The following is a 56,488-nucleotide window of genomic DNA, read 5'->3' on the forward strand; positions in this document are numbered from 1 at the left end:
GGCGGGAGACGACGGGAGCGGGGGCAGGCCGGCCGGGGCGCCATTCCATGATCCGGAACAGCGAGGTGATCGATTCGGGCGAGGTCTCGGTCTTCGGGAACGATATCAGCGGCGGCGCGCGAACCGGCTCGGCCTCTTCGAAGGCCATGACTTCCCAGAAGGCGAAATCCGAAATGGAGGAAAGCTCGGCGCTGGCACGGAAAGCCGGCGCGCCGGGCTCGTCAAGCAAAGGTGACTGCTGCAGCTCGATCCTGTGCGGTGCTGCGGAAATTTCGTCCGGCTCCGGCAGATAGATATCGAACGGCACGTCGACGGCAACCGGCTCTATCCGAATCGCCTGCTGTCCAATCTGCGAATCATCGCGAACCGCCTCATTCGGCGCGCGCCGCTTGCTGATCAGCGTTTCCGGCGTGCGGGTGAAACGGACATTTGGCGCGAGGGAAAAGTTGCTCTGCCAGATGGGTGCCGCCGGCTTCTCCCCTGGGTTTTCCTCCGGAAGGTCCGTTTCAATCTCGCTGGAAAAATCTCCGGCATCCGTCAAATTGGTTCTGGGAAAACGCATGCGTCCGCTACTCACTCATGCTTTGCAAATTACGACCCTACCGGGATAGAAAAGGAAGGTTAATAAGTTCCTTCCTGCCGTATCGATCCGATACGACTCCGGGAGATAAATCGTTGCAGTTTCAATTAGTTCTGGCGGCGAGAAAAATCTTTGCGATTTTTGGGAAGGCGCTCTGAAGCGCGTCGCAATCTTTCAGATTCGCTGCTGGCGCTTTAGGCTTTATTTCCACGCATGTCGTTATCGCAAAAACCGCTGCGCACTTTTGCGCGACAGGCTTTAGTGCGCCTCGTCCCAATTGGTGGCGGCGCGGGCATCAACCCTCAACGGCACGCGCATTTCCAGCGCCGGCATGGTGGCGTTTTCCATGACCGAGACGATGACCGGCATCGCCTTTTCGACATCCTCATCCTCAACCTCGAAGATGAGTTCGTCGTGCACCTGCAGCAGCATGCGGACGCGATCGGCAAGGCCGACTTCAACAAGCGCCGGCTCTATCTTGATCATCGCCCGGCGGATGACGTCGGCAGCCGAGCCCTGGATCGGCGCGTTGATGGCCGCACGCTCGTTGAAGGCGCGCACGGATGGATTGGACGAGCGGATTTCGGGATAGTTGATGCGGCGACCGAAGATCGTCTCGACATAACCCTTGTCGCGCGCCATGGCCTTTCGGCTTTCCATATAATCGCGGATGCCGGGGAAACGCTCGAAATACTTCTTGATGTAGTCGCCGGCTTCCGAACGCTCGATCGAAAGCTGATTGGCAAGCCCGAAGGCCGAGATGCCGTAGATGATGCCGAAATTGATCGCCTTGGCGCGGCGGCGCACCTCGCCCGGCATGCCTTCCACCGGCACGCCGAACATTTCCGACGCCGTCATGGCGTGGATGTCGACGCCATCTTCGAAGGCCTTGGTCAGCTGCGGGATCTCGGCCACATGGGCAAGCACGCGCAGTTCGATCTGGCTGTAGTCGGCGGAGATCAGCTTGTGGCCAGGCGTCGAGATGAAGGCGGTGCGGATCTTGCGGCCTTCTGCGGTTCGCACCGGAATATTCTGCAGGTTCGGCTCGGACGAGGACAGGCGCCCCGTAGTGGTCGATGCCAGCGAGTAGGAGGTGTGGACCCGCTTCGTCTCGGGGTGAACGTAACCCGGAAGCGCGTCGGTATAGGTGGATTTCAGCTTGGTGACCTGGCGCCAGTCGACGATCTTGCGCGGCAATTCGAAACCGGCGGCGGCCAAATCCTCGAGCACCTGCGCGGAGGTGGACCATTGGCCTGTTTTCGTCTTGCTGCCGCCGGCAAGGCCCATCTTGCCGAACAGGATATCGCCCAGCTGCTTCGGCGAGCCGATATTGAAACGCTCGCCGGCCAGCACGTAGATCTCGTCCTCCAGCCTTGCTGCACTCTGAGCCAGCTCGCCGGAGAGCCGCGACAGGATCTGCCGGTCAACGGTGATGCCGCGCGCTTCCATGCGTGCCAGTACGGGCAATAGCGGCCGCTCCAGCCGTTCATAGACGCTGGTCAGCCCTGCCGCCGCCAGCCGTGGCTTCAGCACCAGCCAGAGGCGCAGCGTGACGTCGGCATCTTCAGCGGCATAGTGGGTGGCGCGGTCGATATCGACCAGATCGAAGGTGACGTTCGCCTTGCCGCTGCCCGCCACGTCCTTGTAGGGGATCGGCGTATGGCCGAGGAATTTTTCCGAGAGCGGGTCCATGCCATGCGCGCCAGTGCCGGCGTCGAGCACGTAGGAGATCAGCATCGTGTCGTCGAAACTCCTGGTCTCGATGCCGTAGCGCTTCATCAGCAGGTAATCGTATTTCAGGTTCTGGGCGACCTTGAGAACCGATTCGTCTTCCAGCAATGCCTTCAGCCGTGGCAGGGCATCGCCCATCGGGATCTGGTTTTCGGCAAGGCCGCCGCCGAGCAGATCGCCGACGCCGTTCTTGTGGACGAGCGGCACATAGGCGGCGCGGATCTTCGTGCCGGTGGGATCGGCCGTATTGTCGGCGATCGCCAGCGAGAAGCCGACGAGCTCGGCCTGCATCGCATCCAGCGAGGTGGTCTCGGTATCGAAAGCAACGAGGCCGGTGGCGCGCGCATCGGCAATCCAGCGGTCGAGCGTCGCCAGATCGCGGATCGTAACATAGGCCGAATGATCGAAGGGCAGCGCCGCAAAGGCCTCGGCCCGCGCCTTGGCAAGATCGGCGGGCGAAAAGGCGCCCTCGACAGTGGTCTTCGCCTTCGTGCGCGGCGGCACAGGCACGGATTCGCCCGAGACGTCGGGGATGCCGCCGGCAACAGGCTCGGTCTCGGCCGCATCGAGATCCGGGCCGCGGGCAGCCTCACCCCATTCGATGCGGACGATCGCCGGTTCGATGGCACTCGCATCGCAATCGCAGGCCTCGGCGACGCGGCGCGTCAGCGTGGTGAATTCCATCGTCTTGAGGAAGCCGATCAGCTTCGGGCCGTTCTGCGGTTCCAGCACCAGCGCGTCTAGATCAAGATCGAGCGGCACATCGGTGCGCAGCCGCACGAGGTCGCGCGAGAGCCTAGCCATGTCGATATTGGCGAGGATCGTCTCGCGGCGCTTGACCTGCTTGATCTCGGTGGCGCGTTCGAGCAGGGTGTCGAGATCGCCGTATTCCTCGAGCAGCTGGGCGGCGGTTTTCGGGCCGATGCCAGGAATGCCGGGAACATTGTCGACGGAATCACCGGTCATCGCCTGCAGGTCGATCATCTTTTCCGGCGGCACGCCCCATTTCTCGATGACATCGGGAATGCCGATCTGCTTGTCTTTCATGCTGTCATACATGTGGACATTGGGGCTGACGAGCTGCATCAGATCCTTGTCGGAGGAGACGACGGTGACATCGGCGCCGGTCGCTTCGGCCTGGCGGGCATAAGTGGCGATGATGTCGTCGGCCTCGAAGCCTTCGGTCTCGATGCAGGGCAGATTAAAGGCGCGGGTCGCCTCTCTTATAAGGCCGAATTGCGGGATGAGCTCTTCCGGCGGGGCGGAGCGGTTCGCCTTGTAGGCGTCGTAGAGATCCTTGCGAAACGTCTTGGCGGAATAGTCGAAAATGACGGCAAGATGTGTCGGCGTGACGCCGACATCAGTATTGCGCGCATCCCTCAGCAGTTTCCACAGCATGTTGCAGAAACCGGACACGGCACCGATCGGCAGGCCGTCGGTCTTGCGGGTCAGCGGCGGCAATGCATGAAACGCCCGGAAGATGAATCCGGAACCATCGACTAGGAAGAGGTGATCGCCTTTTTTCATGCGTGCATGGATAGCGCGGGCATGGGACGAGGTCCATATGGAGTTCGGCATAAAGTTCGGCGCGCGAAAAGGATTATGCCGCTCGGAGCGTCACACGGCGCCGCGCGTCTTTTCGGACGTGTAAAGGACGCTGAGCACTTGGCTTTGCTGCATAATTTTATCCTTCCATCGATTCCGATCTCAGGAATTGTGCGGCAGGAATTCCGGCTCACCAAACTGTTACCGATTTGTAACGATCGCCCTCCCTTGAAAAACCACATTCTGAGCCGCAAATCCATGTCACCGGCGCTTGATCGCGTCGCGGGTCTGATTACCGGCTTGTCCCCCGCCGCGTCAGGCTTGGACAAAGGCCTTATCCCCCTCTCCGGGCCTTTGTCCCCACTTTAAAGTCGCCATGGCCAACCTCCAGGCCATGGCGACTTTTGTTTTTCCAGGCACTCGCAATTATCATCACGGCTTGCATGTTTAGGAGCATCGTATGCGATTTGTTGCATTGTCTCCGGCATGGTTTTGAGCCTAATTTGCAATCATGGGATTTAACCGCATGGATTCGGGAGCCTACCTTGCCAGCCAGCTGGCGAAGGGTTTTGCCCGCTCGCTGCACCAGCGCGCGGTCGGGCTCGGTTTTTCTCCGGGCCAGTTCCCCATTCTGCTGGAACTCTGGGCCGAGGACGGGCTGACCCAGAAACAGCTTCTCGAGCGAGTCGATATCGAGCAGGCGACCATGGCCAATACGCTTTCGCGCATGGTCCGCGACGGGCTGATCGAGCGCCGGCCGCATCCATCCGACAAGCGGGCGCAACTGCTCTTCCTGACGCCGAGGGCGCGCGCCATGGAGGCCGAGGCGATTGAGACCGCGCGTGAGGCCGATCTTGCGCTGTTTAAAGGTTTCCGGGTTTTCGAACGCGAGCTGACGCTTGAATATATCCGCCGGCTTCTGGAAAACGCCAAGGCGCTCTGACCACTGCATAATTCCTTAAATCGGAATCGACAGCGTCCTTTGCGCGTCTGAAAAGACGCGCGGCGCTGTAAGATCACTCGCCAGCACCCTGTGCGCGTCGCAGCGACGGCACGCCGGTTTAGATCTGCGCGGTCAGCACGTTTTCGCGGGCGGCAAGCTTGATGCTCGGCTCGATATCCGGCTTGCCGAGTAAAAGGCCCTGTACTTGCGTGCAGCCTTCCTCGACGACGATCCGGCGCTGCATCTCGGTTTCCACGCCCTCCGTCACGACAGGCATGCCGAGGCTATGACCAAGGCCGATGATGGCGCGCACGATCGAGCGCGCCGCCGCATCATGTTCCAGCACGCCGGTGAAACTGCGGTCGACCTTGATCTTGTCGAAAGGGAATGAACGCAGGTTGGAAAGCGAGGAAAAACCGGTGCCGAAATCATCCATGACGATGTGCACACCGAGCTTGTGCAGCCGCAGCAGCGTCGTCATTACCCGGTCGCGATCGCGAATGAGGGCCGCCTCGGTGATCTCGAGCTCCAGCCGGCTGGGCGCAAGCCCGGTTTCGGCGAGAATCGCCTCGATCCGCTCGCAGAGGTTCGGCAGCATGAATTGCACCGGCGAGAGATTGACGGCGATCATCAACGGCAGCGGCCAGCGCACAGCCTCCCTGCAGGCCTGCTGCAACACCCATTCGCCGAGTTGGACGATCGAGCCGCTTTCCTCGGCGATCGGGATGAAGATATCGGGCTCGGTCAAGCCGTGACCTGGCCGGTTCCAGCGCATCAGGGCCTCGTAGCCACCGATCTCGCCGCTCAGCGCATCGAGGATCGGCTGATAGCTGACATGGATCTGGTTGCGGACGATCGCATGGCGCAGTTCGCTTTCGATCTGGCGGCGGTTCCGTGCCGCCTTATCCATTTCCGCGTCGAAGAAACAGACCTTGCCGCGACCGTCATGCTTGACGCGGTAGAGTGCAGTATCGGCATTGTTGCAGAGTTCTTCAGCAGCCATGCCATCCGCGGGATAGAGTGCGATGCCGACACTGACGCCGACGGCGGTCGGGTCACGTGCCGTGTCCATCTCGGCGGCGAATTCGCCGAGGATATCAGCCGCAAGCTTTTGCGCCGCCGCCGGCTGCTGCCCGGCGAGCTGAATGATGGCGAATTCATCGCCGCCGAGGCGGGCGATCGTATCGCTCTCATCGGCCACGCGGCGCAGGATCGAGGCGACCTTACGGAGAATGCGGTCGCCTTCAGAATGACCGAAGATATCGTTGACGGCCTTGAAGCGATCGAGGTCGAGATAGAAGAGGGCAACCTCGCTGTTCTTTCGTTCGGCCATCTGCAGTGCCTGCCGGATGCGGGTATCGAACAGCGACCTGTTCGGCAAATCGGTGAGCACGTCGTGGTGGGCGAGATGCTCGATCATCTCCTCGGCCTGCCTGCGCTCGGTGAGATCACGCACCGCCAGCACCTCACAATTATGCCCGCGATAGACGATCCTGCTCGTGGTCACTTCGACGGCGATCTCCCTGCCGTTCCTGGTGTTGAGCAGCGTCTCGCTGGGTCTGTTCTGCCCAGTCCCCTGAACAGCGGTCAAAACAGCCGAGGGCGCCTTACCGGCAAGACCGGCAAGCTTCCAGCCGGAAAGCCCCTGGAAGCGTTCATTGGCATCGATGATCCGGCCTTCCCGCAGAATCAGCAGCCCTTCCTGCGAGGCATTCGCGAGCCCCCTCAGATCCGTCAGGTGGCTTTCGACAAAGACCACGGCGAGCGCAATCAGAATGAGCATCGTTGCCGCCACCACGACGATCGCAGCAAGCAGGCTGGCGTCGAGCACCGTTGCCGGAACCTCTTTCCCGAGATCCGGCACGAGCGTGATGCTAGCCATCGAGATGAAATGGAGCGCGCAGATCGCAAGGACGAAAGTGATTGACGAGGCGAGGAGCCGCCGCAGTCCCTTCAATTGGAAAAAGGTGTGGAAGGCGGCGCTCGACAACAGCGCTCCTGCGAGAACCGCACTCAGCGTCATGAAGGGATCATAAAGGATGACCGCCTGCGTTTCGATCGCCTGCATGCCGGTCAGGTGCATGGAGGCGATGCCGAGCGCCATCAGGACCCCGCCGCGGATACGAGAAAACCTGCCGCGGCTTTCCGAAGCGACGAGGATCGCCGCCCACGAACCGACAACCGACAGGAGGAAAGAAAGCGTCGTCAGGCCCAGTTGGTAGCCGATCGGCATGCCGCCGTCATAGGCCAGCATCGCGATGAAGTGCGTTGCCCATACGCCGGTGCCAAAAGCGAAGGCCGAGGCGCCGATCCAGAGCTTGCGCCGCCCGGCATCGCATTCCTGGGCACGGGAAAGCAGCAGCATAGCCGCCATAGCGCCGACCAGGCAGACGGCGGCCGCCGCAAGCACCAGCCGCCAATCGTGGTTGTCCCGAATACATGTAATGACCGAAAACATCTGCCCCTCGCACAGCTGAATTCGGTCAGGCTATTTAGCTTGTGCTAAATAACGGTAAATTGAATTAGAATTCTCGTTTATATTATCCAGCAAATCTTCTTGATATTAGTCTATGCCCCGCCGGTCTTTCGCGCCGCCGATTTTTTGTTTTTCCGCCTCGCCTGCCTTTCTGGTTTGGTCTATCGTCCGGCCGAATTTCAAAAGGAGTCGAAAATGACCGATGTACGTCAGGTGCTTGCGCGCGCGGATCAGAACCTTCCATCGAGCCTCGACAAGCTGTTCGAGCTTCTGCGGATCCAGTCGATATCCACCGATCCCGCTTATAAAGCCGAATGCCGAAAGGCTGCGGAATGGCTCGTCGCTTATCTCGGGACGCTCGGCTTTATGGCCTCGGTGCGCGATACGCCAGGCCATCCGATGGTCGTCGCCCATCATGCTGGCGCGTCCGCCGATGCGCCGCATGTTCTCTTCTACGGCCATTACGACGTTCAGCCGGTCGACCCAATCGAACTCTGGGAAAACGACCCGTTCGAGCCATCGATCAAGGATGTCGGCGAGGGCCGCAAGATCCTGACCGGCCGTGGCACTTCCGACGACAAGGGCCAGTTGATGACCTTCGTCGAGGCTTGCCGCGCCTATAAGGAGATCAACGGCGCGCTTCCCTGCCGCGTCACCATTCTTTTCGAGGGCGAGGAGGAGTCCGGCTCGCCGTCGCTGAAGCCCTTCCTCGAAGCCAATGCCGCCGAGCTCAAGGCCGATTATGCGCTGGTCTGCGATACCGGCATGTGGGACCGCGACACGCCGGCGATCGCCGCAGCGCTGCGCGGCCTCGTCGGCGAGGAAGTGATCGTAACGGCGGCCGATCGCGACCTGCATTCCGGTCTGTTCGGCGGTGCGGCGGCCAATCCGATCCATATTCTCGTCGAGGCTCTTGCCGGTCTGCATGACGAGACGGGGCGCATCACGCTTGACGGCTTCTATGACGGTGTCGAGGAGACGCCTGACAACATCAAGGCGTCATGGGAAACGCTCGGCAAGACCGCGGAGAGCTTCCTCGGCGAAGTCGGCCTTTCGATTCCATCCGGCGAGAAGGGCCGCTCGGTGCTGGAACTCACCTGGGCGCGGCCGACTGCCGAAATCAACGGCATCTGGGGCGGCTATACCGGCGAAGGCTTCAAGACGGTGATCGCCGCCAAGGCTTCGGCCAAGGTTTCGTTCCGGCTTGTCGGCACGCAGGATCCAGCCGCCATTCGCGAGGCCTTCCGCAGCTATATCAGCGCGAAGATTCCCGCCGATTGCTCGGTCGAGTTCCATCCGCATGGCGGCTCGCCGGCGATCCATCTCTCCTATGATTCGCCGGTTCTGACCAAGGCGAAGAACGCGCTTTCCGACGAGTGGCCGAAACCCGCCATCGTCATCGGCATGGGCGGGTCGATCCCGATCGTCGGAGATTTCCAGAAGATGCTCGCTATGGAATCGCTGCTCGTCGGCTTCGGCCTCAGCGACGATCGCATCCACTCGCCGAACGAGAAATACGAGCTCGTCTCCTACCACAAGGGCATCCGCTCCTGGGTGCGGATTCTTCAGTCGCTCGCCACCTGAAGGAAAAGGCGCGGCTTCTATCAAGATGCGCCAAGCAAAGTCGCAAGAAAACAAAAAGGCCGGTTCGACCCGGCCTTTCGTCATCCGTTTACCTCAGTGCCAGTTCATCCGTGGTCAAAGAGCAAGCGGGTATTGCAATGAGATTGCCGCCGAAAGGTTAACGAAGCGTTAACAAAGCCGGAAGCGGCACGTACGGCTCCAAGGCGCTGACAGACATTTCGCCGTTCAAGCTGCGTTCATCGCGAGCGACATATAAGCCATTGAAAGATAAGGTGAATGATAGCCCCTTACACCTGCGGGCGATCGCTCTGTCTTTTGTTTCATTGGCATATGCCAAGGAAACGCGGCCAAGCGCTGCCTGAAAAACGTGCCAATAAGGACTGAGAAGCGTGAAAAATCTCTTTGTTAAAATCGCAGCCGCCGGCATGCTTATGCTGGCTCCCGCCATAGCGCAGGCTGCCGAGGGCTACTCGACGGCGAACGTCAACATGCGTGCCGGTCCGAGCACCCGTTATCCTGCCGTCGCGGTCATCCCGGCCGGTTCTTCCGTCGAGATCCGCGGATGCCTTTCCGACGTCAACTGGTGCGACGTCGAATTCTACGGCGGCCGCGGCTGGGTTTCCGGCCAGTACGTCCAGGCCCTCTACCAGCAGCGCCGCGTCTATGTCGGCCCGCAATATTACCGTCCGCTCGGCATTCCGATGATTCGCTTCAGCGTCGACAATTATTGGGACCGCTACTACCGCAACCGCGATTTCTATCGCGACCGTGACCGCTGGAGCCGCGGCCCGGATTATTACTACCGCGACCGCGACAATCGGGATCGCGATCGGGATAACCGGGATCGTGACCGGAACTGGCGCGGGCGGGATGGCGACCGAGATGGGCGCGACCGCGATCGTGACTGGCGCGACGACAATCAAAGAGGCGATCGGCAAAGGGACGATCGGCAAAGAGGTGAACGGCAGAGGGACGACCGGAGAGGCGATGATCGCAGGCCGGACCGCAGGGACTTTGATTGCCGCCCCGGCGATCCCTCCTGCGACGAATGAAACAGGAAGGGGACGGCAGCGCCGTCCTCTCTTGAGGTTTGCCAAGGGCAAACACCCAAGAAAAAGCCCGGCGCTCCCTTGGGAGGGATGCACCGGGCCTGATGTCGATCGGCGCGTGTTGAGGGGAGACGGCCGATCATTCGCGGGACGTGAGGGGTTGTCCCGCTTCTCCATAAACAATCACGAAGCCTATTGGTTCCGCCTTCTGCATAATTCCTTAAATCGGAATCGAATTTAAGGATAAAATTATCCAGCAATTCAAAATGTTACAGCGTCCCTTGCGCCTCTCGAAAAGACGCGCGGCGCGGTAGTGTATTCGTATCGCACGTAACTCACGCCACAGACTTCGGGTCTTTGTTTTCACGACGCGCGCCGCTTCGCCGGCGAGCGCAAGACAGGAAACGCGGGGGAAGCATCGATCCTCAGATACGGTCACCGACAATTTGATGTGAAGCCATCGCGAGGCTCTTGTTTTGCGGGATTCTTTATTGCAGTTTTGTGAAGTTGCGGATTGATCTTAATCCGTTCGAGGCTGGACCCTGATGACGCAAGACTACCTGGCTTTCTTCGGGCTTTTCGCCCCTCGGGCAGCCGCTACCGATGTTACCATTTGGCATAAACACAACCCACTCCTGCCTGTACGCCTTTCCGATGGGGCGAACCTCAACCCTTCCGGCCAGATCTGGCGCCGCTTTCATCTGGGCGAGTGGGAATACAAGCAGGACCCGGAAACGCTCGACGATTACGAGGCGCGGCAGTTCTGAAGGCCAATGCTATCGCCCGGCGCGATCTGCTTTGCTTTCCATTATTAACACCTCGTTAAATCGCCGCATTTACAGTTCAGTCGGATGATCCCGGCAGCACTCAAAGTGCTCCAGCGTCCTTTGCGCGCCTGAAAAGACGCGCGGCGCTGCAGAAGAGCGCCGTTATGCGAAGCTGGCTTCGCGATCGAACATGGGGTGTGACCGGTCCGCGATGGCAGGCAGAGGCAGATCAGGCGACAGAATAGAACCCTCCTTCAGCGGTCGGCCGGCGCGCGACGATGACGAATTCTCGCTCGATGCCGACGATCGCATCGCCGGAGGCCGATCTCAGCGCCGCGGCGGCTCGAAACCCCCGCCGCAACGCGCCGCCCCCCGGCGGCGGCGCGAGCCGCGGGAGCGTGAAGGCGGCGTTTTTTTCGGCTTCCTGCGCCGTGTGATCTACTGGTGCGTCGTGCTTTTCATCTGGGCCGGCATCGGCGTTGCCGGGCTTGTGGTCTATTATGGCTCGCGTATGCCGAGCGCCAGTACATGGGCGATCCCGGAGCGGCCGCCGAACGTCAAGATTACCGCTGTCGACGGCAGCGTTATCGCCAATCGCGGCGCCACCGGCGGCGAGGCGCTGTCGCTCGAAAACATGTCGCCCTATATTCCGGAAGCCGTCATCGCCATCGAGGATCGGCGTTTCTATTCGCATTTCGGCGTCGACCCGCTCGGCCTCGGCCGGGCGATCGTGACCAATCTCACGGCTGGCCACATGGTCCAGGGTGGCTCGACGCTGACGCAGCAGCTTGCCAAGAACCTCTTCCTCTCCCCCGAGAGAACGCTGGAACGCAAGGTGCAGGAAGTGCTGCTCTCGCTCTGGCTGGAGCAGAAATACACCAAGGACCAGATCCTTGCCATGTATCTCAACCGGGTGTTCTTCGGATCGAACGCCTATGGCGTCGAGGCCGCCTCGCGCCGCTACTTCAACAAATCGGCGCGTGACGTAAACCTCGGCGAGGCCGCGGTGCTGGCCGGTCTGCTCAAGGCGCCGTCGCGGCTTTCACCGGCCCGCGATGCCGATGCGGCGAATGCCCGCGCCCAGCTCGTGCTCGCGGCGATGCGCGAGCAGGGTTTCATCACCGATTCCGAGGTCAAGACGGCGATGTCGCAGACCCCGGCTTCGGCCAAGAGCTACTGGTCGGGCGCCGGGCACTATGTCGCCGACATGGTGATGGACGAGCTGCCGGGTCTGATCGGCGACGTCAAGGAAGACGTCATCGTCGATACGACCATCGACAAGTCGCTGGAAAAGAAGGCCGAGCAATCGCTGGTCGACGTACTAGACAAGGAGGGCGGCAAGCTCGACGCCTCGCAGGCGGCCCTCGTCTCGATCGACGGCACCGGCGCGATCCGAGCGCTCGTCGGCGGCAGGGATTATGCGACGAGCCAGTTCAACCGCGCCGTCAAGGCCAAACGCCAACCGGGTTCCTCGTTCAAGCCCTTCGTCTATGCCGCAGCACTCGAGAAGGGGCTGACGCCGTATTCGGTGTTCAACGACGCGCCGATCCGGATCGGCGACTGGACGCCCGAAAATTACGAAAAAAAATACAATGGCGAAGTGACGCTGGCGACCGCGCTTGCCAAATCGCTGAACACGGTGGCTGCGCAGCTGGTGATGTATGACGGGCCGGATCAGGTGATCAAGCTTGCCCACCGGCTCGGCATCGAAAGCGAGCTGCAGCCGAATGCCTCGATCGCGCTCGGCACGTCCGAAGTGTCGCTGATGGAACTCACCGCCTCCTATGCCGCCTTCATGAACGGCGGCTACAAGGCGACGCCGCACGTCATCCGCCGGGTGACGACGGCCGAGGGCAAGGTTCTCTACGAAAATACCTATGACAGCCCGCCGCGCGTGCTCTCCGAGCAGATCGTCGCCCAGATGGATACGATGATGATGGGCGTCATCGAGAGCGGCACCGGGAAAAGCGCCAAGATCCCCGGTTGGCAGGCGGCGGGAAAGACCGGCACGACGCAGAATTCGCGCGACGCGCTCTTCGTCGGTTTCACCAGCAACCTGACCACGGGCGTCTGGTTCGGCAATGACGACGGCAAGCCGATGAAGAAGGTGACCGGCGGCGGCTTGCCCGCCAAGGCCTGGAAGGAATTCATGATCGCCGCCCACAAGGGTCTTTCGCCGGCACCTCTCTTCGGCAACGGCCAGTTGATCGCCGATCCGAACAATGGTCAGCCAATGGCTGAGGCACCGGGCAATGGGCAGTTGGGCAGCGGGCAACCGATGACGGCCGAAGCGCCGCCTTCGACGATCGGCGGCATTATTTCCGGCGTCTTCGGCGGCGACGACAATGCAAACCGCTATCCGCAAGCGCCTGCCCGGCAGCAAGGGGCAAGCTCCGGCAATGGCGGCCCGGTTCCGCCCGCAGACATTGCCGAAGGCGGGGGTCCGAACTATGAGGGCATGGTTCCACCCGGCGATGTCGGGGGCGCGCAGACAACCTCTTCCGTCCAGCCGCGGCGCACGACGCTGCTCGATCTGATCATGGGCCAGTGAGATCTTTGCTGCATGTCCGGCACACGCCCGATGCTTTAAAGCGCGCCGTAATCTTTCAGATTCGCGCCTCGCGCTTAAGGTCTTTGTTTTACGCATGTCGTTGTCGCAAAACCGCCACACAGTTTTGCGCGACATGCCGTAAAAAACGACCGCTTTCCGGACATGGGGCGACCTCTTTCCCGGCTACTGTAAAAATTGAACGCAACACATTCGTTTTGCTGGATTCCGGGGCATTTCTCGCCTTGCAGTCCAGAAAACCGCTCCTTATATACGCCGCATCACCGCAATCACGATTGCGTAATCTCAAGTAGACCCATCCCGTAAGGGGCTGTCAGGGAAATGCCTTCTCGGGGTTCCGACAGCTTGCTTCAAGGAGAGAATGACATGGCAAAAGTAATTGGTATCGACCTTGGAACGACGAATTCCTGCGTCGCAGTCATGGACGGCAAGGACGCGAAGGTTATCGAGAATGCGGAAGGTGCACGCACGACCCCTTCCATGGTGGCATTTTCCGAAGATGGCGAACGCCTCGTCGGCCAGCCGGCCAAGCGCCAGGCAGTCACCAACCCGACGAACACGCTCTTTGCAGTCAAGCGCCTGATCGGCCGCCGATACGAAGATCCGACCGTCGAGAAGGACAAGCACCTCGTTCCCTTCACCATCGTCAAGGGCGACAATGGCGACGCCTGGGTCGAAGCCAATGGCAAGGGCTACTCGCCCGCACAGATTTCCGCGATGATCCTTCAGAAGATGAAGGAAACCGCCGAATCCTATCTCGGCGAAAAGGTCGAGAAGGCCGTCATCACCGTTCCCGCCTACTTCAACGACGCGCAGCGCCAGGCCACCAAGGATGCCGGCCGCATCGCTGGTCTTGAAGTCCTGCGCATCATCAACGAGCCGACCGCCGCAGCGCTGGCCTACGGCCTCGACAAGAAAGAAGGCAAGACGATTGCCGTCTACGACCTTGGCGGCGGCACCTTCGATATTTCGATCCTCGAGATCGGTGACGGCGTCTTCGAAGTGAAGTCCACCAATGGCGATACTTTCCTCGGCGGTGAAGACTTCGACATGCGTCTCGTCGAATATCTCGTCGGTGAGTTCAAGAGGGACAACGGCATCGACCTGAAGAACGACAAGCTTGCCCTGCAGCGCCTCAAGGAAGCTGCGGAAAAGGCAAAGATCGAGCTTTCGTCCTCGCAGCAGACCGAAATCAACCTGCCGTTCATCACCGCCGACGCCTCCGGCCCGAAGCATCTGACGCTGAAGCTGACCCGCGCCAAGCTCGAGAGCCTGGTCGACGATCTCGTCCAGCGCACGATCGCGCCCTGCAAGGCAGCACTCAAGGATGCCGGTGTCACCGCTGCCGAAATCGACGAAGTGGTTCTCGTCGGCGGCATGAGCCGCATGCCGAAGGTGCAGGAAGTCGTCAAGCAGCTGTTCGGCAAAGAGCCGCACAAGGGCGTTAACCCGGATGAAGTCGTGGCGCTTGGCGCCGCGATCCAGGCCGGCGTTCTGCAGGGCGACGTCAAGGACGTCCTGCTCCTCGACGTGACGCCGCTGTCGCTCGGCATCGAGACGCTCGGCGGTGTCTTCACCCGCCTGATCGAACGCAACACGACGATCCCGACGAAGAAGAGCCAGACGTTTTCGACCGCCGAGGACAACCAGCAGGCCGTGACCATCCGCGTTTCGCAGGGCGAGCGTGAAATGGCTGCCGACAACAAGCTGCTCGGCCAGTTCGACCTCGTCGGCCTGCCGCCGTCGCCGCGCGGCATGCCGCAGATCGAAGTCACCTTCGACATCGACGCCAACGGCATCGTCCAGGTTTCGGCCAAGGACAAGGGCACCGGCAAGGAACAGCAGATCCGCATCCAAGCTTCCGGCGGTCTTTCCGACTCCGACATCGAGAAGATGGTGAAGGATGCCGAAGCCCATGCCAGCGAAGACAAGAAGCGCCGCGAGGCGGTCGAAGCCCGGAACCAGGCCGAAAGCCTGATCCATTCCTCGGAAAAGTCGCTGAAGGATTATGGCGACAAGGTTTCCGAGGCCGACCGGACCGCGATCTCGGATGCGATCGCCGCGCTGAAGACGGCGTCGGAAGCATCGGAGCCCGATGCCGACGACATCAAGGCCAAGACTCAGACGCTGATGGAAGTGTCGATGAAGCTCGGCCAGGCGATCTATGAAGCACAACAGGCCGAAGGCGGCGCTGCTGGCGATGCCTCCGCGGAAGGTGGCGACAATGTCGTCGATGCCGACTACGAGGAAATCAAGGACGACGACCGCAAGAAGTCCGCGTAATCCGCGACGGCGTGGTTATGCTTCAACACCTGATCCGGCTGCTCACCATGGCAGCCGGAAAATCCATTTCCGGGGTTTAATCCTTAATGGCAAAAGCGGACTTTTACGAAACTCTGGGTGTAGCCAAGACGGCGGACGAGAAAGAGCTGAAAAGCGCCTTTCGCAAATTGGCGATGAAATTCCATCCGGACAAGAACCCGGATGACAAGGACGCCGAGCGGAAGTTCAAGGAAATCAACGAAGCCTACGAGATGCTCAAGGACCCGCAGAAGCGGGCGGCCTATGATCGCTATGGCCATGCGGCCTTCGAGCATGGCGGAATGGGCGGCGGTGGCGGCGGATTTGCCGGCGGCGGTTTCTCCGACATTTTCGAGGATATCTTCGGCGAGATGATGGGTGGTGGGCGCGCGCGCCAGCGCTCGTCGGGCGGCCGCGAGCGTGGCGCCGATCTTCGCTACAACATGGAAATAACGCTGGAAGAATCTTTCTCCGGCAAGACGGCGCAGATCCGCGTTCCGACATCGATCACCTGCGACGTCTGTTCCGGTTCAGGCGCCAAGCCCGGCACGCAGCCGAAGAACTGCGGCACCTGCCAGGGAACGGGACGCGTGCGCGCGGCACAGGGCTTCTTCTCGATCGAGCGGACCTGCCCGACCTGCCACGGCCGCGGCCAGATCATTCCCGATCCCTGCCCAAAGTGCCACGGCCAGGGCCGGGTGACGGAAGAGCGTTCGCTCTCGGTCAATATTCCCGCCGGCATCGAGGACGGCACCCGCATCCGCCTGCAGGGCGAAGGCGAGGCCGGCGCCCGGGGCGGACCGGCGGGCGATCTCTATATCTTCCTGTCCGTCAAACCGCATGAATTGTATCAGCGCGACGGAGCCGATCTCTATTGCGCCGTTCCGATCTCGATGACGACGGCGGCGCTCGGCGGCACCTTCGACGTGGCGACGCTCGACGGCACCAAGTCGCGCGTGACGGTGCCCGAGGGCACGCAGGTCGGCAAACAGTTTCGACTCAAGAGCAAGGGCATGCCGGTGCTGCGTTCGGTGCAGACGGGCGACCTCTACATACAGATCCAGATCGAGACGCCGCAAAAGCTCACCAAGCGCCAACGCGAACTGCTTCAGGAATTCGAGCAGCTTTCCTCCAAGGAGAATAATCCCGAATCGACGGGCTTCTTTGCCCGCATGAAAGAATTCTTCGAAGGCTGAGCCGCGACCGACATGCCCATTAAGAAAAGCCGGGACGGAAACGTTTCCGGCTTTTTTGTTTTAAGAATCCTGATTTGCGACATTCGCCGTCCATGCCGGCGAATCTGTCCCGGATCGATACGGCGGCGGGCGGGACGACGACTTGCGTTAACGCAGCCAGATGATGCCGCTTGCAAGTTTTCCAAATGAATTCAGTCTCTGCCGTCAGTGCATGACCCCGAGAATCGGAATCGATTTCGGGGTCATGCACCAAATCAAAGTGATAGAGCGTCCTTAGCGCTAGCGGGAACAAACAAACCAAGGGTATCGACCATGGCGCCAGCCTATTCATCTCAGTCCGAAGACGTCGACGTTCTCGCCGGCGCCATCTACACATGGTGCGCCGAGCGCAACATCAAGCTTCGCAGCCAGCAAGGCCTTTCCATCGCCAGCATCGCGATCGACCTCTACCATGCCGGCCACCAGACGCAGGACGATCTGCTGATGGCGCTGCACGAATGCGAGATTCACTGAAGCGCGCGGCATCGAACCTCAATCAGGCGGTCTGCTACCGGTCTTTGTCCTGATGCACGTCATCCCTCCAAGACCACATGCACACCTGCACGTGTCCGGAAATCATCCAGATCTTGAATAGGTCGTGCTTTTCCGTGGGAATCCTGATTGCCCAGTGGAATCAGGCGGCGGTTTCGGCCGCTTCGCCCGTCATGAGGGTGACGATCGTCTTGACCGCTTCCTTGCCTGCCGGTGAGTTCAGCTTGTCGTAGCTCAGCGCGAGCGCATAGGCGTCGGGGCTGAGTTCGACGCGGCTGCCGAATGGCGACATGCCGGCACCCTCGAAGAGAGCAGAGATCTCGACGTCGAGAAAAACCGCGATCTGATGCAGCTTGCTGGCGGAAACGCGGTTCGCCCCCTTTTCGTATTTCTGGATCTGCTGGAAAGTCAGTCCGAGTGCTTCGCCAAGCTCGAGCTGGGAAACACGGCGAAGGGCGCGAAACTGTCTGACGTTGCGACCGACGATAATATCAACCGGATCTGGCACTTCATCACTCTCTTATACATAAACGGTTCGTTTACCATATCGTCTGCGCCAGATAACTCAACCCTGCAGTTGCAAAATTCAACCGACTTTTTTTGGGCATTACGTAACGTCAATAGCCTTAAGGGATGGCGGCAAACCTTGAATATCCGGCGCTGGAAGACATTGCCAATGACTGTCGACGGGATCGGTTTGGCGATGTCAAACCATCTCCGGTGGTTGTATTTTTAACCGAATTTCGAAAGTGCCATGGCTGTCGTTCCATCGGGGGGATGTCGGACACAAGGGCTTTGGTCACGGGATCATCTGGAATATATGTCCTGTGTGGCGCCAGCCGCTGCGTCCCTACATACCATCAAAGACTTAATTTCCCGCAGCGCCGATGGTGCGCGATCCACGGCCAAAGAGCTGCCAGCCTTGCCATCAGCGCCGCTTCGGCTTAGCTGTCACGCTTTACGATTCCGGACATTCGATGCCGCACAAGGTTTCTCTTTCCCGTCTGAAGCTGACAGACTTCCGCAACTATGCGGCGGCGGCCCTTACCCTTGATGGTCGGCATGCCGTACTGACGGGAGACAACGGCGCCGGCAAGACCAATCTCATGGAGGCAGTTTCTCTGCTTTCGCCTGGCCGCGGTCTGCGCCGCGCGGCCTATGGCGACATTACCCGTGTCGGCGCCGCCGGCGGTTTTTCGATCTTCGCCGCACTCGACGGCATGGAAGGCGACGTCGAGATCGGCACCGGCATCGAAACGAGCGAGGAGACCACCGCCCGCAAGCTGCGCATCAATGGCACGACGGCAAAGACTGCCGACGAACTCACCGACCATCTGCGCCTTCTCTGGCTGACACCGGCAATGGACGGCCTCTTTACCGGCGCCTCTTCCGACCGACGCCGCTTTCTCGACCGGCTGGTGCTGTCGCTCGATCCCGCCCATGGCCGCCGCGCCAGCGATTTCGAGCGCGCCATGCGCAGCCGCAACAAATTGCTGGACGAAGGGCGCTTTGATCCCTCCTGGCTTGCTGGCATCGAGGAGCAGATGGCAAGCCTCGGCATCGCCATGGCGCTCGCCCGGCAGGAGATGCTCGGCCTGCTGACCCGGCTGATCGAGGAAACCCGCGAAACGTCGCCCTTCCCTTCGGCATCGCTGCAGCTCTCGGGCTTCATGGACGGTCAGTTCTCGCGCCCCTCGGTCGACCTCGAAGATGACTACGCGGCGATGCTGGCGGAGAGCCGCTACCGCGATGCCGGCGCAGGGCGCACGCTCGAGGGGCCGCATCGGGCCGATCTCATCGTGCATCACCGCGAAAAGGCGATGGAGGCGGAGCGTTGCTCCACCGGCGAGCAGAAAGCGCTGCTAGTCGGCCTGGTGCTTGCGCATGCGCGGCTCGTCGGCAACCTCACCGGCCATGCGCCGATTCTGCTGCTCGACGAGATCGCGGCGCATCTCGATGAGGGCCGCCGCGCCGCGCTATTCGACCTTATCGACGGGCTCGGCGGCCAGTCCTTCATGACCGGAACGGATCGCGCGATGTTTGCGGCACTCGGCGACAGGGCGCAGTTTTTCACGGTTTCCGACGGAAGAGTGTTCGAATGACGGAGGCAGCTTTTCCCGGCGTCGGGCGTCATGATAACATCGGCGCCATGGAACCGCTCAGCCCGGAAGAAATCGCGCGCTATCACCGCCATATCCTGCTGCCCGAGATCGGCGGCGCCGGCCAGCAGAAACTGAAAGCCGCCCGGGTGCTGGTGATCGGCGCCGGCGGTCTCGGTGCGCCGGTCCTGCAATATCTGGCCGCAGCCGGCGTCGGCACGCTCGGTATCGTCGACGACGACCGGGTGTCGCTGTCGAACCTGCAGCGCCAGGTGATCCATGATTCCGGCACGATCGGCGAATTGAAGACGGAGAGTGCCGCCTTCGCCATCGCCAGGCTCAATCCGCATGTCCGGTTGATCCGCTTCGAGGAACGCTTCTCCCCGGAGGCGGGCCGCCGTCAGCTCTCCGGTTTCGATCTGCTGATCGACGGCTCCGACAATTTCGACACCCGTTATGCCGCCGCGGATGCCGCGGATGAAGGGCGCATCCCGCTCGTCACCGGCGCCGTCGGGCGCTTCGACGGTTCGCTGACTGTTCTCAAGCCCTATGAGACGGCTGAGGACGGAACGCCCAACCCCAGATATCGTGACCTGTTTCCGGAAGCGCCGCCGGCCGGGTTGATTCCCGCCTGCGCCGAGGCCGGGATCATCGGCGCGCTGACCGGCGTCATCGGCACGATGATGGCAATGGAGGCAATCAAGCTCGTCACCGGCACCGGTGAACCGCTGGTCGGACGGTTGCTGCTCTACGACGCGCTCTCGGCCCGGTTCGACACCATCCGCTACAAACGACGCCGTACGACACAGAGACAGGCCGGATGACGATTATTTCTCTTAATCAGACCTTCACGCGCTGGGACGAATTGCTGACACTCATCCTCGCCTCCTTCGCCTCGATGAACGGCAGGATCGACCCGCCATCTTCGGCGCTCAAGCTGACGACGGAATCACTGGCCGAAAAGGCCAGGACCGAGATCGGCCATGTCGCCATCGACGGCGAAAAACTGATCGGCTGCCTCTTCCTGCGGCCGGAGGCCGATTGTCTCTATGTCGGCAAGCTCGCCGTCCTGCCTGAGGTACAGGGCAAGGGCCTCGGCAAGCGGCTGCTGACGATTGCCGAGGAGACGGCTGCGGCGCTCGGCCTTCCCGCCTTGCGGCTGGAAACGCGCATCGAACTCACCGACAATCACGCCGTCTTTGCCGCCTGGGGATTTTCCAGAACCGCCGAAAAGGCGCATCCCGGTTTTGCCAGGACGACGTTCGTCGAAATGCGCAAGGTTCTTGCGCCTCCAATCTGCGTCGCCCGACTTACAGCATTCTTCAACGACCCGGCAGTACCCGATTCGGCGGCCTGTGACCGTCGATGAAGGTGCGGATATTGATGATGACCTTGTCGCCCATGTCGATGCGGCCTTCGATCGTCGCCGAACTCATATGCGGCAGCAGCACGACCTTGCCCTCATTGGCGAGCTTGATGAGCCTCGGGTTGACGGCGGGCTCGTTTTCGAAGACGTCGAGGCCGGCGCCGGCGATCCGGCCCTCCCTCAGGCACTTGATCAGTGCAGCTTCATCGACCACGTCGCCGCGCGCAGTGTTGACGAGATAGGCTGTCGGCTGCAGCAGCGCCAGACGGCGGGCCGAGATCAGGTGGAAGGTCGCCGGCGTCGACGGACAATTGATCGAAACGATGTCGACGCGGGCGAGCATCTGGTCGAGGCTTTCCCAATAGGTCGCCTCCAGTTCGTCCTCGACGGCCGGATTGACGCGCTTGCGGTTGTGATAGTGGATCGACAGGCCGAAAGCCTTGGCACGGCGGGCCACTGCCGTGCCGATGCGGCCCATGCCGACGATGCCGATGCGCTTGCCGTGAATGCGCCGGCCGAGCATCCAGGTGGGAGACCAGCCTGCCCACTCGCCCGGCTTGTCGGTCAGCACGCGCGCACCTTCGCCGAGCCTTCTCGGAACAGCGAGAATCAGCGCCATGGTCATATCGGCGGTGTCCTCTGTCAGGACGTTCGGCGTGTTGGTGACGGTGATGCCCTTGCGCGCCGCCGCCTCGACGTCGATGTGATCGGTGCCGTTGGAGAAGCTCGCAATCAGCTTCATCTGCGGTCCCGCCTCTTCGATCAGCGCCGCGTCGATGCGATCGGTGACGGTCGGCACCAGCACGTCGGCGGTCTTGACCGCGGCGATCAGCTCGGCAACGGAGCGCGGCGCGTCGTCGATGTTCAGCTCGGCGTCGAAGAGTTCGCGCATCCGGGTTTCGACGGCATCCGGCAGCTTGCGGGTGATGTAGACCTTCGGTTTTTTCTTCGCTGTCATGGCTGCCTGTGGTGCCTTGTTCAGAGGTCTTTAACCAAGAGGGGTGATAATTTTCCCATCCGGGCATTTTCTACCAGACCCGCACGCGAAGACAAACAAAACTCGTGGTGCAGCCGGGGAATGTCAGAGCCCGGACCGCGAACAGGCCGGGCCTGCCCGCGAATTCGAGCAAACGGAAACTTCCATGCGCAGCAAAGTCCTGACGTCCTGCCTCGCCCTTGCCATCGCTTTGGCTGCATCCATGGGAAGCGTCGAGTTCGCCCATGCGCAGGCGGCCAAGGGGCCAAGCGGACTGCCATTGCCGCGTTTCGTCACGCTGAAATCTAAGCGCGTCAACCTGCGCATCGGTCCGGGAACGGATTACGCCGTTTCGTGGATGTACCTGAAATCCGGCCTGCCGGTGGAGATCATCCAGGAATACGACAATTGGCGCCGTATCCGAGATGCCGACGGCACCGAAGGCTGGGTCAACCAGTCGCTGCTGTCAGGCCAGCGCGCGGCGATCGCCGCCCCGTGGATGAAGACCAAGGGCAAGGGCATCTATGTCAATCTGCGCCGCGAGGCGCAGCCCTCCGCCTCGATCGTCGCGAAGCTCGAACCCGGCGTGATGCTGACGATCGGCGAATGCAACGGCGACTGGTGCCGCGCCGAATCCGACGGCGCCTCTGGCTGGGTGGCGCAGTCGGAGATCTGGGGCGCCTATCCCGGCGAAGCCTTCAAATAAGCCCTGCCTGTTTGGCGGCCTCGGAAAGCGAGCTCATCGGACGCGGGCCGATCTGCTGGATGACGATGCCGGCAGCCAGGCAACCGAGCTTGCCGCAATCCTCAAGCGAACGGCCCTGCGTATAGCCATAGAGGAAGCCGGAGGCGAAGAGATCGCCGGCGCCTGTCGTATCGACCACTTCCCTGATCCTGATGGCGTCGACGTAATAACGCTCTTTGCCCTTGAGGATGACGGCACCGTCCTCGCTCATCGTGACGGCGGCGATCTTGCAATCGGCCGCGATCCTGTTCAGCGCCTCTTCGAAATCGTCGGTCTCGTAGAGTGACAGCGCCTCCTGGCGATTGGCGAAGACGATATCGACCTTGCCTGAGCGCATCAGATCGAGGAATTCGTCGCGATAGCGGCCGACGCAAAAGCTGTCCGACAGCGTCATCGACACTTCGCGGCCGTTTTCATGGGCGATGCGGGCACAATCGAGGATCGCTTCCTTGGCGCGTGGCGGATCCCAGAGATATCCTTCGAAATAGGTAACCTTGGCGTCGGCCACGACGTCGGTCTCGACATCCTCCGGACCGAGCTCGACGCAAGCGCCGAGATAGGTGTTCATCGAACGCTCGCCGTCCTCGGTGACGAAGATCATCGAACGCGCCGTCGGCGGGAAGGTGCCCTTCGGCCGGGTCTGGTAGTGGACGCCCTGGGCGCGGATGTCGTGCGCGAAGATGTCGCCGAGCTGGTCTTGGGCGACATTGCCGAAATAGGCAGCCTTGCCGCCGAGGCTGGCAACGCCCGCCGCCGTGTTGCCGGCGCTGCCGCCGGAAGCTTCGAGCGCCGGTCCCATGCGCGAATACAAGAGTTCGGCGCGTTCGGCATCGATGAGGTTCATCGCCGCCTTGGTGATCTGGTTGTCAATGAGGAACTGGTCGTCGCAACGGGCAATGATATCCACGATTGCGTTGCCGACTGTCAGAACATCGAATCTTGTCATGAAATGGGGGGTCCCGGAGTTTGTGATAGCCGGGGTTTGGTCTTAGCGAAATTTCCGCGGTTTGGAAGGATAAATGGTGGATGGCCTCTCTATTTCTTCGCAAAAGTGCCGCCTATTCGTCATGTCCCTGTCACTTTCGAAATCTAGAAATGCTCGCAAGAAGACCGGCATGAGCAGCTTTCAGTTGCAGCCGGGCGCACGAGGGATGATCCCTTCGATCTTACCGGCGCGTTGCTGACCACGGATGAACTGGCAGCTTCGTGATCCGGGTATCCGGCAAGGCCGGAGCGGAAAAGCGGGCTATGCCCGCTTTTTTTGTTTTGCCGATGCGCCTGATTGGACGGCGGTTGCCTTTTCAATCCAAGCAGTTTGCTGCTACTGCATAATTCCTTAAATCGGAATCGATTTAAGGATAAAATTATGCAGCAATTCAAAGTGCTACAGCGTCCTTTGCGCGTCTGAAAAGACGCGCGGCGCTGTAGACGTCGAATACTCCCCCGCGCAGAGCAGCCTCCCCTATGTCAGCCATCATTCTTGACGTCCTTCCCATCTTCATCCTGATTCTTATCGGCTGGGTGATCGTCCGCAGCGGGTTGATGGCGTCGAATGTCGGCGAAGCGCTCAGCGAATTCGTCTTCAAGATCGCCGTGCCGCTTCTGCTTTTCCGCACCATCGCCGAGGCGGATTTTCATGGCGCCTCGCCTTTTCGCCTCTGGGTCGTCTATTTTTCCGGCGTCGCCATCACTTGGACAGCCGGCCATATCGCCGCCACACGGCTCTTCGGCCGCGACGAACGTATCGGCGTGCTGGCCGGCGTCTCCTCGGCCTTCGCCAATAATATCTTCATCGGCCTGCCGCTCGTCGAGCGGACCGTCGGCGACGAAGGGCTGGTGGCGCTGTCGATCCTGCTTGCCGTGCATCTGCCCGTGATGATGGTCGCCGGCACGGTGTTGATGGAGCATGCCGAGCGCAAGATCGCCGGCAAAAGCGATCGTAGCATGATGCTCGTGCTCCGCCAGATCGCGGTCAATCTCGTGCGCAACCCGCTGGTGATCGGCCTTGCGGCCGGCATGGCCATGCACCTTTCCGGTCTCACCATGCCGACGACGCTGGCAACGGTCGTCGGGCAGATCGCCGGCATTGCCGGCCCGGCGGCGCTGATATCGCTCGGCATGGCGCTGGAGAGATACGGTGTCTCCGGCAATCTCGGCATCGCCAGCGTCACCTCAAGCCTGAAGCTGCTGCTGCTGCCTGGCTGCGTGTGGGCGGCGAGCCGTCTCCTCGGTCTCAGCCCCGAATGGACGGCAGCGATCGTGCTGACCTCCTCCGTCCCGACAGGCGTCAACGCCTGGCTGATCGCCAATCGCTTCGGCGTCGGTCACAGCCTCGCCGCCTCGACGATCACCGTGACGACGGCGCTCGGCGCCATCACGGTCTCGCTCTGGGCCTATTTCCTCGGCGCCTGAAGCGCGTCGTAGTCTAAAAACGGCTGCACAGTTTTGCGCGACATGTTTTAATTGGTTCTCTGCACAGCAAAAAGCCCGGCTTGCGGGCCGGGCTTCGATGTCATCCGATTGTCTGCCGCGTCACTGGGTCGCGGCGTTCGGATCCGGCAGCGGCACCGGCGAATCGGCGAGCGTGTGCAGGTAGAGAATGACGTTGGCGCGGTCCTGATCCTTCGCCAAACCGGCAAAGCCCATGGCGGTGCCCGGGACGTCCTTCTTCGGTGCCAGCAGGAACTTGTTGAGATATTCGAAGGTCCACTTCTCGCTGCTGCCCTTGGAGAAATCCTTCATGGGAGCGGAATAGGCGAAGCCTGCATGCGAGGCGATCGGGCGATCTACGACACCAAAGAGGTTGGGACCGACCTTGTTCGGTCCCCCTTTGGTGCCGTCATGACAGGCCTGACACTTCTTGAAGACCGTTTCACCGGCCTTGGCATCTGCAGAAGCGAGCAATTGCGCGATCGGAACGGCAACGGCAGGCGCAGCCTCGCCGCCAGCGGCGGGCGCCTCTTCGGCAACGATCGCGAAACCTTCCTTTTCCGGTGCTTCGGAATGGAAGATCCCTTCGGACGCGATGGAGACCGACATCAGAACGAAAATCGTTCCGAGCAGCGCCCCGACGGCCGTATTGACGTATGAATTCATCTGCAATGCTCCCCTTGCAGCCGGCAGACCATAAACCGGACCATCTTGAAATCGCGCGGAACCTATGTCTTTTGGTTGATCGTTGCAACTGTCTAAATGGTCTTGTGCGTGAGACTTTTTGACACTTTTCAGCCCGGAATAGAAGGCCCGAACAATGAGTGATTCAAATTTAGACGGCGTGCTCGTATTGATCCCGGCGCGCATGGCCTCCACCCGGCTTCCGGGCAAGCCGTTGGCCGATATTTGCGGTCTGCCGATGATCGTTCAGGTGGCGCTGCGCGCCAGGGAGGCAGCCATCGGCCGTGTCGTCGTCGCCGTCGACGACGCCCGAGTGTTCGATGCGGTGGCCGCCGCCGGCTTCGAAGTCGTCATGACCAGCACGGATCACCAGTCGGGTTCTGATCGGATCTTTGAGGCGCTGACGAAAGTCGATCCGGAGGGCAAGGCGAAAATCATCGTCAACGTCCAGGGCGATCTGCCGACGATCGATCCGGAAACAGTGCGCGCGGCTTTGCGCCCGCTCGAGAACGAGGCGGTCGATATCGGAACGCTGACAACCGAAATCGACAACGACGAGGACAAGACCGCGCCGCACATCGTCAAGATTGTCGGCTCGCCGATTTCCGGCAACCGGCTGCACGCGCTCTACTTCACGCGCGCAACCGCGCCTTACGGCCAGGGGCCGCTCTACCATCATATCGGCCTTTATGCCTATCGGCGTGCGGCACTGGAACGGTTCGTCTCGCTCGGTCCCTCGACACTCGAAAAGCGCGAATCGCTGGAGCAGCTGCGGGCGCTGGAAGCCGGCATGCGCATCGACGCCGAGATCGTTGACACGGTTCCGCTCGGTGTCGATACTCCCGCCGACCTCGAAAAAGCGCGGCGCATCCTCTCCGCAAAGTCGAACTGACGGAACCATCATGAACATCAAGACCAACAGGATCGCCTTCCAGGGCGAATTCGGCGCCAATTCCGACATGGCCAGCCGCGACATGTTTCCGACCATGGAGCCGCTGCCCTGCCAGACCTTCGAGGATGCGTTCACGGCGGTCGACAACGGCGATGCCGATATCGGGATGATCCCGATCGAGAACACGATCGCCGGGCGCGTCGCCGATATCCACCATCTGCTGCCGGAGTCGCGGCTGCACATCATCGGCGAATATTTCATGCCGATTCGCTTCCAGCTGATGGTACTGCCCGGTGTTACCAAGGACGAGATCCGCACGGTCCACAGCCATATCCACGCGCTCGGCCAGTGCCGCAAGATTGTTCGCGCCAATGGCTGGAAACCGGTGATCGCCGGCGATACCGCAGGGGCGGCAAAGCTCGTGCAGGAAACCGGCGACCGCTCGATGGCCGCCTTGGCGCCCCGCCTTGCCGCCGATCTCTACGGGCTCGAGATCATCGCCGAAAATGTCGAGGATACGGAAAACAATGTGACCCGTTTCGTCGTTCTGTCCCGCGACGAGGAATGGGCGCAACGGAACTCGGCGGAAGAAAAGGTCGTCACCACCTTCGTCTTCAACGTCCGCAACATTCCGGCCGCGCTCTACAAGGCGCTCGGAGGTTTTGCCACCAACAACATCAACATGACGAAGCTCGAAAGCTACCAGCTCGGCGGAAAATTCGTGGCGACGCAGTTTTACGCCGATATCGAAGGCCATCCGAACGATCCGAACGTGCGCCGGGCATTGGAGGAACTGCGGTTCTTTTCCGAGAAAGTGCGCATCCTCGGCGTCTACAAGGGGCATGCGATGCGAGGCCTGCTTTAGACAGGATGATTTCAGGCCGGGTCGGCCTAAAATCATCCTGTCTAAATTAATAGTTAGAGCATGATGTTGTCCGAAAACCGCTCACACTTTTCGGCATCATGCTCTCGACAGGCCTCGCGTGTCCCTTAAATTATTTATCCGGCTCACAGACACGCAGCCGATGCCCATCCGGATCGAGCACGACGAAGGTCGGGCCGAAATCCAGTTCGGTCAGTTCCTGGGCGATCGGCAGGCCGCGCTGGCGCCAGTCTTCGTAGTGCCTGGCGACAGCATTTTCTCCCTTGACCATGAAGGCCACTTCGCCGCGATTGCCGATGGCGGAGGGCTGCGGTTCGACCTTGCTGCGCCGCCAGAGACCGAGCGTGAAGCCGCCCTCGAGCGGAAAAGCGACGAAATTCGGCGCCTCCACGGCCGGTTCGCGATTGAGCAGGTTCCGGTAGAAGCTGGCGCTTTCACCTGGGTCCTTGACGTAAAGAATAATGAGATTGGGGCTGGTCATTTCGGTTCTCCCGTTGTTTTAGAATGGCGCCGCGAGGGATCACCTGCTGACAATGGATGGCAGCAGAGTGCAGAGGGCGCAGCGATCGCAACGCCCCGTTCTCGTCGGGTGGAATGTTGATAAGGCTAGGGTGGCCTAAAGCGTCGCGATCTTCAGATTCGCTCCTGGCGCTTTAGGTCTTTGTTTTTACGCATGTCGTTGTCGCAAAACCGCGGCGCACTTTTGCGCGATATGATTTAGAGCGGGAAACGGTCCTCGCAATGCGGGTCGCGTCCATCCATGAAGCCAAGGTCGCGCTTCAGGTAGTCCGGAGTCGCGTCAAGGTCGAGGCTGGTGCGCTCTCCCCTGCGAAATCGGAAAACGTTCATCAACAAGTCCAGCAGGCCGGAGCGCGCTGACTGGCGGACATCGGCAAAAGTCTCGGCCGAAATGACATCGGCAAAGGACTCGGCAGTAAAACGGTCGTTCGCGAAATGAATGGCTGGAGGCGTTACCATGATCAGTACTCCTTTCCTGTTGGATTGGTACTGATAATAACCCGTCCTGCTGACAGTTTATGGCAGCAGCGTTCAGCTCTCGATCGGCACGTCCTGCGTCTCGCGCCATTCCTTGAGGAGCACCGTGCGGCGGCGCGGATAGCGCCCCTCATGCAACGCCATGTCGATGATGCGGTCGGTGCGGAAATGGCGAAAATCCTGGCGCAGTTCGCACCAGGCCATGAGGACGCGCACATGCTCATAATAGCCGAGCCCGAAAGGCCAGACGCGGCGGCGTGAGATACGGCCTTGCTCGTCGCCATAATGCAGTTCGAGGATACGCTCCAGGCGGATCGCCCTGCGGATGGCCGAAACGTCAGCCTTGTCCTCGTCCCTGCGTTTGGGACCGACAAAAAGCGCTGCCGAATCGATCATCTCGCGCATATCGGCCGGCAGCACGGCGGCAATCTTGGCCAGTGCATCGGCGCCGGCACCGGCAAGGCGCGGCTCGGCGGCGCGGGCCACCCAGCGCGAGCCGAGCACCAATGCCTCCAGCTCTTCTTCGGAAAACATCATCGGCGGCAGCATGAAGCCGGGCTTCAGCACGTAGCCGATGCCGGCTTCGCCTTCGATCATCGCGCCCTGGGCCTGCAGGCTGGCAATATCGCGATAGAGCGTGCGCAGGCTCACCCCGGTCTCTTGTGCCAGCACCGTTCCGGTCACCGGTCGCCGGTAACGCCGGAGCGTCTGGAGCAGCGTCAGCAGCCGTTCCGAGCGGGCGACCGGCATGGCGCTAGCGCTTCCACTCCACCCAGTCGCGCATCAGGCGGTGGGCGATCGCCCCTTTCGGCGGCGAGGCCTTGCCTGTCGCGCTCGGGCGTTCCAGCATCTCGATCGTTTCCTCGCGGGTGAACCAGCGGCAATCTTCCAGCTCGGTCTCGTCGCGGCTGATTTCGGTCGATTTCGCCTCGGCATAACAGCCGATCATCAGGGAATGCGGCATCGGCCAGGGCTGCGAGGCATGATAGCGGATGCGCCCGGTGCGGATGCCGGATTCCTCCAGCGTTTCCCGACGCACGGCGTTCTCGATGGTCTCGCCGGGTTCGAGGAAGCCGGCAAGACAGGAATACATGCCGGGCGCAAAATGCGGGCTGCGGCCGAGCAGGCAGAGGTCGCGCTGCTCGTCAACCGTCAGCATGATGACGACGGGGTCGGTGCGGGGGAAGATCATGTGCTCGCAGGCGGCACAGACGCGCTTATAGCCGCCGATGTGGATCTCCATCGCCGAGCCGCAGCGGCCGCAGAAGCGGTTGTCACCGTTCCAGCGGATGAGGCTCGCGGCCTGGGCGAATTCGCCGAGCAACACCTCGTCGATCAGCATTTCGCGAAACAGCGTGCGGCCGTCGGCAGGCTTGTACTGGCTGGTGAGGTCGTCGACATCGATGCCGACGGGAACGGCAAGGCGCGGCTCGCCGGTCTTGCGGTAGCCGAGAAGCACCGTTGCATCCCAATCCGGCTGCAATCCCTGCAGCTCATAGCGGGCAAAGAGCGGGTCAAGCACCTGGCCGTCATGCTTCAGCACCAGCTTATCCCCCGCGAAGGCAAAGATATGGGTGCCTTCCTTGGCCAGCGCCTTCTCGACGGATTGTTCGTCGCGATGCTCGGAATCGCGGTTGAGGTCGTTGGCGGCAAAGGCCGTGAGATTGCTGGGTTCCGGATGCGGCACATCCGAATCGAAAAGCGAATGACTCATGATGAAAAGGCTTCCCGCAGCTTCGCTATAAATTCGTCTCTCTTTCCGTCTTCGTAGGGTTCCGCGCGCCCGAAGCCCCAGACGGGACCCGGCCAATTGGCATCGCCTTCGAAGCGGGCAATGACATGAACATGAAGCTGGCGGACGATATTGCCAAGAGCCCCGACATTGATTTTTGTCGCGCCGGTGATCTCCTTCAGCGCCTTGGTGACCAGCTCCGTCTCGAAGGCAAGCAGCACCTGGTCGAGCGGCGTCAGCTCGAAGATTTCGGTAATGTCAGCCCGGCGCGGCACGAGAATGAGCCAGGGCCAGCGGGCGTCCCTCGACAATCTCAGGTCACAGAGACCGGTGACCATGATGCTGACGCTGTCGTTTTCCAGCCGGGGATCGAGCGCGAAACCTTTCAAAGGGCATTCTCCTCATGTTTTCCAACGACTAGCAGTTTTTTCGCATGTTGGCTTGCTTTTGATGACGATATTGCCGATATGTGCATCCGGGAGGTTGGTGGTGGACGAGCCACTCGCCAACCGGGTCAGGTCCGGAAGGAAGCAGCCCTAACGAGCCCGGCACGGGTCATCGTGCCAGCCTCCCACCTTCTCTCCACGAAGTGCCCGATAGCCGGGCGACAAGCAGGGCGATGAGCGACACCGAGCGACAATCAAAAGATGCCGCCTCGACGGGCACCGGATACCGAGTGCTGGCTCGCAAATACCGCCCCAAGGATTTCACGGACCTGATGGTCGGCCAGGAGCCGATGGTCCGCACCCTCACCAACGCCTTCGAGACCGGTCGCATCGCCCAAGCCTACATGCTGACCGGCGTGCGCGGCGTCGGCAAGACGACGACGGCGCGCATCCTGGCGCGGGCGCTGAACTACAAGACATCAGAAATCGACATGCCGACGATCGACCTTCGCACGCCGGGCGAGCACTGCCAGGCAATCATGGAAGGCCGGCATGTCGACGTGATCGAGATGGATGCCGCTTCCCATACCGGTATCGACGATATCCGCGAGATCATCGAGCAGGTGCGCTACCGGCCGGTTTCGGCGCGCTACAAGGTCTATATCATCGACGAAGTGCATATGCTGTCGACGCAGGCCTTCAACGGCCTGTTAAAGACGCTGGAAGAGCCGCCGGAGCATGTGAAGTTCATCTTCGCCACCACCGAGATCCGCAAGGTACCGATCACCGTGCTGTCGCGCTGCCAGCGTTTCGACCTGCGCCGCATAAGCGCCTCGGATCTCGTTGGGCTGTTCACGACGATCGCGGCCAAGGAAGGCATCGAGGCGGAAGCCGACGCGCTGGCGATGATCGCGCGTGCTGCCGAAGGCTCGGCGCGCGACGGCCTGTCGCTGCTCGACCAGGCGATCGCCCATGGCGCGGGCGTCGTGCAGGCGGAAGCCGTGCGCAGCATGCTCGGCCTTGCCGATCGCGCCCGGATCGTCGATCTCTTCCAGCATATCGTCAAGGGCGATGTGGCCGCCGCACTCGGCGAGTTCCAGAACCAATACGAAGCTGGCGCCAATCCGGTGGTAGTGCTGACCGATCTTGCCGATTTCACCCATCTGGTGACGCGGCTGAAATATGTGCCGGATGCGGCCAACGACCCTTCGCTCAGCGAGGTCGAGCGCACCAAAGCGGCGGAATTTGCCAAGGGCGTTGCGGTGACGACGCTGTCGCGGATCTGGCAGATGCTGCTCAAGGGCATTCCGGAAACGGAAGGCTCGTCACGGACGGCAGGGGCCGCCGAGATGGTGCTGATCCGGCTTGCACATGCCGCCCATCTGCCGGCGCCTGAGGATGCGGCGCGGCGACTTGCCGAATTTTCCGGCGACAATGCCGGCCCGCGGCCCGCGGCTCCGCCGTCCGGCAATGGCGGCGGCAACGGGACACGGGTTTCCTATCAGAACAGTGTCGCGGCGCGCGCCGCGGAAACCGCACCGAGCCCGCCGCAGCCTTCCGCGCCGGTGGCGATGCTGCGTGCCGTGCCGAGCAGCCAGCCCGAGACCATGTCTGTCGGGCGGATCGAGCCAAAGCCCGCGGAAGCCCTGAAGCCGCTCGTCCCGGTCAATTCGGTCAATGATATCGTCAACCTCGCCACCGAGAAACGCGATCCGAAGCTGAAGGCGATGGTGCGCACCTTCCTGCGCCCGGTCCGGATCGAAGCCGGCCGGCTCGACGTCAGCCTGGCTCCCGGTGCGCCGACGACGCTGCTCAACGAGCTTGCCGTCAAGCTGAAGCAATGGACCGGCATCCACTGGATCGTCAGCCTCAGCCGCGACGAGGGCCAGCCGACGCTTGTCGAAGCGGAGGCCAGGACGCGGGAACAGCATGTGATCGACGCGCGCCAGGACCCTGACGTGGCGGCGATCCTTGCGCATTTTCCGGGTGCCAAGATCATCGACGTGCGCGTGCGGGCGCCCGAACCGGAGGAGGAAGGCGAGGCGACGCCGCCGGCCGCCGCCGAATCCGAGGAAGGTGACATCCTGCCGGGCGACGATATAGAATTCTAGGTTTAAGAAGGAGCGAGACGATGCGCGACATCATGGGCATGATGGGCAAAGTCAAGGAAATGCAGGCCAAGATGGAGCAGATGCAGGCGGAGATCGCCGAGCTCACGGCCGAAGGCAAGGCGGGCGGCGGTCTCGTTGCCGTCGTCATATCGGGCAAGGGCGAGCTGAAGAGCCTGAAGATCGATCCGTCGCTGTTCAAGGAAGACGATGTCGAGATCCTCGAGGACCTGATCGTCGCCGCCCACAAGGACGCCAAGGACAAGGCCGAGGCACTCGCCGCCGAAAAGACCAAGGCACTGACCGCAGGCCTGCCGATCCCGCCCGGCTTCAAGCTGCCGTTCTGAGGCGGTCCACATATCAAGGTGTGTGAGCTAGTGTGCTTCGTCGGCTTGGGATTCCAGCATGGCCCGAAGCTTGTAGTGAATTGGGGCCGCGAGATATCGCGCCCGATCTGCGCCCTGAAGCCTTCGGCCGAAGGTCTCCATTAGCTCGGGCATCGTAATCTTGTCTCCCGAAAAAGACGTGTATTCCATCGGCATCCCGGGCTCGACCACGCCGCCTCGGATGACGCGGCAATAGATGCCGGGACGGGCGGCGGCGGTATAACGCTTGACGAATTTCGGATCGACCATCCTGGCGGCGAAGGTGGCGCAGGGCATACGGCATGCAGTGACCTCGAGGATGAGATCGCCAGCGGCGAAGCGGTCACCGACGGCGACGTCGCGATTGTCGAGATCTGATATCACCATGTTCTCGCCGAAAGTACCCGCCTCGTAGGGTCGGCCCAGTTCCTGCGCCCACCAGTCGAGCGTTAGCGATCCCTCGACATAGACCGCCTGGTCGACGCCGCCATGGTGTTTGCGGTTACAGATCGCATCGCCGACAAGACCTTCGGCGTCGATCATCACCGCGCCGTTGACGGCATGTTTGAAGATGCCGGTCTTGTAGCTCTTGCCCGGCAGTCTTTCCGGATTGCCGGTGCACAAGGCCAGGATTTTCATGGGACGGGCAATCCTTCCGCGATTCCGTTTTCGTCCCATATCAGTTAAGAACGGCGCATGGCAAAACGAGTCACCGGCCCCGAAATCGAAAAACTCATCCAGCTTCTGGCGAAGGTGCCGGGCCTCGGGCCGCGCTCGGCGCGCCGGGCGGCACTGCATCTGATCAAGAAGAAGGACCAACTGCTCGGCCCGCTGTCGAATGCAATGGGCGAGGCCTATGACAAGGTGAAGATCTGCTCGCGCTGCGGCAATGTCGATACGGTCGATCCCTGCATTGTCTGCACCGACGTCCAACGCGATCAATCCGTCATCATCGTCGTCGAGGACGTCTCGGATCTCTGGGCGCTGGAACGGGCAGGCGCGATGAACGCCGCCTATCACGTGCTCGGCGGCACGCTGTCACCACTCGACGGGGTCGGTCCTGACGATCTCAATATTCGCGGGCTGATCGACAGGGTCGGCGAAGGCGGCATCCGGGAACTGATCATCGCGGTCAATGCCACCGTCGAGGGACAGACGACAGCGCACTACATCACCGACCAGTTGCAGGGGCTCGATGTGAAGATCACCCGGCTGGCGCATGGCGTGCCTGTCGGCGGCGAACTCGACTATCTCGACGAGGGCACCCTTGCGGCGGCACTTCGGGCGCGGACGGTGATTTAGGGAGGCTTGCGTATGTTGCACCACACCCCCCTCTGCCCTGCCGGGCATCTCCCCCACAAGGGGGGAGATCACAAGTGGCTTTGGTTTCCCGCTTCATTGTCAGCTTGCCGCGCAGAAACGTCGATTGTCGGCGGAAACCTCCGCGCCCAGCCGATCTCCCCACCTGTGGGGGAGATACCCGGTAGGGCAGAGGGGGGTGTTCCACGGCGGCTGCGGATATTCGCACTCACATTGACGGCAGCTCTCCTGCCCCTCTCCTGTTACGCGGCCCCTTCGAAAGCCGATGTCGAGGCGCAGTTCGAGAAATGGGTGCAGAGTGACCTCTGGCCGGAGGCGAAGGCGAACGGCATTTCGGAGAAGGTCTTTCAAGCCGCTTTCTCCGGCATCACGTTGAACTGGAACCTGCCCGATCTCGCCCCGCCCGGTTTCCCGCCGCCGAAGGAGCAGAAGCAGACGCAGGCCGAATTTTCCTCGCCCGCTCCCTATTTCAACGAAGACCAGCTGAAGAAACTTGCCGCAACGGGTCGCGGCTTTGCCGCCCAATACGGCTCGACGCTGAAGCGGATCGAAAAGACCTATGGCGTGCCGGGCTCGATCGTGCTGGCCATCTGGGGCCGTGAGACCGGCTTCGGTGCGGCGAAGATCCCGAATTCGGCGATCGAGGTGCTGGCGACCAAGGCCTTCATGTCGACGCGCAAGGAGATGTTCCGCACCGAGCTGGTGGCCGCACTCCATATTCTCGACGGCGGTGACGTCACACCTGCTAATTTCAAGGGTTCGTGGGCGGGCGCACTCGGCCAGCCGCAATTCATGCCGACCAGCTATCTGAAATATGCCGTGGATTTCGATGGCGACGGCCACCGCAATATCTGGACCTCGGTGCCCGATACGCTCGCCTCGATCGCCAATTACCTGGTCAAGAAAGGTTGGCAGCGCGGCCGCGACTGGGGCTTCGAGGTGTCGATACCGGAGGCGGTTTCCTGCGCGCAGGAAGGACCCGATCTGGCAAAGCCGCTGTCGCACTGGGCCTCGCTCGGAATCGACCGCATCTCCGGCAAGGGCTTTCCCTCCGGCGAGATGAAGGCTGAGGGCATGATGCTGGTTCCGGCCGGCCGCGACGGACCGGAATTCATCGTCACGCCGAATTTCTACATCATCAAGGAATACAATAATTCCGATCTCTACGCGCTCTATATCGGCAACCTCGCCGACCGGATCGCCTATAATGACGGCGCCTTCCAGGGCAGATGGGGTGATGTCGGCAAGATGCTGCGCTCGGATGTCGCCGCCATGCAGAAGGCGCTGGAACGGCAGGGCTATGATGTCGGCGGTTCCGACGGTCTGCCGGGCTACAAGACCCGGCGTTCAATCGGCCAGTGGCAGGCAAAGAACGATATGAAGCCGACATGCTTTCCGGAGGCGACGATGAAGGGCAAGCTGAAGTAACCGGCTTCAGAGATTGCGTTTCAAACCTTCATGGCTGGCGACGAAACCGAGCCTCTCGTAGAAGTGGATGGCATCCCCTCGCGTCTTGTCCGATGTCAGCTGCACCAATCCGCAGCCGCGCTCGGCGCATTGGGCGATCGCCCATTCGATGAATTGCGCGCCGAGGCCAGAACCGCGAAGATCGCTTGCCACACGCACGCTTTCAACCTGGCCGCGCCACATACCCGTCCTCGAAAGACCGGGAACAAAACTCAGCTGCAGGCAGCCGACGACCCGATCGGTCGCATCGCTTGCGACGGCCAGAAGCTGATTGGCGTCCGCCTCGATTGCGGCAAAGGCCGAGAGATAACGCGCGTCGACAGGATCCGAAACGATCTCCCTGCTGCCGCCAAGATCGTCATCGGCCAGAAGCCGGATGATGGCGGCCAGATCGGATTGGCGGGCGAGCCTGAATCTATACATTTTTGATCTCTGCTAGCTAGTCTCAATGATGCAGATCGATCGGCGCCTTGTGGAAGACGTCGTCGCCGGGCGGAATGGCCTGGCGTTCGATCATGCGGTGGACATGCAGCGGACCTTCGCCGCGGTGAAGCGCACGCAGCCTGTCGGTATTTTCGGCATCGGCCTGCGTGCGCCGCTGGTTGTGTCTAATATATTCGACCCAGGTCGGCGTGTGGTAGGTTTCCGTCCAAAGGCTGGGATTTTCGAGATCACGCATCAGCGCCCAGTTGCGGGCGCCGTCGCGGATGCGGATGCGTCGGCGTTCCCCCATCAATTCCATGAACTCGGCAAGGTCCTCATCGGCGATCTCGTAATCGACCTGGATGACGATCGGGCCGCTGCGCGGTGTAATGTCGAGACTGAGGGCCGGCTCGGTGAAGCGATTCAGTGGATCGAGATTGAGCGAGGCGAAGGCCGGCATCGAAAAACGCAGGCCGATGGCGATGCCGAGCAGCATGACGACGGATGACATCAGCAGCGCATCGGCAACGCCGTAACGATCGGCGGCGACGCCCCACAGCCAGCTGCCGCCGGCAATGCCGCCGAAGGTGACGGTCTGGTAGAGCGACAGCGCCCGGCCGACCACCCAGCGCGGCGTCGAAAGCTGGACGATGGTGTTGAAGAGCGAAAGTGCGGAGACCCAGCAGGCGCCGGAAACGAGCAGCCCGGCAGAGGTCAGGACGGCGCTCGGACTCACGGCTGCGATGACCGCGCTCAATGCGAAGCCGGCAAAGGAGAGGCGGATAATCATCTCGCTGGAAAGCACCTGGCGAAGCCTGGCATTCAGCACCGCACCGCCAATCGCGCCGATGCCGAAGGCGCCGAGCATGAAACCATAGGTCAGCGGCCCGCCGGCAACGAGATCGAGGGCGACGACCGGCAGCAGCGCCAGGATCGAGCTGGCGCCGATGCCGAAGAGCAGTCCCCTGACAAGGACCTTTTCGAGATTAGGCGACATCGAGACATAACGCAGGCCGGCGAAGATGGCGCTGCCGAGCGCCTCGCGCGGCAGGGTCGAGACGGGCGCGACTGGACGCCAGCGCAGCAGGGCATAGATCAAGGCGAGGTAACTCAGCGTGTTCACCGCGAAGGCCGCGGCCGCGCCGGCAGCCGCGACGATGACGCCGCCGATCGCCGGGCCGACGCTGCGGGTGATGTTGAATCCCATGCTGTTCAGCGTGACCGCGGCCGGCAGATCGGCGCGCGGCACCATGTCGCCGACCGAGGCCTGCCAGGAGGGATTGTTGAGCGCGGTGCCGCAGCCGATCAGGAAGGTGAAGAAGAGCAGCAGCCAGGGCGTGATCCAGCCGAGAAGGGCTGAGGCCGTCAGCAGCGCCGAAACCGTGAGCATCATGCACTGCGCCGTCAGCATCACCCGGCGGCGGTCATAATTGTCGGCCAGCGCACCCGATATCAGCGAAAACAGCATGATCGGCAGCGCCGTCGAGGTCTGCACCAGCGCGACCATGTCCTCCGAGGCGGTGATCGTCGTCATCATCCAGGCGGCGCCGACCGCCTGGATCAGGCCGCCAAAATTCGAAGAAAGGCTCGCGAACCAGATGGTGCGGTAGGTATCGTGCCGCAAAGGCGCCAATGTCGACGAAGTGTAGGCCACGATTTCTCCCGCTTTTGTTATTGCGCGCCAACGGCAATATATGCGCAAGACCGGCGCTGGCCATAGGCCTCATCACGTTGCCGGAAGCGAATTGGCCGAATCGGTCGCAGACCTTGCAATTTCGGAAAAACCCGACTATATGCCTCTCAAATTCTTGATCGCTTGATGAAGAGTGGGCCGCAAGGACCCGCTCTTTTTTATTAGCGTGATCGCCAAAAAAGCATGAAATTGCGAGGAGCGCACCGCTTGTCGGATCTGACAAACGCAGACAACGAACGTGAGCCGCGGCTGATTACCGAAACCGGGCTCGACCAGCGTCTTGCCGATATCATCGAACCCGTTCTCGTCGACCTGGGCTTCCGGCTCATCCGCGTCCGCATGATGAACCAGAACGGCGCGACGATGCAGGTCATGGCCGAACGCAACGACGGCACGATGACGGTCCAGGATTGCGAAGAAGTCTCGATGGCGATTTCTCCCGTCCTCGATGTGGAAGATCCGGTCGATAAAGAGTATCATCTGGAAGTGTCTTCGCCCGGCATCGACCGTCCGATGGTGCGGAAATCCGATTTCGTCCGCTGGCAGGGCCACCTTGTGAAATGCGAGACGTCGATCTTGATCGACAATCGCAAGCGCTTCCGCGGCAAGATCGTCGAAGCAGGCACAGATGGTTTCACGCTCGAGCGTGACCAGATCGCCTATGGGGAAGAGCAGAAGGTCACCATTCCCTTCACGGCGCTTAGCGATGCGAAGCTCATTCTGACCGACGACCTGATCCGCGACGCGTTGCGCGCCGACAAGCTGGCGAAAGCCCAGGCCGCCAACCAGAACGAAGCGGACGACGAAGAATAACCGATCAACAGACCGCTCCAGGGACGGGAACCCTGGAGTAAAGACGGAGAAACAAGACAATGGCAGTCAGTGCGAACCGGCTCGAACTTCTGCAGATCGCAGATGCAGTGGCGCGCGAAAAAGTCATCGACCGCGAGATCGTGCTGGCCGCCATGGCCGATGCCATCCAGAAGGCGGCACGCTCCCGTTACGGCACCGAGTCCAACATCCGGGCCGACATCAATCCGAAGACCGGCGAAATCCGCCTGCAGCGCTTGCTCGAAGTCGTCGAGAAGGCCGAGGATTATTCGACGCAGATCCCGCTGGAACTAGCCCGCGACCGCAACCCGGACGCCGCACTCGGCGATTTCATCGCCGATCCGCTGCCCCCGATGGATTTCGGCCGCATCGCCGCACAGTCGGCCAAGCAGGTGATCGTGCAGAAGGTGCGTGAAGCCGAGCGCGACCGCCAGTTCGACGAATTCAAGGATCGCGTCGGCGAAATCGTCAACGGTACCGTCAAGCGCGTCGAATACGGCAACGTCATCGTCGATCTCGGCCGTGGCGAAGGCATTATCCGCCGCGACGAAATGATCCCGCGCGAAAACGTCCGTTATGGCGATCGCGTCCGTGCCTATGTCTATGATGTCCGTCGCGAGCAGCGCGGCCCGCAGATCTTCCTGTCGCGCACGCATCCGCAATTCATGGTGAAGCTCTTCACCATGGAAGTGCCGGAGATCTACGACGGCATCATCCAGGTGAAGTCGGTCGCCCGCGACCCGGGTTCGCGCGCCAAGATAGCGGTGATCTCGAACGACAGTTCGATCGATCCGGTCGGCGCCTGCGTCGGTATGCGCGGCTCGCGCGTTCAGGCCGTCGTCGGCGAACTCCAGGGCGAAAAGATCGACATCATTCCGTGGAGCCAAGACCCGGCGACCTTCGTCGTCAACGCCCTGCAGCCGGCCGAAGTCGCCAAGGTCGTTCTCGACGAGGATGCCGAGCGCATCGAAGTCGTCGTTCCCGACGAGCAGCTGTCGCTTGCGATCGGCCGCCGCGGCCAGAACGTCCGCCTCGCTTCGCAGCTGACCGGCTGGGATATCGACATCATGACGGAGGCCGAGGAATCGGAACGCCGCCAGAAGGAATTCAACGAGCGCACCAACCTGTTCATGGATTCGCTCGATGTCGACGAGATGGTCGGCCAGGTTCTGGCTTCGGAGGGTTTTGCCGCAGTTGAAGAACTGGCTTATGTCGATCTCGACGAAATCTCCTCGATCGACGGTTTCGACGAGGAGACGGCGCAGGAAATCCAGCAGCGCGCCCGCGAATTCCTCGAGCGTCTCGAAGCCGAGATGGACGAGAAGCGCAAGGCGCTCGGTGTCCAGGACGAACTGCGTGAAATCAACGGCATGACCGCCCAGATGATGGTGGCGCTCGGCGAAGACGGCATCAAGTCGATCGAGGACTTTGCCGGCTGCGCTGCCGACGATCTCGTCGGCTGGTCGGAACGCAAGAACGGCGAAACGAAGAAGTTCGAGGGCCTGTTCTCGAAGTTCGACGTCTCACGCGTCGAAGCAGAACAGATGATCGTCCAGGCCCGCCTTTCGGCTGGCTGGATCACGCAAGAGGACCTGGATAAGGGGACCGAAGAAGAGGTCACCGAAGCCGAACAAGAAGCATGATGACCGCGCATGAACCGGACGCTCCTCTCGAGGACGACGATCTTGCAGGTTATGACGTGAACGGACGCATGTGCATCGTGACGCGCGAAAGCGGATCGCCGGAAGAGCTGATCCGCTTCGTCGCCGCTCCCGATGGAACAGTTGTCGCCGATCTGAAGCGCGAGCTTCCGGGACGCGGATGCTGGGTGAAGATCGACCGATCGCTGGTCGACAGGGCGGTGGCGAAGAAACTCTTCGCCCGCGCGCTGAAGACGGATGTAAAGGCGGCGGACGATCTCGGCGCGAGTGTCGATCGGCTGCTCGCGGCGCAATTGATGCAGATGATGAACATGGCGCGGAAAGCCGGCCAGTTCGTCAGCGGGTCCTCGAAAGTGGATGCCGCGGTCAGAAGCGGAGCAGCCCTTGCGGTGTTCCATGCGACTGGTGCAGCGGACGACGGCGTCCGGAAAATCGACCAGGCCCGCAAGGCCTGGCACCTCGGAATGGAGACCGAGGAGGAGATACCTTCCTTCCGTCTCTTCTCGGAGAGCGAAATGGAAGGCCTGATGGGCCAGAATGCTTTTATCCATGCCGCAGTGCTTGCAGGGCAGGCGGGTGAAGGTGTAGTGAAGCGCGCAAAGATGCTCGAACAGTACCGTATTGGCGGTCAGTCCCGGGCAGCGGGCGGCGCTGGCCGGCTAAAACAATGAGGCGGTCACCGGCATCGGCCGGTCCCATCCTCATTGATCGACAGTATTGAACGACAGGGTCTGATCTAGTCATCGCTCCCTGTCCGAAGGAACGGGAACGAATGACCGATAGTAACGACGACAAGACAATCAGCGTAGCGGGCAAAAAGACACTCACCCTGAAACCATCGGGGATGAGCCAGGGTACCGTTCGCCAGGATATGGGTCGAGGTCGCACCAAGGCGGTCGTCGTCGAGACCCGTAAGCGGCGCCCGATGCGCCCGGAAGACGAAAAGCCGGTCACGCCCGTCGCTTCGGCGGCCCCCGTGCGCGCAGCCGAACCGGCGCCCGCGCCCGTGCAGGCGCGTCCGCAGCAGCCGACGCCGGCACCGCGGGTTCAGCAGGGCAACAACAACCAGACGAACCAGCGTCCGCCGCAGCAGTCTCACCAGCCGCCGCGCCAGAACGATCGTCCGCGCCCGGTGGTGCTGAACCATCTGTCGCCGGAAGAGATGGACGCCCGCCGCCGCGCGCTTGCCGACTCCCAGGCGCGTGACGCGCAGGATGCGATCCGCCGCGCCGAGGAAGAAAAGCTCCGTGCCGCCGAAGAGGTTATCCGCAAGGCAGCCGAAGCGGAAGAAGCTGTCCGCCGGGCCGCTGAAGAGGCTATCCGGCAGGCTGAGGCACCCGCTGTTGCTGAACCTGCAGCCGCAGAACCGGCTCCGGCCGAAGCACGCACCGACGCCGCACGGCCGCAGCAGCCCGCAACATCGGCACCGGCCGCACGCCGGCCCGATGCGGCTGGAGCACCTGCTGCCCGTCCGGCACCCGGCGCTGCCGTTCCAGGAGCCGTTCGCGGTCGCCGCGACGAAAAGGAAGAAGACGATCGTGGCGCAGCGCGTGGCGGCCCAGTCCGTGGCCGCGTCGTTCGCCCGGAACCCGCAAAGCCGGTCACTACTCGTCCGAAGACGGATGAAGAGCGCCGTCGCGGCAAGTTGACGATCACCACTGCCAACGTCGACGGCGAGGACAATGCCCGCGGTCGTTCGCTCTCGGCGATGCGTCGCCGGCAGGAGAAGTTCCGCCGCGGTCAGATGCAGGAAACCCGCGAGAAGATTTCCCGCGAGGTGGTTCTGCCGGAGACCATCACCATTCAGGAGCTGTCGCAGCGCATGTCCGAACGCGCCGTCGACGTCATCAAGTACCTGATGAAGGAAGGCCAGATGATGAAGCCGGGCGATGTCATCGACGCCGACCTTGCCGAAATCATCGCCGGCGAATTCGGCCATACGGTCAGGCGCGTGTCGGAATCCGACGTCGAACTCGGCATCTTCAACGTGTCCGACGACGATGGCGAACTGGTTTCGCGCCCGCCCGTCGTTACCATCATGGGCCATGTCGACCACGGCAAGACCTCGCTGCTGGACGCCATCCGTCATGCCAACGTGGTCTCCGGCGAAGCCGGTGGCATCACCCAACATATCGGCGCCTATCAGGTGGAGCAGAACGGTCAGAAGATCACCTTCATCGATACGCCCGGCCACGCCGCCTTCACGGCAATGCGTGCCCGCGGTGCGCAGGCGACCGACATTGCGATCCTGGTCGTCGCAGCCGACGACAGCGTGATGCCGCAGACGATCGAATCGATCAACCACGCCAAGGCGGCCGGTGTTCCGATCATCGTGGCGATCAACAAGGTCGACAAGCACGAGGCTGATCCGCAGAAGGTCCGCAACCAGCTGCTGCAGCACGAAGTTTTCGTGGAATCCATGGGCGGCGAAGTGCTTGACGTCGAGGTTTCGGCCAAGACCGGCAAGAACCTCGACAAGCTGCTCGAGGCGATCCTGCTGCAAGCGGAAATTCTCGATCTCAAGGCCAATGCGAACCGGACGGCGGAAGGCACTGTCATCGAAGCCCAGCTCGATCGTGGCCGTGGTTCGGTCGCGACCGTGCTCGTGCAGAAGGGCACGCTGCGTCCCGGCCAGATCATCGTCGCCGGCGACGTCTGGGGCCGCGTGCGCGCTCTCGTCACCGACAAGGGCGACCATGTGAAGGAAGCCGGTCCGGCAACGCCGGTCGAGGTTCTCGGTCTTTCCGGCACGCCGCAGGCGGGCGACAAGTTCGCCGTCGTCGAAAGCGAAAGCCGCGCCCGCGAAATCTCGGAATATCGTCAGCGTCTGGCCCGCGACAAGGCGGCTGCCCGCCAGTCGGGACAGCGCGGTTCGCTGGAACAGATGATGATGCAGCGCCAGAGCGTCGGCATCAAGGAGTTCCCGCTGGTCATCAAGGGTGACGTGCAGGGCTCGATCGAAGCGATTGCCGGTGCGCTGGAGAAGCTTGGCACCGACGAAGTGCGCGCCCGCATCGTCCATTCGGGCGCCGGCGGCATCACCGAGTCGGATATCTCGCTCGCCGAAGCCTCGAACGCGGCCATCATCGGCTTCAACGTCCGTGCAAATACGCAGGCACGCCAGTTCGCCGAACGCGAAGGCATCGAAATACGCTACTACAACATCATCTACGACCTCGTGGATGATGTGAAGGCAGCGATGTCGGGCCTCTTGTCTCCGGAGCGGCGCGAAACCTTCATCGGCAATGCCGAGATCCTCGAGGTGTTCAACATCACCAAGGTCGGCAAGGTCGCAGGCTGCCGTGTCGTCGAAGGCAAGGTCGAACGTGGTGCGGGCGTCCGCCTCATCCGCAACGACGTCGTCGTTCACGAAGGCAAGCTCAAGACGCTCAAGCGCTTCAAGGACGAAGTGTCCGAAGTGCCGATGGGTCAGGAATGCGGCATGGCCTTCGAAAACTACGAGGACATGCGCGCCGGCGACGTCATCGAGTGCTTCCGCGTCGAGCATATCACGCGCACGCTCTAAGCTGCTGCGCCTGAACTTTTCCGAAAGCCATCCGCCAGCCGGCGGATGGCTTTCGGGCATCTGCTGACTTGACCTTTTGGACCAAAAGAGTCATGGACGCTCTCCTTTGACGGGTTCGATTCCCAGCCGCATCGGCAAATAGAGATAACAATGACCAGACCAACTTCTTCCGCGCCTTCGCAGCGCATGCTGCGCATTGGCGAACAGGTTCGCGCCGCTCTCACCCAGGTGCTGCAGCGCGGCGAAGTGCGTGACGAAATCATCGAGGCGACCGTGATCTCGATCTCGGAAGTGCGCATGTCGACGGACCTCAAGATCGCTACCGCCTATGTGACGCCGCTCGGCGTTTCAGACCACAGCATCGTCATCAAGGCGTTGAACCGCCATGCAAGGTTCATCCGTGGCCGGCTCGGGCCGCAGCTTCGGCAGATGAAATACATGCCGGAGGTACGCTTCCGCGACGATACCAGCTTCGACAACTACAAGAAGATCGACGAGCTGCTGCGTTCGCCCGAGGTGAGCCGCGACCTCGACGGCGATAATGACGAACAATAAACAGAAGAGACGCATGTCCAAACCACGCAAACCCAAAGGCCGGCCGATTTCCGGCTGGCTGATCCTCGACAAGCCGGTGGATTTCGGCTCGACGGAAGCCGTCTCCAAGATCAAGTGGCTCTATAAGGCTGAGAAGGCCGGTCATGCCGGCACGCTCGATCCGCTCGCCTCCGGCATGCTGCCGATCGCGCTTGGCGACGCGACGAAGACCGTCCCCTACGTGATGGACGGCCGCAAGATCTATGAATTCACGGTGAGCTGGGGCGAGGAGCGGGCGACCGACGATCTCGAGGGCGAAGTGACGGAGAGTTCGGACAAACGCCCGAGCGAACAGCAGATCCGCGACATCCTGCCTGGATATATCGGTACCATCAGCCAGGTGCCGCCGCAGTTTTCCGCTATCAAGATCGCAGGTGAACGCGCCTATGATCTGGCGCGCGAAGGCGAAACCGTCGAAATCCCCTCGCGTGAGGTCGATATCTTCCGGCTGACCTTGATTGCCTGCCCGGACGCCGATAGCGCGCATTTCGAAGTGGAATGCGGCAAGGGTACCTATGTCAGGGCGCTGGCGCGCGATTTCGGGCGCGAGCTCGGCTGCTACGGCCATGTGTCCGGGCTGCGGCGCACCTTCGTCGCGCCTTTCGCGGAAGAGGCCATGGTGCCGCTCGCGGATCTCGTGGCGCTGGAGGCGATCGAGGATATGGACGAGCGCCTGGCGGCCCTCGACGCGCTGCTGATCAACACCTGCGAAGCGCTATCCTCCCTGCCTCATCTGGTCATCAATGACGACCAGGCGCACCGGCTGAAGATGGGCAACCCGATCCTGGTGCGTGGCCGCGATGCGCCGGTTGCCGAAAGCGAAGCCTATGCGACGGCCCGCGGCAAGCTGATCGCGATCGGCGAGATCGGCCAGGGCGAGTTTCGCCCGAAGCGGGTTTTCGCCTGAGCCTATCTGGCTTTCCGACAAGACAGCGATTGTCAGCCGGTCGCGATGCGATATCTTCCCTGTCGGGCAGCCATAGCGGCCCGAGGGGCCATGGGGGCCTGACAGAGGGAAAGACTATGCGTGGAACTGCTATCGGAATCCTGACGTTCTTTTCGATGTTGCTTGCCGTCACCGGCGCTCAATCCGCCGAGCGCTGGGCCGAGCTTCCGGCCTTTCCTTCGATGCCGGTGGCAAAGACGAGCGGCATGGCCGAGGTGAACGACATCAAGATGTATTACGCCGAATACGGCAAAGGCGACCCCATCCTGTTCATTCATGGCGGTCTTGGAAATGCCGAGGTCTGGGGTCACCAGGTCGCCGATTTTGCCAAGGATCATCTGGTCATCGTTGCCGATAGCCGCGGACATGGGCGCTCAACGCGCAGCCAGCAGCCCTTCGGTTACGATCTGATGACATCTGACTACGTCGCCCTTCTTGACTATCTGAAGATCGACAAGGTGACACTTGTGGGATGGTCGGATGGTGGCATCATCGGCATCGACATGGCGATGAAACATCCGGAAAAGCTGACGCGCGTCATTGCCCAGGCAGCCAACGTCACGACCGACGGCGTCAAGGCTGACGTGATGAACAACAAGACCTTCAACGACTACATCAACGTCGCCGGCGACTATTACAGGAAGCTGTCGCCGACGCCGAACGAATACGACGCCTTCGTCACCCATATTTCCGAGATGTGGGCGACCCAGCCGGCCTGGACGGCAGCGGATCTTGGAAAGATCGCGGTGCCGATCACGCTCGCCATCGGCGACCATGATGAGGCGGTGAAGCTCGATCATACGGAGATGATGGCGAAAGACATTCCGGGCGCAAAGCTCGTCATCCTGAAAAATGCCAGCCATTTCGCCATGCTACAGGATCCCACAGGTTACGATGCGATGATCCGGGAGGCCATGGCGGGCCGCTGAAAACCGCTGCGGGCGCTCCCCTCTTTCCATCGCGGCTTATTTGGTTTATAGGCAGCGCCAGCGTCAGGTTTGCCTGCTCGCATTCACGGCCAAAGCTGGACGACATCCCGGCTTTTGGCGACTTTATCTCCTCCTCTTAGAAAGGATAACCCGATGTCGATCACTGCTGAGCGCAAGTCTGCGCTGATCAAGGAATATGCGACCGTTGAAGGCGATACCGGTTCTCCGGAAGTCCAGGTCGCGATCCTGACCGAACGCATCAACAACCTGACCGAACACTTCAAGGACCACAAGAAGGATAACCATTCCCGCCGTGGCCTGCTGACGATGGTTTCGAGCCGCCGCTCGCTTCTTGATTATCTCAAGAAGAAGGATGAAGGCCGCTATTCCAAGCTGATCACCAGCCTGGGTATCCGCCGCTAAGATTATCCGGCGGGCGCTTTCCGAGCGCCCGCCGATGTGTTTCGGGACACGGTTCCCGATGAAATGTTCCAGCCGCGCCCTATCTTTTAGCGGTGGAAAGACCGGCAGACCCGGATGGGCCGGTTCTGCCAAACCAACCGTTGACCTGTCATGGGGCAGGATTGCCGGATGCTTTCGGCCAAGGCTTGTCAATGAGCTTTGGCCCGGTTTCTCAGGAACGCCTGAGGAAACCGAGGATGAAAAGCCTCCCGTTGTCTTGCCCGTGATACGTCACATTGATTGCGGTCGACTGTGCGCTGCGCCTTGATACCGGCGATGGCGCGTGCTCCCGCATTGAAGGACAAGACATGTTTGATACACACACAGTGGAAATCGAGTGGGCTGGCCGCCCGCTGAAACTCGAAACCGGCAAGATCGCCCGTCAGGCCGACGGCGCCGTTCTCGCCACCTACGGCGAAACCGTCGTTCTCGCCACCGTCGTCTCGGCCAAGGCGCCGAAGGCCGGCCAGGACTTCTTTCCGCTCACCGTTAACTACCAGGAAAAGACCTATGCGGCCGGCAAGATCCCCGGCGGCTATTTCAAGCGCGAAGGCCGTCCGAGCGAAAAGGAAACCCTGGTTTCCCGCCTGATCGACCGCCCGATCCGCCCGCTCTTCCCTGAGGGCTACAAGAACGACACGCAGGTTGTCGTTACCGTTATCCAGCATGACCTCGAAAACGATCCTGACGTGCTGTCGATGGTTGCCACCTCGGCTGCGCTGACGCTGTCCGGCATTCCCTTCATGGGCCCGGTCGGTGGTGCGCGCGTCGGCTACATCAACGGCGAATACGTTCTCAACCCGCATCTCGACGAGATGGACGAATCGAGCCTCGACCTCGTCGTCGCCGGCACCTATGACGCCGTGCTGATGGTGGAATCCGAAGCCAAGGAACTTAACGAAGACGTCATGCTCGGTGCCGTCATGTTCGGCCACAAGGGCTTCCAGCCGGTTCTCGACGCAATCATCAAGCTCGCCGAAGTGGCCGCCAAGGAGCCGCGCGACTTCCAGCCGGCAGACTACTCCGCTCTCGAAACCGAGATGCTCGGCCTTGCCGAAGGTGAACTTCGCGAAGCCTACAAGATCACCCAGAAGGCCGACCGCTACGCCGCCGTCGACGCCGTCAAGGCGAAGGTCAAGGCGCACTTCCTCCCCGAGGAAGGCGAAGCCCGGTACACGGCCGAAGAAGTCGGCGCGATCTTCAAGCATCTGCAGGCAAAGATCGTCCGCTGGAACATCCTCGACACCAAGAGCCGCATCGACGGCCGCAACCTCGAAACCGTCCGTCCGATCGTTTCGGAAGTCGGTCTTCTGCCGCGCACCCACGGTTCGGCGCTGTTCACCCGCGGCGAAACCCAGGCGATCGTGGTTGCAACCCTCGGCACCGGCGAAGACGAGCAGTATGTCGACAGCCTGACCGGCATGTACAAGGAGCGCTTCCTGCTCCATTACAACTTCCCTCCCTACTCGGTTGGCGAGACGGGCCGCATGGGCTCCCCGGGTCGTCGCGAAATCGGCCACGGCAAGCTCGCATGGCGCGCGATCCGTCCGATGCTGCCGACGCCTGAGCAGTTCCCCTACACGCTGCGCGTCGTCTCCGAGATCACCGAGTCGAATGGCTCGTCCTCGATGGCGACCGTCTGCGGTACCTCACTCGCTCTGATGGACGCCGGCGTTCCGCTGGCAAAGCCGGTTGCCGGTATCGCCATGGGTCTGATTCTGGAAGGCGATCGCTTCGCTGTCCTCTCCGATATTCTCGGTGACGAAGACCACCTCGGCGATATGGACTTCAAGGTCGCCGGTACCGCCGACGGCATCACTTCGCTGCAGATGGACATCAAGATCACCGGTATCACCGAAGAGATCATGAAGGTCGCCCTTGGCCAGGCCCAAGGCGGTCGCGTCCATATCCTCGGCGAAATGTCCAAGGCCATCACCGAAAGCCGCGGCCAGCTCGGCGAATTCGCTCCGCGCATCGAAGTCATGAACATCCCGGTCGACAAGATCCGTGAAGTCATCGGCTCCGGCGGCAAGGTTATTCGCGAAATCGTCGAAAAGACCGGCGCGAAGATCAACATCGAGGATGACGGCACCGTCAAGATCGCTTCGTCCTCGGGCAAGGAGATCGAAGCGGCCCGCAAGTGGATCCACTCGATCGTCGCCGAGCCTGAGATCGGCCAGGTCTACGAAGGCACGGTCGTCAAGACCGCCGACTTCGGCGCCTTCGTCAACTTCTTCGGTGCCCGTGACGGCCTCGTCCACATCTCGCAGCTCGCTTCCGAGCGTGTTGCCAAGACGCAGGACGTCGTCAAGGAAGGCGACAAGGTCTGGGTCAAGCTGCTCGGCTTCGACGAACGCGGCAAGGTTCGCCTGTCGATGAAGGTCGTCGACCAGGCCACCGGCCAGGAAATCCCGAACGAGAAGAAGAAGGAAGAAGCGGCCGAATAAGCCGCCTTCCAGATTCAATACCGGGCGCGGGAATGCTTCCGCGCCCTTTTTTGTATCCTAAAGCGCGGCGCGATCTTTCAGATCGCTAGCGCATAACCCCGAAAGTCGGAATCGATTTTCGGAAAGGGTTATGCGCAGATTCAAAGTGATAGAGCGTCCTTAGCGCGTCTGAAAAGACGCGCGGCGCTCTAGCCGCACTTCAGGTCTTTGGTTTTGCGCATGTCGTGCTCGCAAAACCGCTGAACACTTTTGCGCGACATGCTTTAGGACGAGACGAGACCATGAGCAGCGAGACGCTGAAGACCCTGTTCCATCCCTTTGCCAGCGGCACAGTCGCGGCGCCCGGCGAGGGCGAGCGCGTGCTCTTCCTCGGCGCCGAGGCAGGCTTTGCGCTGCCGGAAGGCTTTGCCGCCTCGCTCAGCGCCGTCCAGGGCTTCCGGCCGCTCTATCGGCAGCTGCTGGCCCAGCGGATCGAAGCGAAGCCGGAGATCGACGGCGAAGACTACGATGCGGCTCTGGTGCTCTGCACCAAGCACAAGGGCGAGAACGAGGCCAATCTCGCCGCTGCGATCGCCCGCACCCGGCTCGGCGGCCTGATCGTCGTTGCCGGCGCCAAGGAAGACGGCATCCAGCCGCTACGCAAGCGGATGGAAGGTTTCAATATTGCCGTCGACTATATGCCGAAATATCACGGCGTCGCCTTCTGGTTCGGCCGGCCGGCGGATGCAGACGAGATTATCTCCAAGCTGGCAAAGGCGCCGGTCCGCGTCGATGGTCGTTTCCAAGCGACTCCAGGCATGTTCTCGCATGACCGCATCGATGCAGGATCGGAGCTGCTGGCGTCGCGCCTGCCTGAGGATTTCACCGGCGACGTTGCCGATTTCGGCGCCGGATGGGGCTATCTCTCCGTCGAGCAGGCGCAGAAGTCGCGTGGACTGACGCGTCTCGACCTCTACGAGGCCGATCACGCGGCTTTGGAGGCTGCCAGGGGTAATCTGGCTAAGAACTGCCCGAACGCGCCTGCACGCTTCTTCTGGCACGATCTGGCGGGTGAGCCGGTCAAAGACAAATACGATCTCGTCATCATGAACCCACCCTTCCATGAGGGACACGCGGCCGATCCGGCGCTCGGCCAGGCAATGATCAAGACGGCCGCATCCGCCCTTCGCGGCGGCGGCCGCCTGCTGCTCGTCGCCAATCGCGGCCTGCCTTACGAGCCGGTTCTGGCGGCGAATTTCAAGGAAAGCGGCGAAACCTGCCGCAACGCCCGGTTCAAGGTTCTCTGGGCGAAGAAATAGGGCTCAGGCGGCTTCGACACTGATCCTATCATCGAACAACAAAAAGGCCGTGCGCATCATCTGCGCACGGCCTTTGAGTTTCAAATGGGGTAGCCGTTTACTCGACGTCCGCTTTGCTCAGCGTTTCCAGCGTCGGCATGGAGGTGACGTTGAAGCCGGCGTCGACGAAGTGGATTTCGCCGGTGACGCCGGAGGAAAGGTCGGAGAGCAGGTAGAGAGCCGAGTTGCCGACCTGATCGATGGTCACGGTCTTGCGCAGCGGCGCATTGCGCTGGTTCCAGGAGAGGATCGCGCGCGCATCGGAGATGCCGGCGCCGGCAAGCGTACGGATCGGGCCGGCGGAAATGGCATTGACGCGGATGCCGCGCGGGCCGTAGTCGGCAGCGAGATAACGCACCGAAGCCTCGAGCGCTGCCTTGGCAACCCCCATGACGTTGTAGTTCGGGATGACGCGCGTCGAGCCATTATAGGTCAGCGTCAGCATCGCACCACCATCTTCCATCAACGGAGCGCAGCGCTTGGCGATCTCGGTGAAGGAGAAACAGGAAATGACCATGGTGCGGCTGAAATTCTCCCGCGTCGTATCGGCGTAGAGACCCTTCAGCTCGTTCTTGTCGGAAAAACCGATGGCATGGACGATGAAATCGAGCTTGCCCCAGCGCTCCTTGATCACGTCGACCACGGCATCGACCGAGGCGACGTCCTCGACGTCGCAGGGCAGCACGAAATCCGAGTTGACCTCGGCAGCAAGCGGCTTGACGCGCTTGCCGAGCGCATCGCCCTGATAGGTGAAGGCGAGTTCCGCACCCTGTACGGCGAGAGCTTTTGAAATCCCCCAGGCGATCGAGTGGTTATTGGCGACGCCCATAACGAGCCCGCGCTTACCCTGCATGAATCCCGTCATATTATTATCCGTTATAACGCTGGAAGACGAGCGTGGCGTTGGTGCCACCGAAGCCGAAGGAATTGGAGAGGGCAATGTCGATCTTGGCGTCGTCGATGCGCTTGCGCACGATCGGGACACCTTCGAATTCGGGATCGAGCTCGGTGATATGAGCGCTTTCGCCGATGAAGCCTTGCTGCATCATCAGCAGGGAATAGATCGATTCCTGCACCCCGGCAGCGCCAAGCGAATGGCCGGTCAGCGACTTGGTCGACTGGATATGCGGGATCTTCGAGCCGAACACTTCGCGGATGGCGCCGATTTCCTTGCTGTCGCCGACCGGCGTCGATGTGCCGTGGGTGTTGACGTAGTCGACGTCGCCTTTGACGGTGGCGAGCGCCTGGCGCATGCAGCGGATAGCGCCTTCGCCCGAGGGGGCGACCATGTCGTAGCCGTCCGAGGTTGCGCCGTAGCCGACGATTTCTGCGTAGATCTTGGCACCGCGGGCCTTAGCGCGCTCCAGCTCCTCAAGCACCAGCACGCCGGCGCCGCCGGCGATGACGAAACCGTCGCGGTTGACATCATAGGCGCGCGAGGCGCTGTCCGGCGTGTCGTTATATTTGGAGGACATGGCGCCCATGGCGTCGAAGAGGTTGGACATCGTCCAGTCGAGATCCTCGTGGCCGCCGGCGAACATCACGTCCTGCTTGCCCCACTGGATCATCTCGGCGGCGTTGCCGATGCAATGCGCCGAGGTCGAGCAGGCCGACGAGATCGAATAATTTACGCCGTGGATCTTGAACCAGGTGGCGAGCGTGGCCGATGCGGTCGAGGACATCGCCTTCGGCACGGCGAAGGGGCCGATGCGTTTCGGGCTGTTATTTTTTATGGTGATCTCGGCAGCTTCGATCAGGGTGCGGGTGGACGGACCGCCGGAGCCCATGATGATGCCGGTACGCTCGTTCTGAGCGTAGTCTTTCTCTTCCAGGCCGGAATCGGCAAGTGCCTGTTTCATGGCGACATGGTTCCAGGCGCCGCCCTGCGACAGGAAGCGCATGGCGCGGCGGTCGACCAGTTCGGCAAGTTCCGCCGAACCGAGCTTCGGACTGCCCCAGACCTGGCACTTGAACCCATGTTCGGCGAAATCGCTCGAAAAGGAGATACCCGACTTTGCCTGCCGCAAGGATTCGGTGACTTCGGCCGCGTCGTTTCCGATCGAGGACACGACACCCAGGCCCGTGACAACTACCCGTCTCATCTGATCAAACCTTTGTTGTTTTCGTCAGCCGCTCGAAATGCGGTTTCAGGCCGCCTTGTCTTTCGATAGACCGACGCGAAGGTCGGCCGCCTGATATATGGTCTCGCCGTCCGCCTTTAGCCAGCCGTCGGCCGTGCCGAGGACCAGACGGCCGCGCATGACACGCTTGAAGTCGATGCCATATTCGATCAGCTTCGTCTGTGGCCGGACCATGCCCTTGAATTTCACTTCGCCGGTCGAAAGCGCCATGCCTCGGCCTTGCTCGCCGAGCCAGCCCAGAAAGAAACCGGTCAGCTGCCACATTCCGTCGAGACCGAGGCAGCCCGGCATGATCGGATTGCCTTCGAAATGGCAGGGGAAATACCAGTCGTCGGGGCGTACGTCGTATTCGGCCCGGAGGTAGCCCTTATCGAAGGTGCCGCCCGTTTCGGAAATGTCCGTGATGCGGTGAACCATCAGCATGGGCGGCAGGGGCAGCTGCGCATTGCCGGGCCCGAACAGCTCGCCATGTGCGCAAGCGATGAGTTCTTCATACGAGAAGCTGGACTGTCTGGTCGTCATAAAGTTTCTTTTCCTCCCGCATCAAGCCGATGGATGTGAACGTGTAGTCCAAGTTCTTCAGAAAATGAAGCACGAGCAAGGCAGCTTCATTCATCGCCCCGGACCAGGCTTGCGCCATTATTTGGTGGTCGCATACAGGAAGGCTAGGGCCGGGACCAGACCTATTTGCGTCAAAAGCCCGTTTTTGCCGCGTTTATCAGGCTCCTGTCCCCATTGAACTATTGAAAGGCTCCGATGCAAAAGTTATACCCCTTAAAGAAACATGATTGCTTTATGCCAGAATAACCGGAGTTGGTTTTGATGACGGGTGCACTCCCGATCGCAATAGAGGTAAGGCTGCGCGGTGCAGGCCTGCGCCCCACCCGCCAGCGTGTCGCGCTCGGCGACCTCCTGTTTGCCAAGGGCGATCGGCATTTGACCGTCGAGGAACTGCATGAGGAGGCGGTTGCCGCCGGCGTGCCAGTCTCCTTGGCAACCGTCTACAACACGCTGCACCAATTCACCGAAGCCGGTCTCATCCGGGTTCTCGCCGTCGAGAGCGCCAAGACCTATTTCGACACCAATATATCCGACCATCACCATTTCTTCGTCGAAGGCGAGAACGAGGTGCTCGACATTCCCGTCAGCAACCTGACGATCGCCAATCTGCCGGAACCGCCGGAGGGCATGGAGATCGCCCATGTCGACGTGGTGATCCGCCTGCGAGCGAAGCAGGGCTGACGACTAAAGCGCATCGCACCGCATCGGGCTAATACGACGCCCTTTAAATCTTTATTTTTATGGATATTGTTGTCCCAAAACCGCTGTGCACTTTTGGGCGACATGCATTAGGCTTCACATGACATCGTCGGGATGCCGGCCGGGCTTGTGCCTGTAGGTCGGGAAGGTCCAGCCGAACCACAGGGCTCCACCGCGAGCGGCAAAGGCCGCCACGACGCCGCAGGCAGACGCCAGATAGAGCTGCATTCCGAGCGCATTCGCGGCCGTGAACACGCCGGCGCCGATAAGGGCTGCGGTCACGTAGATTTCCGGCCTCAACAACACCGAAGGCTCGTTTGCCATCAGATCGCGCAGGATGCCGCCGAAGGTCGCCGTCAGCGTGCCGGTGACGATCGCGATGGTCGGCGAACCGGTGGCGGCGAGGCCCTTGGCGGCGCCGATCACGCAATAGGCGGCAAGGCCGATCGCATCCAGCCAGATCAGCAGGCGATAGCGCGATTCCAGCAGATGGGCGGTGAAGAAAACGATGACGCCGACGATGCAGCAGACGAGGATATAGGCGGGGTTCAGCACCCAGAAGACCGGCACACGGCCGAGCACGATATCGCGTACGGTGCCGCCGCCCGTTCCCGTCACCATGGCGAAAAACAAAAAACCGATCAGGTCCAGTTGCTTGCGCGAGGCGGCGAGCGCGCCTGTTGCTGCAAACAGCGCAATGCCGGCATAATCGAGATAGACGAGCAGAGACATGCGAGCCCCGGAACCGGCGGAAGTTTTGCGGAATCAATCACGGCGGCAAGGGCGGCGCAAGGCGGCGCGGCCATAAAGCTGAAGTCTTTGATATAGTGCATGTCGTTGTCCCAAAACCGCTGCACAGTTTTGGGCGACATGCATTAGAAGCCTTTATCCAAAGAGGAAAGCCGTGAAAACGCTGGTGCTCGCCGTTCTGAATATCGTCCTGCTGCTTGCCATGCCGGCTGTCGCCCTCAGTCAGCAATCGCTGATTTCCGATCCTGAGATCTACGAGAAGAAACATTTTCAGGAGCAGTGCAAGACGGCTGAATTTGCCGACGGCTTCATCATCCGGCAGGACATCAACAATGACGGCCTGATCGACGCTGTGGTCAACGAGGGCCAACTGACCTGCGACGGGCAGAAGGGGCCGCAATGCAATGACGACGGCTGCACCTATAATTTCTACCTGCAGGTTGCCGAAGGCGGTTATTTCATGATCGCGACCGCACAGATCTATGGCTACGATTTCGTCCAGCGCTTCGGCAACATGGTGCTGGCGATGAAGATGCATCCGCGTTTCTGCGACCGCACCGAAGGTGATCCCTGCATCGTGACGGCGCGTGTCCGCGGCACGAAATTCGTCACCATCTCGAAAAAGTAAATTTCAGCGCATAATCCCGAAAGATTTTCGGGATTATGCGCGAATTCAAAGTGATAGAGCGTCCTTTGCGCGTCCTATCGGACGCGCGGCGGTCTATTGCGGATAAAGTTCGGATGTGCGGCCGGCGAGATAATATCCTACCAGCCCGTACCATTCGCGGATCGCCGTCGCCATGTTCTGCGCATTGAGGTTCGGCTGAGTGAAATCGAGCCCGAGCCTCACCTGGCCGTCGGTGCGATAATCGGTCGGCCAGGGCACGATATCGATGCCGAGCTTGCGGAAGATGCCGACGGAGCGCGGCATGTGGAAACCCGATGTGATCAGCAGGCAATTGGAAAGACCCTGGCTTGCCAGGAATTCCTTGGTGTTGACGGCGTTTTCGAACGTCGTGCGCGATTGCCTCTCCTCGATCAGGCGATCCCTGCCGACGCCGAAGAGCGGGAAGAAACGCTCGGATGCCGCCGCATCACCTTCATAGATGCCGGAGATGGAGCCGTCGCCGCCGGAAACCAGAATGCGCGACTGCGGAAATTTCTGCGCAAGCCGCAGGGCTTCGATGAAGCGGTCAGCTCCACCATTGAATTCTATGCCGTGGCGTGCCGTGTTGACCTCGTTTTCGAAGGCGCCGCCGAGCACGATCATGCATTGCAGGTTTTCTGGATCGGCGGCGGGCTTTGCGAAGCGCTGCTCGAGACCCTGCATCAGCAGGTTGCCGGCCGTGGTGTAGAGCGTGACGAAGAGGATGAGGGCTGAACCCATTGCGCCGAGGATACTTAAGATACGCCAGCGCAGAAGGCCGGCAAGCAGGGCAAAGAAGACGAGGAAGAATGCCAGCGACAGCGGCTGAGCGAAAATCCAGACAAGCTTCGAAATCAGGAACAAAACCCACTCCTTGAGGATTGGCGGCGATCCTTCCTATCCGATTCGACGGTGACAGGAATGCGACGGTTTTATTTCGCGCGCGTGATGGCCGATCCGCTCGGTGCAACCTTCTGATTGAAGCGGCGCTGAAGCGGCCGCGGGATGAGCATGGCGGCAAGTGCAAGCAGCATGGCGAAGAGGGAGACCAGCCACAGCGCGTGCGCACCGGTCAGCCGCGTCAGGACGGCGCCGGCGATCGCGCCGAGCACCATGCCGCC

The 56,488-nt window shown here is 61.3% G+C and carries 51 protein-coding genes, 1 other RNA gene and 1 pseudogene (1 of these 53 cut by a window edge); 32 read left to right on the top strand and 21 right to left on the bottom strand.

Annotation, left to right across the window (positions count from 1 at the left end):
- Both ACM5SV_RS32725 and polA read right to left on the bottom strand, forming a co-directional pair.
- Nucleotides 1-562: pseudogene (locus ACM5SV_RS32725) on the bottom strand (DNA translocase FtsK); the annotation flags it as partial.
- Nucleotides 563-838: 276 nt separating this feature from the next.
- Nucleotides 839-3,838 carry a DNA polymerase I gene (polA, locus tag ACM5SV_RS32730; RefSeq protein WP_222015044.1) on the bottom strand — a complete coding sequence of 1,000 codons (3,000 nt, stop codon included), beginning with the start codon at nucleotides 3,836-3,838 and terminating at the stop codon, nucleotides 839-841.
- 544 nt (nucleotides 3,839-4,382) lie between these two features.
- Between polA and ACM5SV_RS32735 the strand changes: the two genes are divergently transcribed.
- Nucleotides 4,383-4,799, top strand: coding sequence for a MarR family winged helix-turn-helix transcriptional regulator (locus ACM5SV_RS32735; RefSeq protein ID WP_003544385.1), 417 nt, complete (start codon nucleotides 4,383-4,385; stop codon nucleotides 4,797-4,799).
- A 118-nt stretch (nucleotides 4,800-4,917) separates the two neighbouring features.
- On the opposite strand, the gene ACM5SV_RS32740 is transcribed toward ACM5SV_RS32735, so the two are convergent.
- Nucleotides 4,918-7,257, bottom strand: coding sequence for an EAL domain-containing protein (locus tag ACM5SV_RS32740; RefSeq protein WP_222015043.1), 2,340 nt, complete (start codon nucleotides 7,255-7,257; stop codon nucleotides 4,918-4,920).
- A gap of 213 nt (nucleotides 7,258-7,470) precedes the next feature.
- On the opposite strand from ACM5SV_RS32740, the gene ACM5SV_RS32745 reads away from it, so the two are divergent.
- From ACM5SV_RS32745 to ACM5SV_RS32775, 7 genes are all read left to right on the top strand, one after another.
- Complete coding sequence (locus ACM5SV_RS32745) at nucleotides 7,471-8,859, top strand: dipeptidase (protein ID WP_222015040.1); 1,389 nt, start codon at nucleotides 7,471-7,473, stop codon at nucleotides 8,857-8,859.
- A 389-nt stretch (nucleotides 8,860-9,248) separates the two neighbouring features.
- Nucleotides 9,249-9,911 (top strand): SH3 domain-containing protein, encoded by a 663-nt coding sequence (locus tag ACM5SV_RS32750; RefSeq protein ID WP_221974875.1) that lies wholly within the window; start codon nucleotides 9,249-9,251, stop codon nucleotides 9,909-9,911.
- A gap of 542 nt (nucleotides 9,912-10,453) precedes the next feature.
- Nucleotides 10,454-10,675 (top strand): hypothetical protein, encoded by a 222-nt coding sequence (locus ACM5SV_RS32755; protein ID WP_222015039.1) that lies wholly within the window; start codon nucleotides 10,454-10,456, stop codon nucleotides 10,673-10,675.
- A gap of 211 nt (nucleotides 10,676-10,886) precedes the next feature.
- A complete protein-coding gene (locus ACM5SV_RS32760; RefSeq protein WP_222015038.1) occupies nucleotides 10,887-13,226 on the top strand; it encodes a transglycosylase domain-containing protein in 2,340 nt (779 codons plus the stop codon).
- 384 nt (nucleotides 13,227-13,610) lie between these two features.
- Entirely contained in the window at nucleotides 13,611-15,527 is a 1,917-nt protein-coding gene (dnaK, locus tag ACM5SV_RS32765) for a molecular chaperone DnaK (protein WP_012759674.1), read from the top strand.
- An 86-nt stretch (nucleotides 15,528-15,613) separates the two neighbouring features.
- Nucleotides 15,614-16,741 carry a molecular chaperone DnaJ gene (dnaJ, locus tag ACM5SV_RS32770; protein ID WP_222015037.1) on the top strand — a complete coding sequence of 376 codons (1,128 nt, stop codon included), beginning with the start codon at nucleotides 15,614-15,616 and terminating at the stop codon, nucleotides 16,739-16,741.
- Nucleotides 16,742-17,053: 312 nt separating this feature from the next.
- Nucleotides 17,054-17,254 (top strand): hypothetical protein, encoded by a 201-nt coding sequence (locus ACM5SV_RS32775; RefSeq protein WP_012759672.1) that lies wholly within the window; start codon nucleotides 17,054-17,056, stop codon nucleotides 17,252-17,254.
- Nucleotides 17,255-17,414: 160 nt separating this feature from the next.
- Here ACM5SV_RS32775 and ACM5SV_RS32780 read toward each other — a convergent pair whose 3' ends face one another.
- Nucleotides 17,415-17,780 carry a helix-turn-helix domain-containing protein gene (locus tag ACM5SV_RS32780; protein WP_003544369.1) on the bottom strand — a complete coding sequence of 122 codons (366 nt, stop codon included), beginning with the start codon at nucleotides 17,778-17,780 and terminating at the stop codon, nucleotides 17,415-17,417.
- A 469-nt stretch (nucleotides 17,781-18,249) separates the two neighbouring features.
- Here ACM5SV_RS32780 and recF point away from each other — a divergent pair, with 469 nt between their 5' ends.
- Genes recF through ACM5SV_RS32795 form a run of 3 tightly spaced genes read left to right on the top strand, consistent with a single transcriptional unit; the run spans nucleotide 18,250 to nucleotide 20,740 of the window.
- On the top strand, nucleotides 18,250-19,374 hold the full coding sequence (gene recF, locus ACM5SV_RS32785) for a DNA replication/repair protein RecF (protein WP_222015036.1): 1,125 nt from the start codon (nucleotides 18,250-18,252) through the stop codon (nucleotides 19,372-19,374).
- Nucleotides 19,371-20,195 carry a molybdopterin-synthase adenylyltransferase MoeB gene (locus ACM5SV_RS32790; protein WP_012759670.1) on the top strand — a complete coding sequence of 275 codons (825 nt, stop codon included), beginning with the start codon at nucleotides 19,371-19,373 and terminating at the stop codon, nucleotides 20,193-20,195. The genes recF and ACM5SV_RS32790 overlap by 4 nt, the downstream gene beginning before the upstream one ends.
- On the top strand, nucleotides 20,192-20,740 hold the full coding sequence (locus ACM5SV_RS32795) for a GNAT family N-acetyltransferase (RefSeq protein WP_245460405.1): 549 nt from the start codon (nucleotides 20,192-20,194) through the stop codon (nucleotides 20,738-20,740). Before ACM5SV_RS32790 ends, ACM5SV_RS32795 begins: the two co-directional genes overlap by 4 nt.
- On the opposite strand, the gene ACM5SV_RS32800 is transcribed toward ACM5SV_RS32795, so the two are convergent.
- Nucleotides 20,694-21,695, bottom strand: a complete 1,002-nt coding sequence (locus tag ACM5SV_RS32800; RefSeq protein ID WP_012759668.1) for a 2-hydroxyacid dehydrogenase — start codon at nucleotides 21,693-21,695, stop codon at nucleotides 20,694-20,696. The genes ACM5SV_RS32795 and ACM5SV_RS32800 overlap by 47 nt on opposite strands.
- A gap of 184 nt (nucleotides 21,696-21,879) precedes the next feature.
- Here ACM5SV_RS32800 and ACM5SV_RS32805 point away from each other — a divergent pair, with 184 nt between their 5' ends.
- Nucleotides 21,880-22,419: an SH3 domain-containing protein gene (locus ACM5SV_RS32805; protein WP_113546604.1), complete on the top strand. Its 540-nt coding sequence runs from the start codon at nucleotides 21,880-21,882 to the stop codon at nucleotides 22,417-22,419.
- Here ACM5SV_RS32805 and ACM5SV_RS32810 read toward each other — a convergent pair.
- Nucleotides 22,412-23,404, bottom strand: coding sequence for an adenosine kinase (locus ACM5SV_RS32810; RefSeq protein WP_017995667.1), 993 nt, complete (start codon nucleotides 23,402-23,404; stop codon nucleotides 22,412-22,414). The genes ACM5SV_RS32805 and ACM5SV_RS32810 overlap by 8 nt on opposite strands.
- Before the next feature lie 518 nt (nucleotides 23,405-23,922).
- Here ACM5SV_RS32810 and ACM5SV_RS32815 point away from each other — a divergent pair.
- Nucleotides 23,923-24,870, top strand: coding sequence for an AEC family transporter (locus tag ACM5SV_RS32815; protein ID WP_012759665.1), 948 nt, complete (start codon nucleotides 23,923-23,925; stop codon nucleotides 24,868-24,870).
- Nucleotides 24,871-24,990: 120 nt separating this feature from the next.
- Here ACM5SV_RS32815 and ACM5SV_RS32820 read toward each other — a convergent pair whose 3' ends face one another.
- Nucleotides 24,991-25,554: a c-type cytochrome gene (locus ACM5SV_RS32820; protein WP_012759664.1), complete on the bottom strand. Its 564-nt coding sequence runs from the start codon at nucleotides 25,552-25,554 to the stop codon at nucleotides 24,991-24,993.
- Nucleotides 25,555-25,708: 154 nt separating this feature from the next.
- Between ACM5SV_RS32820 and ACM5SV_RS32825 the strand changes: the two genes are divergently transcribed.
- Both ACM5SV_RS32825 and ACM5SV_RS32830 read left to right on the top strand, forming a co-directional pair.
- Nucleotides 25,709-26,464 (top strand): 3-deoxy-manno-octulosonate cytidylyltransferase, encoded by a 756-nt coding sequence (locus tag ACM5SV_RS32825; RefSeq protein ID WP_113546605.1) that lies wholly within the window; start codon nucleotides 25,709-25,711, stop codon nucleotides 26,462-26,464.
- 10 nt (nucleotides 26,465-26,474) lie between these two features.
- Nucleotides 26,475-27,329, top strand: coding sequence for a prephenate dehydratase (locus ACM5SV_RS32830; RefSeq protein ID WP_003544355.1), 855 nt, complete (start codon nucleotides 26,475-26,477; stop codon nucleotides 27,327-27,329).
- 130 nt (nucleotides 27,330-27,459) lie between these two features.
- Here the strand turns inward: ACM5SV_RS32830 and ACM5SV_RS32835 are convergent, their stop codons facing one another.
- The 5 genes from ACM5SV_RS32835 to ACM5SV_RS32855 form a co-directional block, all read right to left on the bottom strand.
- The gene (locus ACM5SV_RS32835) at nucleotides 27,460-27,828 is read right to left on the bottom strand and encodes a VOC family protein (RefSeq protein ID WP_113546606.1); all 369 of its coding nucleotides are present in this window, start codon (nucleotides 27,826-27,828) and stop codon (nucleotides 27,460-27,462) included.
- A 236-nt stretch (nucleotides 27,829-28,064) separates the two neighbouring features.
- On the bottom strand, nucleotides 28,065-28,325 hold the full coding sequence (locus ACM5SV_RS32840; RefSeq protein ID WP_113546607.1) for a hypothetical protein: 261 nt from the start codon (nucleotides 28,323-28,325) through the stop codon (nucleotides 28,065-28,067).
- A 72-nt stretch (nucleotides 28,326-28,397) separates the two neighbouring features.
- On the bottom strand, nucleotides 28,398-29,093 hold the full coding sequence (locus ACM5SV_RS32845; RefSeq protein WP_012759661.1) for a helix-turn-helix transcriptional regulator: 696 nt from the start codon (nucleotides 29,091-29,093) through the stop codon (nucleotides 28,398-28,400).
- 4 nt (nucleotides 29,094-29,097) lie between these two features.
- A complete protein-coding gene (gene nudC / locus ACM5SV_RS32850; protein ID WP_113546608.1) occupies nucleotides 29,098-30,057 on the bottom strand; it encodes an NAD(+) diphosphatase in 960 nt (319 codons plus the stop codon).
- Complete coding sequence (locus ACM5SV_RS32855) at nucleotides 30,054-30,464, bottom strand: HIT domain-containing protein (protein WP_113546609.1); 411 nt, start codon at nucleotides 30,462-30,464, stop codon at nucleotides 30,054-30,056. Before ACM5SV_RS32855 ends, nudC begins: the two co-directional genes overlap by 4 nt.
- An 89-nt stretch (nucleotides 30,465-30,553) precedes the next feature.
- On the opposite strand from ACM5SV_RS32855, the gene ffs reads away from it, so the two are divergent.
- The 3 genes from ffs to ACM5SV_RS32870 all read left to right on the top strand — a co-directional run bounded on the left by ffs (nucleotide 30,554) and on the right by ACM5SV_RS32870 (nucleotide 32,916).
- Nucleotides 30,554-30,650, top strand: an RNA gene (ffs, locus tag ACM5SV_RS32860) — signal recognition particle sRNA small type.
- Nucleotides 30,651-30,694: 44 nt separating this feature from the next.
- Nucleotides 30,695-32,572: a DNA polymerase III subunit gamma/tau gene (locus tag ACM5SV_RS32865; RefSeq protein ID WP_222018021.1), complete on the top strand. Its 1,878-nt coding sequence runs from the start codon at nucleotides 30,695-30,697 to the stop codon at nucleotides 32,570-32,572.
- Between the two features lie 20 nt (nucleotides 32,573-32,592).
- Complete coding sequence (locus ACM5SV_RS32870) at nucleotides 32,593-32,916, top strand: YbaB/EbfC family nucleoid-associated protein (protein WP_003555794.1); 324 nt, start codon at nucleotides 32,593-32,595, stop codon at nucleotides 32,914-32,916.
- A 27-nt stretch (nucleotides 32,917-32,943) separates the two neighbouring features.
- Here the strand turns inward: ACM5SV_RS32870 and ACM5SV_RS32875 are convergent, their stop codons facing one another.
- Entirely contained in the window at nucleotides 32,944-33,573 is a 630-nt protein-coding gene (locus ACM5SV_RS32875; protein WP_012759657.1) for an MOSC domain-containing protein, read from the bottom strand.
- Between the two features lie 57 nt (nucleotides 33,574-33,630).
- Here ACM5SV_RS32875 and recR point away from each other — a divergent pair, with 57 nt between their 5' ends.
- Complete coding sequence (recR, locus tag ACM5SV_RS32880) at nucleotides 33,631-34,236, top strand: recombination mediator RecR (protein ID WP_003544338.1); 606 nt, start codon at nucleotides 33,631-33,633, stop codon at nucleotides 34,234-34,236.
- Between the two features lie 174 nt (nucleotides 34,237-34,410).
- The gene (locus ACM5SV_RS32885; RefSeq protein ID WP_222005009.1) at nucleotides 34,411-35,682 is read left to right on the top strand and encodes a lytic murein transglycosylase; all 1,272 of its coding nucleotides are present in this window, start codon (nucleotides 34,411-34,413) and stop codon (nucleotides 35,680-35,682) included.
- A gap of 6 nt (nucleotides 35,683-35,688) precedes the next feature.
- Here the strand turns inward: ACM5SV_RS32885 and ACM5SV_RS32890 are convergent, their stop codons facing one another.
- Together ACM5SV_RS32890 and ACM5SV_RS32895 are read right to left on the bottom strand one after the other, a co-directional pair.
- On the bottom strand, nucleotides 35,689-36,144 hold the full coding sequence (locus ACM5SV_RS32890; RefSeq protein ID WP_017995661.1) for a GNAT family N-acetyltransferase: 456 nt from the start codon (nucleotides 36,142-36,144) through the stop codon (nucleotides 35,689-35,691).
- 22 nt (nucleotides 36,145-36,166) lie between these two features.
- The gene (locus ACM5SV_RS32895) at nucleotides 36,167-37,846 is read right to left on the bottom strand and encodes an MFS transporter (protein WP_017995660.1); all 1,680 of its coding nucleotides are present in this window, start codon (nucleotides 37,844-37,846) and stop codon (nucleotides 36,167-36,169) included.
- A 198-nt stretch (nucleotides 37,847-38,044) separates the two neighbouring features.
- Between ACM5SV_RS32895 and rimP the strand changes: the two genes are divergently transcribed.
- The 10 genes from rimP to ACM5SV_RS32945 all read left to right on the top strand — a co-directional run bounded on the left by rimP (nucleotide 38,045) and on the right by ACM5SV_RS32945 (nucleotide 50,531).
- Nucleotides 38,045-38,650 (top strand): ribosome maturation factor RimP, encoded by a 606-nt coding sequence (gene rimP / locus ACM5SV_RS32900; protein ID WP_003544329.1) that lies wholly within the window; start codon nucleotides 38,045-38,047, stop codon nucleotides 38,648-38,650.
- A 59-nt stretch (nucleotides 38,651-38,709) separates the two neighbouring features.
- A complete protein-coding gene (gene nusA, locus ACM5SV_RS32905) occupies nucleotides 38,710-40,311 on the top strand; it encodes a transcription termination factor NusA (protein ID WP_003544328.1) in 1,602 nt (533 codons plus the stop codon).
- Nucleotides 40,308-41,000, top strand: a complete 693-nt coding sequence (locus ACM5SV_RS32910) for an RNA-binding protein (RefSeq protein ID WP_003544325.1) — start codon at nucleotides 40,308-40,310, stop codon at nucleotides 40,998-41,000. The genes nusA and ACM5SV_RS32910 overlap by 4 nt, the downstream gene beginning before the upstream one ends.
- A 101-nt stretch (nucleotides 41,001-41,101) precedes the next feature.
- Entirely contained in the window at nucleotides 41,102-43,855 is a 2,754-nt protein-coding gene (infB, locus tag ACM5SV_RS32915) for a translation initiation factor IF-2 (RefSeq protein WP_222018019.1), read from the top strand.
- A gap of 150 nt (nucleotides 43,856-44,005) precedes the next feature.
- On the top strand, nucleotides 44,006-44,410 hold the full coding sequence (rbfA, locus tag ACM5SV_RS32920) for a 30S ribosome-binding factor RbfA (protein WP_012759651.1): 405 nt from the start codon (nucleotides 44,006-44,008) through the stop codon (nucleotides 44,408-44,410).
- Nucleotides 44,411-44,423: 13 nt separating this feature from the next.
- The gene (gene truB, locus ACM5SV_RS32925) at nucleotides 44,424-45,356 is read left to right on the top strand and encodes a tRNA pseudouridine(55) synthase TruB (RefSeq protein WP_012759650.1); all 933 of its coding nucleotides are present in this window, start codon (nucleotides 44,424-44,426) and stop codon (nucleotides 45,354-45,356) included.
- 116 nt (nucleotides 45,357-45,472) lie between these two features.
- Nucleotides 45,473-46,324, top strand: coding sequence for an alpha/beta fold hydrolase (locus tag ACM5SV_RS32930; RefSeq protein ID WP_419425481.1), 852 nt, complete (start codon nucleotides 45,473-45,475; stop codon nucleotides 46,322-46,324).
- Nucleotides 46,325-46,477: 153 nt separating this feature from the next.
- Nucleotides 46,478-46,747 (top strand): 30S ribosomal protein S15, encoded by a 270-nt coding sequence (gene rpsO / locus ACM5SV_RS32935; RefSeq protein ID WP_003544317.1) that lies wholly within the window; start codon nucleotides 46,478-46,480, stop codon nucleotides 46,745-46,747.
- A gap of 347 nt (nucleotides 46,748-47,094) precedes the next feature.
- On the top strand, nucleotides 47,095-49,233 hold the full coding sequence (gene pnp / locus ACM5SV_RS32940; protein ID WP_003555779.1) for a polyribonucleotide nucleotidyltransferase: 2,139 nt from the start codon (nucleotides 47,095-47,097) through the stop codon (nucleotides 49,231-49,233).
- A gap of 281 nt (nucleotides 49,234-49,514) precedes the next feature.
- Entirely contained in the window at nucleotides 49,515-50,531 is a 1,017-nt protein-coding gene (locus ACM5SV_RS32945; RefSeq protein WP_012759647.1) for a class I SAM-dependent methyltransferase, read from the top strand.
- A 97-nt stretch (nucleotides 50,532-50,628) separates the two neighbouring features.
- Here ACM5SV_RS32945 and fabI read toward each other — a convergent pair whose 3' ends face one another.
- The 3 genes from fabI to fabA are packed head-to-tail and all read right to left on the bottom strand — an operon-like array spanning nucleotide 50,629 to nucleotide 53,233.
- A complete protein-coding gene (gene fabI / locus ACM5SV_RS32950) occupies nucleotides 50,629-51,435 on the bottom strand; it encodes an enoyl-ACP reductase FabI (protein ID WP_222018017.1) in 807 nt (268 codons plus the stop codon).
- Nucleotides 51,436-51,439: 4 nt separating this feature from the next.
- Nucleotides 51,440-52,672 carry a beta-ketoacyl-ACP synthase I gene (gene fabB, locus ACM5SV_RS32955; RefSeq protein WP_012759646.1) on the bottom strand — a complete coding sequence of 411 codons (1,233 nt, stop codon included), beginning with the start codon at nucleotides 52,670-52,672 and terminating at the stop codon, nucleotides 51,440-51,442.
- Between the two features lie 45 nt (nucleotides 52,673-52,717).
- Nucleotides 52,718-53,233: a 3-hydroxyacyl-[acyl-carrier-protein] dehydratase FabA gene (gene fabA, locus ACM5SV_RS32960; RefSeq protein WP_012759645.1), complete on the bottom strand. Its 516-nt coding sequence runs from the start codon at nucleotides 53,231-53,233 to the stop codon at nucleotides 52,718-52,720.
- Between the two features lie 300 nt (nucleotides 53,234-53,533).
- Between fabA and irrA the strand changes: the two genes are divergently transcribed.
- Nucleotides 53,534-53,953 carry an iron response transcriptional regulator IrrA gene (irrA, locus tag ACM5SV_RS32965; RefSeq protein WP_012759643.1) on the top strand — a complete coding sequence of 140 codons (420 nt, stop codon included), beginning with the start codon at nucleotides 53,534-53,536 and terminating at the stop codon, nucleotides 53,951-53,953.
- Nucleotides 53,954-54,067: 114 nt separating this feature from the next.
- On the opposite strand, the gene ACM5SV_RS32970 is transcribed toward irrA, so the two are convergent.
- Nucleotides 54,068-54,703, bottom strand: coding sequence for a trimeric intracellular cation channel family protein (locus tag ACM5SV_RS32970; RefSeq protein ID WP_012759642.1), 636 nt, complete (start codon nucleotides 54,701-54,703; stop codon nucleotides 54,068-54,070).
- A gap of 172 nt (nucleotides 54,704-54,875) precedes the next feature.
- Between ACM5SV_RS32970 and ACM5SV_RS32975 the strand changes: the two genes are divergently transcribed.
- Nucleotides 54,876-55,349 (top strand): hypothetical protein, encoded by a 474-nt coding sequence (locus ACM5SV_RS32975; protein WP_003544300.1) that lies wholly within the window; start codon nucleotides 54,876-54,878, stop codon nucleotides 55,347-55,349.
- A 93-nt stretch (nucleotides 55,350-55,442) separates the two neighbouring features.
- On the opposite strand, the gene ACM5SV_RS32980 is transcribed toward ACM5SV_RS32975, so the two are convergent.
- Entirely contained in the window at nucleotides 55,443-56,231 is a 789-nt protein-coding gene (locus ACM5SV_RS32980; RefSeq protein WP_222004994.1) for a YdcF family protein, read from the bottom strand.
- A gap of 68 nt (nucleotides 56,232-56,299) precedes the next feature.
- Nucleotides 56,300-56,488, bottom strand: the end of a protein-coding gene (locus ACM5SV_RS32985; protein ID WP_222018015.1) for a YoaK family protein. Its footprint extends 534 nt past the window's final position; the window shows 189 of its 723 coding nt (coding positions 535-723); its start codon lies beyond the right edge, outside the window — the gene reads right to left on this strand; the stop codon is at nucleotides 56,300-56,302.

Origin of the sequence: Rhizobium sp. CRRU65 (genome assembly GCF_048551595.1) — a bacterium.
GTDB classification, from domain to species: Bacteria; Pseudomonadota; Alphaproteobacteria; order Rhizobiales; family Rhizobiaceae; genus Rhizobium; species Rhizobium leguminosarum_J.

Excerpts from the sequence above, each read along its gene's own strand:
- polA (WP_222015044.1), bottom strand. The coding sequence starts at position 3,838 with ATGAAAAAAGGCGATCACCTCTTCCTAGTCGATGGTTCCGGATTCATC.
- ACM5SV_RS32735 (WP_003544385.1), top strand. The coding sequence starts at position 4,383 with ATGGATTCGGGAGCCTACCTTGCCAGCCAGCTGGCGAAGGGTTTTGCC.
- ACM5SV_RS32740 (WP_222015043.1), bottom strand. The coding sequence starts at position 7,257 with ATGTTTTCGGTCATTACATGTATTCGGGACAACCACGATTGGCGGCTG.
- ACM5SV_RS32745 (WP_222015040.1), top strand. The coding sequence starts at position 7,471 with ATGACCGATGTACGTCAGGTGCTTGCGCGCGCGGATCAGAACCTTCCA.
- ACM5SV_RS32755 (WP_222015039.1), top strand. The coding sequence starts at position 10,454 with ATGACGCAAGACTACCTGGCTTTCTTCGGGCTTTTCGCCCCTCGGGCA.
- ACM5SV_RS32760 (WP_222015038.1), top strand. The coding sequence starts at position 10,887 with ATGGCAGGCAGAGGCAGATCAGGCGACAGAATAGAACCCTCCTTCAGC.
- dnaK (WP_012759674.1), top strand. The coding sequence starts at position 13,611 with ATGGCAAAAGTAATTGGTATCGACCTTGGAACGACGAATTCCTGCGTC.
- dnaJ (WP_222015037.1), top strand. The coding sequence starts at position 15,614 with ATGGCAAAAGCGGACTTTTACGAAACTCTGGGTGTAGCCAAGACGGCG.
- ACM5SV_RS32775 (WP_012759672.1), top strand. The coding sequence starts at position 17,054 with ATGGCGCCAGCCTATTCATCTCAGTCCGAAGACGTCGACGTTCTCGCC.
- recF (WP_222015036.1), top strand. The coding sequence starts at position 18,250 with ATGCCGCACAAGGTTTCTCTTTCCCGTCTGAAGCTGACAGACTTCCGC.
- ACM5SV_RS32790 (WP_012759670.1), top strand. The coding sequence starts at position 19,371 with ATGACGGAGGCAGCTTTTCCCGGCGTCGGGCGTCATGATAACATCGGC.
- ACM5SV_RS32795 (WP_245460405.1), top strand. The coding sequence starts at position 20,192 with ATGACGATTATTTCTCTTAATCAGACCTTCACGCGCTGGGACGAATTG.
- ACM5SV_RS32800 (WP_012759668.1), bottom strand. The coding sequence starts at position 21,695 with ATGACAGCGAAGAAAAAACCGAAGGTCTACATCACCCGCAAGCTGCCG.
- ACM5SV_RS32805 (WP_113546604.1), top strand. The coding sequence starts at position 21,880 with ATGCGCAGCAAAGTCCTGACGTCCTGCCTCGCCCTTGCCATCGCTTTG.
- ACM5SV_RS32810 (WP_017995667.1), bottom strand. The coding sequence starts at position 23,404 with ATGACAAGATTCGATGTTCTGACAGTCGGCAACGCAATCGTGGATATC.
- ACM5SV_RS32815 (WP_012759665.1), top strand. The coding sequence starts at position 23,923 with ATGTCAGCCATCATTCTTGACGTCCTTCCCATCTTCATCCTGATTCTT.
- ACM5SV_RS32820 (WP_012759664.1), bottom strand. The coding sequence starts at position 25,554 with ATGAATTCATACGTCAATACGGCCGTCGGGGCGCTGCTCGGAACGATT.
- ACM5SV_RS32825 (WP_113546605.1), top strand. The coding sequence starts at position 25,709 with ATGAGTGATTCAAATTTAGACGGCGTGCTCGTATTGATCCCGGCGCGC.
- ACM5SV_RS32830 (WP_003544355.1), top strand. The coding sequence starts at position 26,475 with ATGAACATCAAGACCAACAGGATCGCCTTCCAGGGCGAATTCGGCGCC.
- ACM5SV_RS32835 (WP_113546606.1), bottom strand. The coding sequence starts at position 27,828 with ATGACCAGCCCCAATCTCATTATTCTTTACGTCAAGGACCCAGGTGAA.
- ACM5SV_RS32840 (WP_113546607.1), bottom strand. The coding sequence starts at position 28,325 with ATGGTAACGCCTCCAGCCATTCATTTCGCGAACGACCGTTTTACTGCC.
- ACM5SV_RS32845 (WP_012759661.1), bottom strand. The coding sequence starts at position 29,093 with ATGCCGGTCGCCCGCTCGGAACGGCTGCTGACGCTGCTCCAGACGCTC.
- nudC (WP_113546608.1), bottom strand. The coding sequence starts at position 30,057 with ATGAGTCATTCGCTTTTCGATTCGGATGTGCCGCATCCGGAACCCAGC.
- ACM5SV_RS32865 (WP_222018021.1), top strand. The coding sequence starts at position 30,695 with ATGAGCGACACCGAGCGACAATCAAAAGATGCCGCCTCGACGGGCACC.
- ACM5SV_RS32870 (WP_003555794.1), top strand. The coding sequence starts at position 32,593 with ATGCGCGACATCATGGGCATGATGGGCAAAGTCAAGGAAATGCAGGCC.
- ACM5SV_RS32875 (WP_012759657.1), bottom strand. The coding sequence starts at position 33,573 with ATGAAAATCCTGGCCTTGTGCACCGGCAATCCGGAAAGACTGCCGGGC.
- recR (WP_003544338.1), top strand. The coding sequence starts at position 33,631 with ATGGCAAAACGAGTCACCGGCCCCGAAATCGAAAAACTCATCCAGCTT.
- ACM5SV_RS32890 (WP_017995661.1), bottom strand. The coding sequence starts at position 36,144 with ATGTATAGATTCAGGCTCGCCCGCCAATCCGATCTGGCCGCCATCATC.
- nusA (WP_003544328.1), top strand. The coding sequence starts at position 38,710 with ATGGCAGTCAGTGCGAACCGGCTCGAACTTCTGCAGATCGCAGATGCA.
- ACM5SV_RS32910 (WP_003544325.1), top strand. The coding sequence starts at position 40,308 with ATGATGACCGCGCATGAACCGGACGCTCCTCTCGAGGACGACGATCTT.
- infB (WP_222018019.1), top strand. The coding sequence starts at position 41,102 with ATGACCGATAGTAACGACGACAAGACAATCAGCGTAGCGGGCAAAAAG.
- rbfA (WP_012759651.1), top strand. The coding sequence starts at position 44,006 with ATGACCAGACCAACTTCTTCCGCGCCTTCGCAGCGCATGCTGCGCATT.
- truB (WP_012759650.1), top strand. The coding sequence starts at position 44,424 with ATGTCCAAACCACGCAAACCCAAAGGCCGGCCGATTTCCGGCTGGCTG.
- ACM5SV_RS32930 (WP_419425481.1), top strand. The coding sequence starts at position 45,473 with ATGCGTGGAACTGCTATCGGAATCCTGACGTTCTTTTCGATGTTGCTT.
- rpsO (WP_003544317.1), top strand. The coding sequence starts at position 46,478 with ATGTCGATCACTGCTGAGCGCAAGTCTGCGCTGATCAAGGAATATGCG.
- pnp (WP_003555779.1), top strand. The coding sequence starts at position 47,095 with ATGTTTGATACACACACAGTGGAAATCGAGTGGGCTGGCCGCCCGCTG.
- ACM5SV_RS32945 (WP_012759647.1), top strand. The coding sequence starts at position 49,515 with ATGAGCAGCGAGACGCTGAAGACCCTGTTCCATCCCTTTGCCAGCGGC.
- fabI (WP_222018017.1), bottom strand. The coding sequence starts at position 51,435 with ATGACGGGATTCATGCAGGGTAAGCGCGGGCTCGTTATGGGCGTCGCC.
- fabB (WP_012759646.1), bottom strand. The coding sequence starts at position 52,672 with ATGAGACGGGTAGTTGTCACGGGCCTGGGTGTCGTGTCCTCGATCGGA.
- fabA (WP_012759645.1), bottom strand. The coding sequence starts at position 53,233 with ATGACGACCAGACAGTCCAGCTTCTCGTATGAAGAACTCATCGCTTGC.
- irrA (WP_012759643.1), top strand. The coding sequence starts at position 53,534 with ATGACGGGTGCACTCCCGATCGCAATAGAGGTAAGGCTGCGCGGTGCA.
- ACM5SV_RS32970 (WP_012759642.1), bottom strand. The coding sequence starts at position 54,703 with ATGTCTCTGCTCGTCTATCTCGATTATGCCGGCATTGCGCTGTTTGCA.